48 protein-coding genes (1 of these 48 running past the window's edge) are annotated in these 56,837 nt (G+C 72.4%); 28 read left to right on the top strand and 20 right to left on the bottom strand.

Going from position 1 to position 56,837, the window contains the following annotated elements:
• From POL72_RS51045 to POL72_RS38550, 6 genes are all read left to right on the top strand, one after another.
• Positions 1-707, top strand: the 3' portion of a protein-coding gene (locus POL72_RS51045; RefSeq protein WP_272101856.1) for a decaprenyl-phosphate phosphoribosyltransferase. It extends 460 nt beyond the left edge of the window; the window shows 707 of its 1,167 coding nt (coding positions 461-1,167); its start codon lies off the left edge, out of view; it ends in the stop codon at positions 705-707.
• Positions 707-1,447, top strand: a complete 741-nt coding sequence (locus tag POL72_RS38570) for a CPBP family glutamic-type intramembrane protease (protein WP_272101855.1) — start codon at positions 707-709, stop codon at positions 1,445-1,447. The genes POL72_RS51045 and POL72_RS38570 overlap by 1 nt, the downstream gene beginning before the upstream one ends.
• Before the next feature lie 102 nt (positions 1,448-1,549).
• Positions 1,550-2,212, top strand: a complete 663-nt coding sequence (locus POL72_RS38565) for an NUDIX hydrolase (RefSeq protein WP_272101854.1) — start codon at positions 1,550-1,552, stop codon at positions 2,210-2,212.
• Positions 2,212-3,159, top strand: coding sequence for an NAD(+)/NADH kinase (locus tag POL72_RS38560; RefSeq protein ID WP_272101853.1), 948 nt, complete (start codon positions 2,212-2,214; stop codon positions 3,157-3,159). Before POL72_RS38565 ends, POL72_RS38560 begins: the two co-directional genes overlap by 1 nt.
• Positions 3,160-3,671: 512 nt before the next feature.
• The gene (locus POL72_RS38555) at positions 3,672-4,007 is read left to right on the top strand and encodes an HU family DNA-binding protein (protein ID WP_012240887.1); all 336 of its coding nucleotides are present in this window, start codon (positions 3,672-3,674) and stop codon (positions 4,005-4,007) included.
• A gap of 148 nt (positions 4,008-4,155) precedes the next feature.
• Positions 4,156-5,586 carry an ABC1 kinase family protein gene (locus POL72_RS38550; protein ID WP_272101852.1) on the top strand — a complete coding sequence of 477 codons (1,431 nt, stop codon included), beginning with the start codon at positions 4,156-4,158 and terminating at the stop codon, positions 5,584-5,586.
• Positions 5,587-5,664: 78 nt separating this feature from the next.
• On the opposite strand, the gene POL72_RS38545 is transcribed toward POL72_RS38550, so the two are convergent.
• On the bottom strand, positions 5,665-6,336 hold the full coding sequence (locus tag POL72_RS38545) for a hypothetical protein (protein ID WP_272101851.1): 672 nt from the start codon (positions 6,334-6,336) through the stop codon (positions 5,665-5,667).
• Between the two features lie 76 nt (positions 6,337-6,412).
• Here POL72_RS38545 and POL72_RS38540 point away from each other — a divergent pair, with 76 nt between their 5' ends.
• Positions 6,413-7,714 (top strand): citrate synthase, encoded by a 1,302-nt coding sequence (locus POL72_RS38540; RefSeq protein WP_272101850.1) that lies wholly within the window; start codon positions 6,413-6,415, stop codon positions 7,712-7,714.
• A 99-nt stretch (positions 7,715-7,813) separates the two neighbouring features.
• Here the strand turns inward: POL72_RS38540 and POL72_RS38535 are convergent, their stop codons facing one another.
• Both POL72_RS38535 and POL72_RS38530 read right to left on the bottom strand, forming a co-directional pair.
• Positions 7,814-9,016, bottom strand: a complete 1,203-nt coding sequence (locus tag POL72_RS38535; protein WP_272101849.1) for a serine/threonine-protein kinase — start codon at positions 9,014-9,016, stop codon at positions 7,814-7,816.
• A gap of 91 nt (positions 9,017-9,107) precedes the next feature.
• Positions 9,108-9,329, bottom strand: coding sequence for a hypothetical protein (locus POL72_RS38530; RefSeq protein WP_272101848.1), 222 nt, complete (start codon positions 9,327-9,329; stop codon positions 9,108-9,110).
• 160 nt (positions 9,330-9,489) lie between these two features.
• Between POL72_RS38530 and POL72_RS38525 the strand changes: the two genes are divergently transcribed.
• The 4 genes from POL72_RS38525 to ggt all read left to right on the top strand — a co-directional run bounded on the left by POL72_RS38525 (position 9,490) and on the right by ggt (position 14,835).
• Positions 9,490-10,590 (top strand): hypothetical protein, encoded by a 1,101-nt coding sequence (locus tag POL72_RS38525; protein WP_272101847.1) that lies wholly within the window; start codon positions 9,490-9,492, stop codon positions 10,588-10,590.
• Positions 10,591-10,597: 7 nt separating this feature from the next.
• Positions 10,598-11,728: a sialidase family protein gene (locus POL72_RS38520; protein ID WP_272101846.1), complete on the top strand. Its 1,131-nt coding sequence runs from the start codon at positions 10,598-10,600 to the stop codon at positions 11,726-11,728.
• 379 nt (positions 11,729-12,107) lie between these two features.
• Positions 12,108-12,779: a hypothetical protein gene (locus tag POL72_RS38515; RefSeq protein WP_272101845.1), complete on the top strand. Its 672-nt coding sequence runs from the start codon at positions 12,108-12,110 to the stop codon at positions 12,777-12,779.
• 154 nt (positions 12,780-12,933) lie between these two features.
• On the top strand, positions 12,934-14,835 hold the full coding sequence (ggt, locus tag POL72_RS38510; RefSeq protein WP_272101844.1) for a gamma-glutamyltransferase: 1,902 nt from the start codon (positions 12,934-12,936) through the stop codon (positions 14,833-14,835).
• 105 nt (positions 14,836-14,940) lie between these two features.
• Here the strand turns inward: ggt and POL72_RS38505 are convergent, their stop codons facing one another.
• Positions 14,941-15,687, bottom strand: a complete 747-nt coding sequence (locus tag POL72_RS38505; RefSeq protein ID WP_272101843.1) for a universal stress protein — start codon at positions 15,685-15,687, stop codon at positions 14,941-14,943.
• Positions 15,688-15,906: 219 nt separating this feature from the next.
• On the opposite strand from POL72_RS38505, the gene purB reads away from it, so the two are divergent.
• Both purB and POL72_RS38495 read left to right on the top strand, forming a co-directional pair.
• A complete protein-coding gene (gene purB, locus POL72_RS38500; RefSeq protein ID WP_272101842.1) occupies positions 15,907-17,205 on the top strand; it encodes an adenylosuccinate lyase in 1,299 nt (432 codons plus the stop codon).
• A 47-nt stretch (positions 17,206-17,252) separates the two neighbouring features.
• Positions 17,253-19,046 carry a DUF885 domain-containing protein gene (locus POL72_RS38495; protein WP_272101841.1) on the top strand — a complete coding sequence of 598 codons (1,794 nt, stop codon included), beginning with the start codon at positions 17,253-17,255 and terminating at the stop codon, positions 19,044-19,046.
• A 13-nt stretch (positions 19,047-19,059) separates the two neighbouring features.
• Here POL72_RS38495 and POL72_RS38490 read toward each other — a convergent pair whose 3' ends face one another.
• From POL72_RS38490 to POL72_RS38475, 4 genes are all read right to left on the bottom strand, one after another.
• Positions 19,060-19,938 carry a 5'-3' exonuclease gene (locus POL72_RS38490; protein ID WP_272101840.1) on the bottom strand — a complete coding sequence of 293 codons (879 nt, stop codon included), beginning with the start codon at positions 19,936-19,938 and terminating at the stop codon, positions 19,060-19,062.
• Positions 19,939-19,964: 26 nt separating this feature from the next.
• Complete coding sequence (larAH, locus tag POL72_RS38485) at positions 19,965-21,545, bottom strand: NPN-dependent hydroxyacid isomerase, LarAH14/15/16 family (RefSeq protein ID WP_272101839.1); 1,581 nt, start codon at positions 21,543-21,545, stop codon at positions 19,965-19,967.
• Positions 21,546-21,617: 72 nt separating this feature from the next.
• Positions 21,618-22,280 (bottom strand): HAD family hydrolase, encoded by a 663-nt coding sequence (locus POL72_RS38480; protein WP_272101838.1) that lies wholly within the window; start codon positions 22,278-22,280, stop codon positions 21,618-21,620.
• Between the two features lie 128 nt (positions 22,281-22,408).
• Positions 22,409-23,176 (bottom strand): phosphoadenylyl-sulfate reductase, encoded by a 768-nt coding sequence (locus POL72_RS38475; protein WP_272101837.1) that lies wholly within the window; start codon positions 23,174-23,176, stop codon positions 22,409-22,411.
• Positions 23,177-23,287: 111 nt separating this feature from the next.
• Between POL72_RS38475 and POL72_RS38470 the strand changes: the two genes are divergently transcribed.
• Positions 23,288-24,241, top strand: a complete 954-nt coding sequence (locus tag POL72_RS38470) for an ArsA family ATPase (protein ID WP_272101836.1) — start codon at positions 23,288-23,290, stop codon at positions 24,239-24,241.
• Positions 24,242-24,250: 9 nt separating this feature from the next.
• Positions 24,251-25,459: a beta/alpha barrel domain-containing protein gene (locus POL72_RS38465; protein ID WP_272101835.1), complete on the top strand. Its 1,209-nt coding sequence runs from the start codon at positions 24,251-24,253 to the stop codon at positions 25,457-25,459.
• Positions 25,460-25,654: 195 nt separating this feature from the next.
• Here the strand turns inward: POL72_RS38465 and POL72_RS38460 are convergent, their stop codons facing one another.
• Positions 25,655-26,680 carry an NADP-dependent oxidoreductase gene (locus tag POL72_RS38460; protein ID WP_272101834.1) on the bottom strand — a complete coding sequence of 342 codons (1,026 nt, stop codon included), beginning with the start codon at positions 26,678-26,680 and terminating at the stop codon, positions 25,655-25,657.
• A gap of 150 nt (positions 26,681-26,830) precedes the next feature.
• Here POL72_RS38460 and POL72_RS38455 point away from each other — a divergent pair, with 150 nt between their 5' ends.
• Complete coding sequence (locus tag POL72_RS38455; RefSeq protein WP_272101833.1) at positions 26,831-27,751, top strand: hypothetical protein; 921 nt, start codon at positions 26,831-26,833, stop codon at positions 27,749-27,751.
• Between the two features lie 55 nt (positions 27,752-27,806).
• On the opposite strand, the gene POL72_RS38450 is transcribed toward POL72_RS38455, so the two are convergent.
• The 4 genes from POL72_RS38450 to POL72_RS38435 form a co-directional block, all read right to left on the bottom strand.
• Positions 27,807-28,607: an MlaE family ABC transporter permease gene (locus tag POL72_RS38450; protein ID WP_272101832.1), complete on the bottom strand. Its 801-nt coding sequence runs from the start codon at positions 28,605-28,607 to the stop codon at positions 27,807-27,809.
• A gap of 187 nt (positions 28,608-28,794) precedes the next feature.
• Positions 28,795-29,346, bottom strand: coding sequence for a tRNA (adenosine(37)-N6)-threonylcarbamoyltransferase complex ATPase subunit type 1 TsaE (gene tsaE / locus POL72_RS38445; protein ID WP_272101831.1), 552 nt, complete (start codon positions 29,344-29,346; stop codon positions 28,795-28,797).
• A 3-nt stretch (positions 29,347-29,349) separates the two neighbouring features.
• Positions 29,350-30,489 carry a hypothetical protein gene (locus POL72_RS38440; RefSeq protein WP_272101830.1) on the bottom strand — a complete coding sequence of 380 codons (1,140 nt, stop codon included), beginning with the start codon at positions 30,487-30,489 and terminating at the stop codon, positions 29,350-29,352.
• A gap of 148 nt (positions 30,490-30,637) precedes the next feature.
• Positions 30,638-32,593: a hypothetical protein gene (locus POL72_RS38435; protein WP_272101829.1), complete on the bottom strand. Its 1,956-nt coding sequence runs from the start codon at positions 32,591-32,593 to the stop codon at positions 30,638-30,640.
• A 176-nt stretch (positions 32,594-32,769) separates the two neighbouring features.
• On the opposite strand from POL72_RS38435, the gene POL72_RS38430 reads away from it, so the two are divergent.
• The 3 genes from POL72_RS38430 to sdhB are packed head-to-tail and all read left to right on the top strand — an operon-like array spanning position 32,770 to position 36,503.
• Positions 32,770-33,579, top strand: a complete 810-nt coding sequence (locus POL72_RS38430; RefSeq protein ID WP_272101828.1) for a succinate dehydrogenase/fumarate reductase transmembrane subunit — start codon at positions 32,770-32,772, stop codon at positions 33,577-33,579.
• Between the two features lie 55 nt (positions 33,580-33,634).
• On the top strand, positions 33,635-35,680 hold the full coding sequence (sdhA, locus tag POL72_RS38425; RefSeq protein WP_272101827.1) for a succinate dehydrogenase flavoprotein subunit: 2,046 nt from the start codon (positions 33,635-33,637) through the stop codon (positions 35,678-35,680).
• A 1-nt stretch (position 35,681) separates the two neighbouring features.
• Positions 35,682-36,503 (top strand): succinate dehydrogenase iron-sulfur subunit, encoded by an 822-nt coding sequence (gene sdhB, locus POL72_RS38420; protein ID WP_272101826.1) that lies wholly within the window; start codon positions 35,682-35,684, stop codon positions 36,501-36,503.
• A gap of 11 nt (positions 36,504-36,514) precedes the next feature.
• Here sdhB and POL72_RS38415 read toward each other — a convergent pair whose 3' ends face one another.
• The 6 genes from POL72_RS38415 to POL72_RS38390 form a co-directional block, all read right to left on the bottom strand.
• Positions 36,515-37,081, bottom strand: coding sequence for a hypothetical protein (locus POL72_RS38415; protein WP_272101825.1), 567 nt, complete (start codon positions 37,079-37,081; stop codon positions 36,515-36,517).
• 110 nt (positions 37,082-37,191) lie between these two features.
• Positions 37,192-38,076 carry a branched-chain amino acid ABC transporter permease gene (locus POL72_RS38410; RefSeq protein ID WP_272101824.1) on the bottom strand — a complete coding sequence of 295 codons (885 nt, stop codon included), beginning with the start codon at positions 38,074-38,076 and terminating at the stop codon, positions 37,192-37,194.
• Positions 38,077-38,131: 55 nt separating this feature from the next.
• Positions 38,132-39,331 (bottom strand): ABC transporter substrate-binding protein, encoded by a 1,200-nt coding sequence (locus POL72_RS38405; protein WP_272101823.1) that lies wholly within the window; start codon positions 39,329-39,331, stop codon positions 38,132-38,134.
• Between the two features lie 317 nt (positions 39,332-39,648).
• Complete coding sequence (locus POL72_RS38400; RefSeq protein WP_272101822.1) at positions 39,649-40,407, bottom strand: TlyA family RNA methyltransferase; 759 nt, start codon at positions 40,405-40,407, stop codon at positions 39,649-39,651.
• A complete protein-coding gene (locus POL72_RS38395; protein WP_272101821.1) occupies positions 40,404-41,477 on the bottom strand; it encodes an ABC transporter substrate-binding protein in 1,074 nt (357 codons plus the stop codon). The genes POL72_RS38400 and POL72_RS38395 overlap by 4 nt, the downstream gene beginning before the upstream one ends.
• A complete protein-coding gene (locus POL72_RS38390) occupies positions 41,470-42,651 on the bottom strand; it encodes a trypsin-like serine peptidase (protein WP_272101820.1) in 1,182 nt (393 codons plus the stop codon). The genes POL72_RS38395 and POL72_RS38390 overlap by 8 nt, the downstream gene beginning before the upstream one ends.
• A 273-nt stretch (positions 42,652-42,924) precedes the next feature.
• Between POL72_RS38390 and POL72_RS38385 the strand changes: the two genes are divergently transcribed.
• The 5 genes from POL72_RS38385 (at position 42,925) to POL72_RS38365 (ending at position 48,852) form a co-directional block, all read left to right on the top strand.
• The gene (locus tag POL72_RS38385; RefSeq protein WP_272101819.1) at positions 42,925-45,462 is read left to right on the top strand and encodes a DNA internalization-related competence protein ComEC/Rec2; all 2,538 of its coding nucleotides are present in this window, start codon (positions 42,925-42,927) and stop codon (positions 45,460-45,462) included.
• A gap of 84 nt (positions 45,463-45,546) precedes the next feature.
• Positions 45,547-47,037, top strand: a complete 1,491-nt coding sequence (locus tag POL72_RS38380; protein ID WP_272101818.1) for a B12-binding domain-containing radical SAM protein — start codon at positions 45,547-45,549, stop codon at positions 47,035-47,037.
• A 38-nt stretch (positions 47,038-47,075) separates the two neighbouring features.
• A complete protein-coding gene (locus tag POL72_RS38375; RefSeq protein WP_272101817.1) occupies positions 47,076-47,324 on the top strand; it encodes a glutaredoxin family protein in 249 nt (82 codons plus the stop codon).
• Between the two features lie 78 nt (positions 47,325-47,402).
• Entirely contained in the window at positions 47,403-48,053 is a 651-nt protein-coding gene (locus tag POL72_RS38370) for a TlpA family protein disulfide reductase (protein WP_272101816.1), read from the top strand.
• Positions 48,054-48,153: 100 nt separating this feature from the next.
• On the top strand, positions 48,154-48,852 hold the full coding sequence (locus POL72_RS38365) for a GbsR/MarR family transcriptional regulator (RefSeq protein ID WP_272101815.1): 699 nt from the start codon (positions 48,154-48,156) through the stop codon (positions 48,850-48,852).
• A 12-nt stretch (positions 48,853-48,864) separates the two neighbouring features.
• On the opposite strand, the gene POL72_RS38360 is transcribed toward POL72_RS38365, so the two are convergent.
• Entirely contained in the window at positions 48,865-50,913 is a 2,049-nt protein-coding gene (locus POL72_RS38360) for a type VI secretion system tip protein TssI/VgrG (RefSeq protein WP_272101814.1), read from the bottom strand.
• A gap of 53 nt (positions 50,914-50,966) precedes the next feature.
• Here POL72_RS38360 and POL72_RS38355 point away from each other — a divergent pair, with 53 nt between their 5' ends.
• The 4 genes from POL72_RS38355 to POL72_RS38340 all read left to right on the top strand — a co-directional run.
• Positions 50,967-52,166, top strand: coding sequence for a hypothetical protein (locus POL72_RS38355; RefSeq protein ID WP_272101813.1), 1,200 nt, complete (start codon positions 50,967-50,969; stop codon positions 52,164-52,166).
• Positions 52,166-54,400: a DUF2169 family type VI secretion system accessory protein gene (locus POL72_RS38350; RefSeq protein ID WP_272101812.1), complete on the top strand. Its 2,235-nt coding sequence runs from the start codon at positions 52,166-52,168 to the stop codon at positions 54,398-54,400. Before POL72_RS38355 ends, POL72_RS38350 begins: the two co-directional genes overlap by 1 nt.
• Positions 54,397-56,136, top strand: coding sequence for a pentapeptide repeat-containing protein (locus POL72_RS38345; protein ID WP_272101811.1), 1,740 nt, complete (start codon positions 54,397-54,399; stop codon positions 56,134-56,136). The genes POL72_RS38350 and POL72_RS38345 overlap by 4 nt, the downstream gene beginning before the upstream one ends.
• Positions 56,137-56,155: 19 nt before the next feature.
• A partial coding sequence (locus tag POL72_RS38340; protein ID WP_272101810.1) for a PAAR-like domain-containing protein occupies positions 56,156-56,837 on the top strand: 682 nt, incomplete at its 3' end.

Genomic DNA, 56,837 nt, shown 5'->3' with positions numbered 1-56,837 from the left:
ACGACATCGTCGACGTCGAGGCCGATCGGGTCCACCCGGTCAAGCGCTTCCGGCCGATCGCCTCGGGCCGCGTGCCCATCCCGGTCGCCAAGGCGATGGCGGTCGGCCTCGCGGTCATCGCGCTCGGCGCGAGCCTGCTCGGCCCGCCGCTCTTCGCGGTCGTCGCCGCCAGCTACTACGTCCTCAACGTCGCCTACTCGTTCCGGCTCAAGAAGATCGCCTACCTCGACGTCGGCTGCATCGCGATCTTCTTCGTGCTGCGGGTGCTCGCCGGCGGCTTCGCGACGAGGACACCGCTCTCCGGCTTCATGATCGCCTGCACCGCGCTGCTCGCGCTCTTCCTCGGCTTCGGCAAGCGCCGCCACGAGCTTGCCTCGGTCAACGCCTCGAAGCAGCGCGCGGCGCTCGACGGCTACTCGCCCTCCGCCCTGACGGCGGCGCTCGCCGTGACGGGCCTCGCCACCTTCGCCACCTACCTGGCGTACACGCTCGACCACGACACACAGCGGTTCTTCCAGAACCCGTACCTCTGGCTCACGGCGATCCACCCGCTCTTCGGCGGGATCCGGTTCCTCCAGCTCGTGGCCGGCAGCGCGAAGTCGGAGAGCCCCACCCAGGAGATCCTCCGGGACACGCCCTTCGTGCTGAATGTCGTCATGTGGTCGGCCGAGGTGCTGGTGATCGTGTACCGCCTGAGGCCGTCCTGATGCTCGGCGCCGGACCGGAGCTCGCCCGGCCGGGGGCGGCCCCTGCCGGCGACAAGCCCACCGCGAAGAGCGATGCGCTGACCGATCTCGCGCTGACGATGCCGATCTTCGTCCTGTATCACCTCGGCGTCGCCTTCCTCCCCATCCGCAACGCGGCGGATCCGGTCACCGCCGAGCTCCGCGCGCTGGCCAAGCACAGCCTCCCGCTCTACGCCGGCCTCACCGTCGCCGTCGGCGCCGCGTTCGTCCTCGTCCTTTCCATCCTCGGCCGCGGCCACGCCCTCCAGACGAGGCGCTTCGCGTTGCTCGCCGCCGAGGGCGCGCTCTACGCCATCCTGATGCGCTTCGCCGGCTCCTATGTGGTCGGCTCCCTCCGGCTCGGCCCGCCCGCCGCGTCGAACGACATCTTCACCGGGGTCGTGATGTCGCTCGGCGCGGGCTTCTACGAGGAGATCGCCTTCCGCGTCGGCCTCTACGGGCTGGGCGCGCTCGGGATCAAGTTCTTCTTCGGCAAGGGGGTCCAGGGGGTGGTGCTGATGGTCGGCTGGGCGGTCGTGGCCGCCGCCGTCTTCTCCGGCTGGCACTATGTCGGGTCGCTCGGCGATCCCTGGAACCTCCCCTCCTTCGTGTTCCGCATGGTGTGCGGGCTCGTTCTCACGGCGATCTACGTCTTCCGCGGCTTCGCGCCGGCCGTCTGGACCCACGCGCTCTACGACGTCTGGGTCCTCGTGCTCCGCTGAGCCCGGGGCCGCCCCGAGCGCGGGGGCGAGCGCGCGGCGGGCGCGGGGACGAGCCGCATCGCGATCGGCGGTCGTTTGGCGCTATGCTTCGCGCCTCGACGCATGCCGCTACCTCCCTTCCCGAAGCTCGCGCTCAAGCTGGTCCGGACGATCCCCTCGCTCGACGGCCCTGGTTTCCTCAACGTGCGACGCCAGGTGTTCCACGTCGAGTTCCCGGACGGCTCTCTGAGCGACCCGTTCACCTACGACAGCGTCGATCGCACCCGCCTCGACGCGGTGGTGATCGCCCCGCACTACCGCGGCGCGGACGGGCGCCGTTACGTCTTCCTCCGCTCGGCGTTCCGGCCCCCGGCCGCGACCCGCCCGCCCGAGGCGTGGCCCATCCCGGAGGCGCCGACGCTCGGCGCGATCTGGGAGCTGCCCGCCGGGCTCGTCGAGCTCGACGAGCGGAGCCCGGAGGGCCTGCAGCGCTCGGCCGCGCGCGAGCTGCTCGAGGAGGTCGGCTTCGACGTGCCCCCGTCGGCGCTCCAGCCGCTCGGCCCGTCGACATTCCCGGCGCCGGGCATGGTGGGCGAGCGGCACTTCTTCTTTCACGTCGAGGTCGACCCGGCCCGCCAGGGGACGCCGCTCGAGGACGGCTCCCCCCTCGAGCGGTTCGCGGCCATCGCGGCGGTCCCGCTCGACCAGGCGATCGAGCTCACCCGCCGCGGCGTGATCGAGGACGCGAAGACGGAGGTGGCGCTCCGGCGCCTCGCGGAGCTCTGATGGCGGAACGATCCCCCACGCCCGCGCCGCGGCGTCCACCCCGCGTCGCGCTCGTCGTGAAGCGCTCCGCCTGGAAGATCTACCGCGAGGAGCGGAAGGACCCGCGCATCACGCGGCTCATCGAGGCCGGCGACTCCGCGGTCGCGCGCCTCAAGGCGTCGCACGATGCGCACGAGCAGACCGTGCGCGAGGTCAAGGCGGCGCTCGACGACATCGGGGCCCAGATCGACGTCGTCGCCAGCGCGGCGCAGTCCTTCGACGCCGGCGAGCTCGATCTCGTGATCACGGTCGGCGGCGACGGGACGCTCCTCAGCGCGTCCCACAACGTCGGCGACGTGCCGATCCTCGGCATCAACAGCGCGCCGGGCCACTCCGTCGGCTTCTTCTGCGGCGCGACGAGCCGCGACGCGGCGGACGCGATCGCGGGGGCGCTGAGCGGCTCGCTCCGCAGCACCGTGCTCACCCGCATGCAGGTCACGGTGAACGACAAGCTCGCCACCGGCCGCGTCCTGAACGACGCGCTCTTCTGCCACGTCTCCCCCGCGGCCACGTCGCGTTACGTGCTCCGGCTCGGCCGGGCCGAGGAGGAGCAGAAGTCGAGCGGCTTCTGGATCGGTCCCGCGGCCGGATCCACGGCCGCGCAGCGCTCCGCGGGCGGGCGCGTCCTGCCGCTCACGTCGAAGCGGCTCCAGCTCGTCGTCCGCGAGCCCTACACCCCCCACGGCGAGGAGTACCGCCTCCGTCACGCCCTGATCCAGCCGGGCGCCTCGCTCGTCGTGCGCAGCAAGACGCACGACGCGAAGCTCTTCTTCGACGGGCCGATCCACTCGGTGAGCGTCGGGTTCGGCGACGTCATCGAGTTCACGCAGGCGCCCCAGTCGCTGACGATCCTGGGCCTCTCCGCCAAGAGGAAGTGGGGCGCGGGCTCGGCGGCGAGCCGCCGCTAGAGCTCGGTGATCGCGCGGCCGTCCCCCGCGTGCGCGCGCCGGCGCGAGGCGCGAGGCGCGCCGCGGGGTCGCGGGCCGTGAACGAGCGGGGCCTCGGCTCGCCCCACGCGCGCAAACGCGCGCAAACGCGCGCGATCTCGGGCGTGGGCGAGGCGTGGGTGAGCCGAGCAGAGCCGTCGGCCGAGGAGGCTCGACCCGGAGAGGGCGCCCGGGCGACCAGGATCGCCTTCAACGGAAGGGGTTCGGGTGATCTCCTACGTCGAGCGCCCGGCGTCCGACCTCTCTCGCGGCGGGCGCGTGAGGCCTGGAGGAGCGGCGATTTGGGCTGTTTTCCCGCGGATTTGACGGCCCGTGCCAGGGCCCCCCGGCCCTCCCTCCGGCGGAGCGACGCGCCCCCCGGGGCATGAAACCCCTTCTTTTGTAGCTCCGATCGACGATTCGACACTGGATCTGCGGCGGCCGTTGTGGTTCCTTTGGCCCGCAAGAGGGCACAAACCTCAGGAGGAATGAACATGGCGGCCAAGAAGGCGGATGGGAAGAAGAGCACGTCGCTCAGCAAGAGCGCGCTGATCAACGCGGTGGTCGAGGCCAACGAGAACGAGATCTCGCGCAAGCAGGTCAAGGCGATCCTCGAGTCGCTGACCGACATCGCGTACAAGGAGCTCAAGAAGAACGGCATCTTCACGATGCCCGGCTTCGCGAAGTTCCGCGTCGTCAAGAAGCCCGCGACCAAGGCGCGCGAGGGGATCAACCCCTTCACGAAGCAGCCGATGACGTTCGCGGCCAAGCCGGCCAGCAAGTCGGTCCGCGCCCGCCCCATCAAGGCGATCAAGGACTCGCTCTCCTGAGCCTCTCCGGCTCGCGGGAGGGCTCCGCTGCGCGGCGGAGGCCCGCGGCGGCCCCCTCGCCGGGGTTCACCCATCGCTGAGGGCGAGGGCGAGCACGGCTGGCCCCGCGCTGCCCCTGCGGTAGCATGGTGCGGCTGCTTTGCCGCACATGACGCTCGCCGTCCGACTCTTCCGCGCGCTGCTCGCGTTCTCGGTCATCCTGACGAGCTACCTCATCCAGCTGGGGCTCGCGCGGGTGTTCGCGAGGCGCCTCGGGCGCGGCTCGCCTGCGGGTGAGCCGCCTGGCTGGCTCGTCGCGCGCCGCGCCCGCGTCGATCAGAACAACGCCCGGCGCCTGCTGCGCGTCATGCTCCAGCTGCGGGGCGTCTTCATCAAGCTCGGCCAGGTGCTGTCCATCATGGGCGGCTTCTTGCCTCGCGCTTACGGCAAGGAGCTCGAGCAGCTCCAGGACCAGGTGCCGCCGCACCCGTTCAGCGATCTCGAGGCCGCGCTGCGCGCGAGCTTCGGCCGCTCGGCGGGCGAGCTGTTCGCGTCGATCGAGCGCGCGCCGCTCGCGGCCGCGTCGCTGGGGCAGGTCCACGTCGCGCGCCTCCGCGACGGCCGCAAGGTCGCGGTCAAGTTCCTCTACCCTGGCATCCGCGGGATCATCGCCGTCGACCTGCGCGTCCTGCGCCTCGCGATCCTCGTCTACAAGCGGTTCGTCCCGGTGGGGCACATCGAGCGGGTGCACGAGTCGCTGGTCGATCTGCTCCGCCGAGAGACCGACTACCTGCACGAGGCCGCGTGCATGGAGCGGATGGCGCAGAACTTCGAGGGGGACGCGGGCGTCGCGTTCCCGGAGGTCGTCCACGAGCTCACGACGCGCGACGTGCTCACGATGACCTTCATGGAAGGCATCAAGATCACCCGCCTCGACGCGCTCCGGAGCGCGGGCGTCGAGCCCTCGGACGTGGCGCTCAGGCTCGTGCAGGCCTTCTACAAGATGCTCTTCGCGGATCGCTTCTTCCACGCCGATCCGCACCCGGGGAACTTCCTTGTCGCCCCACGGAGCGCGGAGGACGGCGGCGGCTTTCGCCTCGTCGTCCTCGACTTCGGCGCGAGCTGCGAGGCCCAGGACGAGCTCATCGACGGGCTCCTCGACATCCTGAAGGGCATCTTCGCGCAGGACGACGCGGCGGTCGTGCGCGGCTTCCGGAGGATGGGCTTCGTCGCGCCCGGGGGCAACGACGCGCTCCTCGAGAGGACCGTGAAGACCTACTTCGCGAAGCTGCTCAAGATCCGGGATCGCACGCCGGCGGCGCTGATGCGCGCCCGCCCCGAGCAGCTGGAGCGGCTCGCGGACCCCGAGCTGGAGCGCGGTGAGCTCCAGGAGCTGATGCGGTCGTTCGAGTACCCGGAGGACTGGTTCTATGTCGAGCGCGCCTGCGTGCTCCTCTTCTGGCTGGCCGCCCAGATCGATCCCCACCTCGACACGATGGCGGCCGGCTTTCCGTACCTGATGCCGCTCATGGCGGAGCGCGAGGCCAAGGCCGGGTCCGACGGATCGGGTCCGGCGCCGCGCCGCTCGCCTGCGGATTGACCCAAGGCTCATCGACACGCGCAACACGCGTTTCGCGCGCGTTTCGCAGGTGTTTCGTCTGCGCCTTTCGCCCGTGCGCTACCGTGTTGGGAGGGGGCTGAAGCGCGGGCCGGGGCGGGTCAGCCCGAGCTGCGCGAGGAAGGGCGCATAACTCGAGTCCCGATCTGCCATGATCTCCGCGAGCCTGATCTTGACTGCGGCGATCCCTGCCCCTTCAAGGCGTCGGTAATTGTCCTCGGCGGGGTCGACCGCAGGCTCGACGCCTGCCCCCGCGAGGACGGTCCCAGTATGGTTCAGCCCCTCTGGAATCGTTTGTACAAACGGGTCTGGCGCGTGTCGGAGGAGACCTACGAGCCGGTGCGAGTTCGTCTCGTCCCCCGCCATCTCGGGGTGGAACGCGGCCAGTACCGGCGCGGGGCTGAAGCGCCGCCGCAGCTGTTCACCCAGGCGCGATGCGAAGCGCTCGAACTGGGGCGACGGAGTATGGATGCACGGGAGAACCAGGTGCACCACCGCGGAGTCGGCCTCCTCCATGGCCGCCAGCGCCGTCTCCAGGACGGGCTCGCGATCGAGCAGGACGTAAAAGCGACCGAATCCGGTTGCGGCGTCGCGCATGAACGGGCAGAGCCGGTAGCGAGCGACGACCTCGTCGGCGTAACGCCCGTGGACTCGGCGCACCTCGGCCGCAAACCGAGGCGCCTCTGGGTGGTGGGCCAGCTCCCCCCGCACGACCGGCTCGCTCAAATGCATCACCTCATTTTCTCGGGGAAGCATTCTTCCCTCGGCCCGTGATAGCTTACGCCGCGCTGCGGCGGAAGGAGGAGGCGTGCAGGAGACCGCGAAGTTAACGCTGAAGAAGAACGGTGGGGAGCAGACGATCGAGTTGCCTGTGATCACGGGCACCGAGGGGGAGAAGGCGATCGACGTCGCGTCCCTTCGTTCGAAGACCGGGTACGTTTGCATCGACCCGGCCTTCGTCAACACGGCCTCGACCACGAGCTCCATCACGTTCCTCGATGGGGAGAAGGGCATCCTCCGCTACCGCGGCATCCCGATCGAGCAGCTCGGCGAGAAGTCGACCTTCGTGGAGACCTCGTACCTCCTGATCTACGGCAAGCTGCCGAGCAAGAGCGAGCTGTCCCGGTTCTCCACGCTGCTCACCCGGCACTCGCTGATCCACGAGGACATGAAGCGCTTCTTCGACGGCTACCCGTCGACGGCGCACCCGATGGCGATCCTCTCCGCGATGGTGCTCTCCCTGTCGAGCTACTACCCGGAAGCGATCGACGTGAAGAACACCGAGCACCTCGACATCACCATCGCGAGGCTGCTCTCCAAGGTGCGCACGATCGCCGCGTTCTCGTACAAGAAGTCGATCGGCCAGCCGTTCGTCTACCCGCACAACTCGCTCTCGTACTGCGCGAACTTCCTCAACATGATGTTCTCGGTCCCGGCGGAGCCGTACGAGATCGACGAGGACATCGTGAAGGTGCTGAACCTGCTCCTGATCCTGCACGCCGATCACGAGCAGAACTGCTCGACGTCGACGGTGCGCCTCGTCGGGAGCTCGAAGGCGAACCTCTTCGCCTCGGTCGCCGCTGGCATCTGTGCGCTCTGGGGCCCGCTCCACGGCGGCGCGAACCAGGAGGTCGTGACGATGCTCGAGGCGATCCGCTCGGACGGCGGCGACGTCTCGAAGTTCGTCAAGCTCGCGAAGGACAAGACCTCGAACTTCCGCCTGATGGGCTTCGGCCACCGCGTGTACAAGAACTACGATCCGCGCGCCGTCCTCATCAAGGCGGCCGCCGACAAGATCCTGGCGAAGCTCGGCATCAAGGATCCGCTGCTCGACATCGCGCAGCGCCTCGAGGAGACCGCGCTGAAGGACCCGTACTTCGTCGAGCGGAAGCTCTACCCGAACGTCGACTTCTACAGCGGCATCATCTACCGCGCGCTCGGCTTCCCCACGAACATGTTCACCGTCATGTTCGCGCTCGGGCGCCTCCCCGGCTGGATCGCCCACTGGAAGGAGATGAACGACGACCCGACCGGCAAGATCGGCCGTCCGCGGCAGATCTACACCGGCGAGAACGCCGTCGACTACACGCCGCTCGACGAGCGCGCGTGACCGCGGCGGGGCCCAGCGGCCCCGCCTGCACCTTCCACCGACGATCCCCTCACCTCGACGAGCGCGCCCCTGGCGGCGCGCTCGCGGCCCGTCAGCGGCTCATCTCATCACCAGCAGGACGACGATCACCGCCACGATGACGCCCGTGACGAGCGAGGCGCCGCCGACGAGCAGGAGCAGCTTGCCCGTCGAGAGCTGCGAGAGCGACGCGCCAGAGCGGGAGGGCGCCGACGGGTTGTCGTCGAGCGTTCGCTCCGGTCGGCTCATCGAATGCGAATGGCGAGGGGCCGCGGCCGGCTCCACCACGGTGGGCTGCGGGCGCGCGCTCGGTGAACCGCCGGCATGCAGCGGAGGCGCCGGCTGAGATATGGGCTGGCCGGCGCGGATCCGCCCCTCGATGACGGCCTGCGCATACGGAGGCAGCGCGCCTGCGCGTACAGCGCGGACGTCTGCGCGCATGGTCTCGGCGTTCGGGTAGCGATGGAACTTGATGAACGCCAGCGAGCGATCGACCACGGCAGCGACGGCGGGTGAGATCCCGGGCGCGACCGAGGCGAGCGGCGGCGCGGCCTCGGTCGCGGCGGCGATGACCTCCATGGCCTCCGTCACCTCGCCGTGCACCTGTCGGCCCGAGAGCAGCCGGAACATCGTCGCCCCGAGCCCGAAGAGGTCGGTGCGCCCGTCGATGTCGTGGATGAGCCCAGTCGCTTGCTCCGGCGCCATGTACGTCGCCGTGCCCATGATCATGCCCGTCTTGGTCGCGGTCTTCTCCGGCAGGCCGGTGAGCCCGTCGACGACGCGCGCGATGCCGAAGTCGAGCATGCGCACGCGCCCGTCGTTGCCGAGGTGGATGTTCTCGGGCTTGAGATCGCGGTGCACGACGCCGCGCGCGTGCGCGATCGCCAGCGTCTCGAGCACCTGGTCCGCGAGCGCGAGGACCTCGCCGGCCGGCATCGTCCCGGTGCGCGCCATCCGATCGAAGAGCGTCTCGCCCTGGAGCACCTCCATCGTGAGGTAGGCGAGGCCCTCCTGCGTCTCGCCGGAGCCGAGCACGCGCACAACGCCGGGCACCGCGTCCGCCCCGCCGAGCGTGTTGCCGATGAACCCTTCACGCAGGAAGCGCTTCCGCACCTCGGTGATCGCGTTGAGCTCCGGATGCAGCACCTTGAGCGCGACCTGAGAGCCGTCCGCCGCCCGCCCGAGCAGCACGCTCCCCATGCCGCCGGTGCCGAGCACCCGCTCGATCCACCACGTCCCGGCGAACGTCTTGCCGACCCAGTGCTCCGCGTCGTCGTCGTACACGAGAGGCGCCCTCTTTCGACCAGCGGCCATCCGAGGAGAGAGATCTCAGCGGCGAAGCCACTGGTAGGCCGCTCCGCAGCGGGCGCGCAAGCTAATTGATGGAGGTCGTGCCGAAACGCGGGTCGTCGTCAAGCCGCTCGGCCGCTGCCTTGAGCCCGGAGGCGACGCCCCGGAACGCGTCCGCTGGCATGCGAAACGTCACGCCAGGGCCGATGAGTGTCACGTGCACGGTGCCACACCCGCACCGGGTGATGCGCGTCGCCTCGTTCGAGGCGAGCTCGGTGTGTGGACCGCATTTGTTGGGCGCCGCCATGGTTGAACCTCTCCCACATCCTAGCAGCACCGGCCAGCGCTCGGCCACGACACCCCGGCGCCCGACGGAACCCTGCCCGCCCCGTGACGCGATCGCCCTGCAATTGCGCAGCCGTGTATATCTCTTCTCCTCATCGCGACGCGATTGCCTGGAGGGACTCATGGCGGTTCGATGCCTGACGCTTGGTTTGCTTCCCGTCGTCCTGGGGGCCGTGGCCTGCGTTGACGGGGGCGGGGGCGTGACGCCCGTGCCGGTCGACGAGTCGCTGCTGGATGTGCCGCCGGTCGGCCAGGGCTTCCAGATGCAGACCGAGGAGACCGAGGTGCCGGCGGGGGTCGAGCAGCAGGACTGCTACTTCTTCAAGGTCAGCGAGCTCGCCGCGTCGAACGGGCTGGACCCGGCGAAGCCCGTGAACCTGCACCGCGTGCAGATCGCGCAGCGCGACGGCTCGCACCACATGAACATCTTCCGCGTGAAGACCGTGAAGGGGCTGGGGCCGGAGGGCGGGCGCATCCAGAAGAACCAGAACGGGGTGGGGGAGTGCTTCAAGAGCCCCAACTGGGCCGACTGGCCGCTCATCGCGAACTCCCAGCAGAACGGCCAGGTCGACTGGGAGTTCCCCGAGGGCGTCGCGAACGTCCTCGCGCCCGACGAGTGGCTGATGCTGCAGACGCATTACGTGAATGCGACGTCGCAGAAGACCCCCGAGGCGGTCGGCCGCGTCCGGGTGAACTTCTGGGCGCTGCCCGACGCCGAGGTCAAGGCCGAGATGGGCACCGTCTTCGCGACCAAGCAGTCCATCCGTGTCTGTCAGTCGAACCCGACGCCCACGTTCGAGGGCTCGTGCCAGATCAACAGCCCCTCTCCCGTGAGGATCATCGGCGCCAACGGCCATTTCCACAGCCGAGGCACGCGGTTCGACATGTATGCATGGGACGGCAAGACCATCGGCACGCCTCCGGCCTCGGATCGCTTCTACACATCGAGCGCGTGGGACGACCCGCCGATGCTGATCGCGCCGGAGCTCGACAGGGAGCTCCCGACGAACGGCGGCGTCTGGTACGGATGCACCTTCGAGTGGCAGCAGCCGGACCCGTCCGTGGGGTGCAAGGGCCTCGACGATTACGACGTTGCCAAGAACGGGACAGCCGAAGAGTCGCTCGATTGCTGCTACACGTTCGGGCCGATCGTCGAGAAGAACGAGCACTGCAACATCTTCGTCTATTACTATCCGAAGCAGGACGACGTGTTCTGCAACTGAGCCGCTCATGGCGACGCGCCAGGTAGACCCGCGTGGGCCGACCTCGGCGGCGCGCCGGCAGGACCTCTCCAGGCTGGTCTTCTATCCCATGCGCATCTGCTCTCACTCGATGGCTCTGGCGGCGCTCGGCGCGGTCGCCCTCGCCGGCTGCCCCGGCGATCCTGCGAGGCCTCCTGAGCAGGAGCCGCCGGCGTGGCGCGTGCTGCTCGACGAAGACGACCTCGACAGGGCGGTCCTTTCGATCTGGGGGACGGCGCCCGACGACGTGTTCGCCGTCGGGGGGCCGCTCGGCAACACGGGCCTCAGGGCGCTCGCGCTGCACTACGACGGGGCGAGGTGGCGCGAGCTCCCGGCGGGCGGGGATGCGACCTTCTGGTGGGTGGCCGGCTCCGGTCCGCAGGACGTCTGGATGGTCGGCGAGCGCGGCCGCGCCGCGCGGTGGGACGGAGCGACGTTCACCGAGCACGAGACGGGGACGGAGGCGACGCTGTGGGGCGTGATCGCGTTTTCACCCGACGATGCCTGGGCCGTCGGCGGCACGCCCGGAAGCGGCGCGGGCGCGGAGAAGGACCTCGTCCTCCGCTGGGACGGCAGCGCATGGTCGCGAGAGCCGCTGCCGGCGGCGACCGGCCGGGCGCTCTACAAGGTATGGGGCGAATCGTCCGAGGATCTCTACGCCGTGGGCGAGTTCGGCGTCATCTGGCACCGCTCGGGCTCGACCTGGGAAGTGCAATCCGACCCGCCGATCGCGCAGGGCACTCTGTTCACGGCCGCCGGCTGCAGCCGTGAAGAGGTGTACGCGGTCGGCGGGAGAGACGTGCTCCGGTCGGACGGCGCGTCGTGGCGCAGGCTCGAGGTAGAGCTCACGAACGACGTGAACGGCGTCGCGTGCGGCCGCCCGGGGGAGGTCGCGATCGTCGGTTATGGAGGGCTCAAGCAGCGCCTCGTCGACGGGGCCTGGATCGATGAGTTCACCGAGGAGCCCTACGCCGATCTCCACGCTGTCTGGGCCGACGGTGAAGGGGCCTTCTGGGCGGTCGGCGGGGACTTCCTTAGCCAGCCGACACCCGGTAGAGCCCGCAAGGGCGTGGTGGCGCGCTACGGAACAGGGCAAATCGCCGACACTGTGAGCCGCTGATCACCACGTCGCAGGTATCCTCACCTGCTCGGACATGCCCTTGGTGTGGCAGGGCGCATCATGGGACCGTGAACTCGGAGATACGCTGTGGCCGAGCGGTCACGAGCAGCGAGACTTTTTTCTTGGGAAATGCTTCAAAGGGTGGCGCTGGTCGTCCGATTGCAACACCTGCGGAGACCACACGCGGAACCCGCGCTCTGAACCCAGGAGAATTGGCATGCGACGGACCATTGCTCAGCTTTTTGTGAGTGCCTTTACTTTTGCGATCCCTCTGGCCATCGCCTCGTCGGCATCGGCGGCGCCCGGCCCGGAGGCATGTGGAAATATCCAGCTAGCGGCGAGCGCAAACTGCGAGTTCCGCACCTCGGGCGGCTGCGAGGTGAGCTGCACGCCGGTCAACCTCACGGCGGCGTGCGCCGGGAAATGCGAGGGCCAGTGCAACGCCAGCGCGACCGCCGACTGCAACGTCGACTGCTCCGCGGATTGCTCTGCCAAGTGCGAAGTAGATCCCGGGAAATTCGACTGCAGGGCGAGCTGCTCGGCGAGCTGCAAGGCGGATTGCAGCGGCAAGTGTTCGGCGAGCGCCAACTCCAGCGGCTCGCAAGCGGAGTGCGAGGGGGCCTGCAAGGCGAGCTGCGACGGCGAGTGCGGCGCGAGCTGCGAGGTGACGCCGCCGAGCGCGGATTGCCAGGCAAAATGCGACGCGAGCTGCGAGGGCGAGTGCAAGGCCGAGGCGAACTTCGACTGCGACATCGACTGCAATGCGGACTGCACGGTCGATCTCCAGGGCGGGTGTGAGGCGAAGTGCTCGGAGCCGGAAGGCGCCCTGTTCTGCAACGGCCAGTATGTCGACGTCGTCGGGAGCCTGCAGGACTGCCTGGATTACCTGAGCACGCTCGAGATCAACGTGGATGCCCACGCCGAGGCCGAGGCCAGCGTCTCCTGCGCCGCCGCGCCGGGGTCCTCCTCCGCGCCGTTCGCGGGCACCGGGCTCGCGGCGCTCGTCGCCGGCGTGGGCGTGGCCGCCGCGCGCCGCCGCAAGCGGTCCTGAGCGAGGTCCGGCGTTCCTGAGGCGCGCGCCGGCGGTGGATCCGGCGCGCGCCGTCTGCGCATCCTCGCGTCCTGAACGAATCCCCCGGGCCGGGTCGCCTCGCGCGGCCTGGCCCAGCGCTCTCCGGCACCGTAGTAGATTCGCGCCCACCCTGATGACCCTGCTCCGTCGTTCGAAGCCGCGCTGGGCGCTCGCCCTCGCGCTGCTCGCAGGCTGCGAGGCCCGCACGCCGCCCGCGCCGCACCCGGCGGCGCCCGCGACGCTTGCGGCCGACGCCGCGCCGGCCGTCGCCAGCGCGAGCGCCGCGCCGCAGGCCGCGAGCGCAGCGGCGGCGCCCACGGCCGACGCCGCGGCGCCGGAGCCGACGCCGCCGGAGCCGCCGATCGCGCTCGCCTCGGGCGGCCCGCGGGCCGTGCGCGGCGACGCCGGGCTCGTGACCTCGGTCGAGGAGCACGCGACGCGCGCGGGCGCAGACGTGCTTCGGCGCGGCGGCAACGCGGTCGACGCCGCGGTCGCCGTGGCGTTCGCGCTGGCGGTGACCCACCCGAGCGCGGGCAACATCGGCGGCGGCGGCTTCATGCTGGTCCGCCTCGCGAACGGCGAGACGCAGGCGATCGACTTCCGCGAGGCCGCGCCCGCGTCGGTGACCACCGAGTCGAACATGGCGATGGTGCGGGCCGGCGCGCACGGCTATGCGTCCGCCGGCGTCCCGGGCTCCGTCGCCGGCCTTGCCCTGGCCCACGAGCGGTTCGGCACCCGCCCGTTCGCCGAGCTCCTGGCCCCGGCGATCTCCCTCGCGCGCAAGGGGCACCGCCTCGGCGCGCGGCAGGCGCTGACGCTGCGCTGGGCGTGGCCGCGGCTGAAGGCCGATCGGGCCGCGAGCGCCATCTGGGGGCGGGGCAAGGCGCCGGTCGCCCAGGGCGAGCTGGTGCGGCAGCTCGATCTCGCCCGCACCCTGGAGACGCTCGCCGCGGAGGGGCCGCGCGCGTTCTACGAGGGCTCCATCGCCGGGAAGATCGCCGGCGCGATGCGCGAGCACGGCGGCCACATCAGCGAGAGCGACCTGCGCGCCTACCAGGCGAAGTGGCGCGCGCCCCTCCGGTTCTCGTACCGCGGCTTCACCGTCGACACGATGCCGCCCCCCTCGATGGGCGGCGTCGCGCTCGCGGAGATGATGCTCACGCTCGAGCGGCTGAAGGCGCACGAGGCGCCCGTCGACTCGGGGCTGTCGCTGCACCTGTTCGTCGAGGCGGCGAAGCGGGCGTACGCCGATCGGCGCAAGGTGAGCGCCGACCCCGATTTCGTCGCGCCCGAGACGGCGCAGCTGCTCGCGCAGCTCCTCGACGGGGCCTACCTGATGCGTCGCAGGCCGCCCGTGGACCCGGAGCGGGCCACGCCGGCGGGCGACATCGCGGCGCCGCTGGGCCCCGTCGCGCAGGAGTCCCCGCAGACGACGCACTTCTCGGTGATCGACGCGCAGGGCAACGCGGTCTCGTGCACGACCACGCTGTCGGCGAGCTTCGGCGCGAGGATCGTGATCCCCGGCACGGGCATCCTGCTCGCCAACGCGATGGGCGCGTTCTCCGAGACGGGGATCAACGCGGTGGCGCCGGGCAAGCGCATGGCGAGCTCGATGACGCCCACCCTCGTGAGCCGCGGCGACAAGGTCGCGCTCGTCCTCGGATCTCCCGGCGGTGACACGATCCCGAACACCGTCGCGCAGGTCCTCCGCAACCTGGTCGATCACGGGATGACCATCGACGAGGCGGTCCGCCACGCGCGCATCCACCACCAGTGGATGCCGGATCGCGTGCGCGTCGAGCGGCTGACGCCTCCGCCGCAGGCCGCCCTCGACGACCTCGCGCGGCGAGGGCACGTCCTCGTGATGGACCCGATGCCGATCGGCGACGCGAACAACCTCCTCGTCGATGCGGCCGGCGTCGCGTGGGGCTACGCGGACACGCGCGAAGGGGGCAAGGCCGAGGGCGTCAGCGCGCCCGACAAGCTCGACCCGGCGGCGCAGGTCGACGCGCAGTCATCATCGAGCGCGCGGTAGCCCGCGCGGGGCATCGAGCGGCCGGTAGCCCGCGCGGGGTATCGAGCGCGCGGTAGGTCCGGGCACAGGCGTCGAGCGCGCGGTCGTCCGCCGCGCGCCTCCGCGTCAGCGCAGCCTGGGGTCGTAGTCGGCCGCGTCGGCGTCGTCGTCCTCCTTGGGGCGCACGACGACGACCGGGCACGGCGCGTTCCGCGCGATCCGATCGGCCGTCGAGCCGCCGAAGAGCCGCTGCAGGCGCGACTGAGGGTGCGTGGCCACGACGATGAGATCGGCGCTGAGCTCTCGGGCGAGCGAGACGATCGCCCTGTCCGGCCGGCCCGTTCGGAAGTGCATCGCCATCAGCCGGGCCTGGCCGTCCGCGAACCGGTGCTGGAGCACGCGGAGCGACGGCGGCGACGACGCGCCCGGCGTCGTCACGTCGCGCACTGCAGGGGCGACCTGCCGCGGGCCGACGACCACGGCGTGGATCTCCGTCTCGCCGCGGAGCGCCGCCAGATCGAAGGCGAAGCGCCACGCCCGCCCGCCCGGCTCGGACAGGTCCATCGCGACCACCACGATGTACGACTTCAGCCGGCGACCCGCGCGCACGCTCGTGCGGGCCGGCTCGCTCGCGGGGGCCGGCTCGCTCACGACAGCCGGCGCGCTCGCAGCGGCGGCCGCGCCGCCGGCGCGCCCCGCCCGCTCGCGGCGCCCAGGCTCGGCCCGCGGGGCGGCCGGCGCCTGGCCCATGGCGCTCGGCTCGCTCGCCCCTGCGGGCAGCGTCTCTGGCGGCGTGTCGCCCGCCGCGTGCGGCGTGCGGGCGAACGACCTGCCCTGATCGGCGCGCGCAGGCGCCGGTGCTTCGGTTGGCATCGCGCCAACGTTTGCCGCGCACCGCGCGTCCGCAAGCGCCCCGCCCGACGGCGCGGGTCGCGCGCGGCCTGGCTGGCGCGCGCAGGCGAGCCGCGCGAGCCGGCCCCTGCGCGGCGTGGCGCGCGCAGGCGAGCAGCGCGAGCCGGCCCGCGCGCGCCCGGACCTCCCGGGACCACTCCATCCTTGACGCACCCTCCAGACCTTCGCAGCGTCCCGCCCATGATCCCCCGCTACACTCCTGTTGAATTCGAAGAGCTCTGGTCGCCCGCCACCCGATTCTCGACCTGGCTAGAGGTGGAGCTCGCCGCGTGCGAGGCGATGGAGGCCGAAGGGCTCGTGCCCGCCGGCATCGCGGAGGGGATCCGCGCGAAGCAGCTGACGCTCGATCCGGTCCGGATCGATGCGATCGAGCGCACGGTCAAGCACGACGTCATCGCCTTCCTGACGCACGTCGAGGAGCTCGCGGGCGAGGGCGCGCGGTGGCTGCACCGGGGGATGACCTCGAGCGACGTGCTCGACACGAGCCTCGCGGTGCTGCTCGTCCGCGCGACGGACCTGCTCTCGGCGCGGCTCGACAAGCTCTGCAGCGCGCTCGCGCGGCGCGCGGACGAGCACCGGCGCACCCCGATGATCGGCAGGAGCCACGGCATCGCCGCCGAGCCGATCACGTTCGGCCTGGCGCTCGCCGGCCACCTCGCGGAGATGAAGCGCGGCAGGGCGCGCCTGCTCGCGGCGCGCCAGGCGATCGCGGTCGGGAAGATCGCCGGCGCCGTCGGGACGTACGCGCACCTGTCGCCGCGCATCGAGGAGCGCGCGCTCGCCGCCCTGGGCCTGCGCCCCGAGACGGTCTCGACCCAGGTCGTCGCGCGCGACCGCCACGCCGAGCTCTTCACCGCGCTCTCGCTCATCGCGGCGGGCATCGAGCGGCTCGCGACCAACGTGCGGCACTGGCAGCGCACCGAGGTCCGCGAGGCGGAGGAGCGCTTCACCGTGGGCCAGAAGGGCTCGAGCGCGATGCCCCACAAGCGCAACCCCATCCTCAGCGAGAACCTGTGCGGCCTCGCGCGCGTCGTGCGCGCGGCCGTGATCCCGGCGCTCGAGAACGTGCCGCTGTGGCACGAGCGCGACATCTCGCACTCGTCGGTCGAGCGGATGATCGCGCCCGACGCGACCTCGACGCTCGGGTTCATGCTCGACCGCGCCGCCGGGCTCGTCGAGGGGCTCGTCGTCTACCCCGAGAAGCTGCGCGAGAACCTCGATCGCACGGGCGAGCTCTTCTTCAGCGAGGCGGTGCTCCTGGCGCTCGTCCAGAAGGGCAGGCCGCGGCAGGCGGCCTACGAGCTGGTGCAGCGCTGCGCGATGCGCGCGATCGCGGGCGAGGGGCGCTTCCGCGACAACCTCGCCGCCGACGCCGACGTCGCGGCGCTGCTCGCCCCGGACGAAATCGCGCGCTGCTTCGACCTCGACCACGCGCTCTCGCACGTGGACTCGATCATCGATCGCGCGCTCCGCGACTGACCTGCGGCGTTGACCTGCGCGGGCCGGTTTGACAGGCTCGGCCCGTCATGGCCGCACCCACACCTGTCCGCACGCGCTGGCGCCGGCTCGCGGTGCTCGCGCCGCTCGCCGCGCTCGCCGCCTGCAGCGGGGGCGCCTCGGCGCCGCCTTCGTCTCTCGGCGCGGCGCCCCCTCCGGCCGCGGCGCCCCCTCAGGCTGTGGCGAGCGCCGAGCCCGCGCGGCCGGCAGAGGCGCCGCGCGAGCCGTTCCCCGCGCTGCGCGATCGGATCCTGCGCGAGTGGGTCGCGGACGAGCCCGCCTTCGCGCGCTCGCGCGGGCTGCACGAGCAAGACGGCAAGGTCACCGACTACGCCGCCGCGGCGATAGAGCGGCGGCTCGCGCGCCTCGAGCGCGATCGCGCGGCGCTCGCCGCCGTCGACGCCGCGGCGCTCTCCCTGGACGACGCGCTCGACCGCGCGCTGCTCCTCCAGCAGATCGACCTCAAGCTCTTCAACGGGAGGGACCTCGAGGAGTGGCGCCGGCGGCCGCAGTTCTACGGCGATCTGTTCGGCGTGAACCAGTACCTCGATCGCGCGTACGCGCCGCTGCCCGAGCGCGCGCGGCGCCTCCTCGAGCACGAGAAGGCGGCGCTGGCCCAGGCGCCGCACATCCTCGAGAATCTCGCGAGCCCGATGCCGAAGCCGGTGATCGAGGTCGCCGTGAAGATCTTCCGGGGCTACGCCGAGTACCTGCGCGGCGACGTCGTCAAGCTGCTCAAGGGCGTGGGCGACCCCGCGTTCCAGGCCGATTTCGAGGAGACGAACGCCGCGCTCGCCGCCGCGGCGGAGAAGCTCGCCGAGCACCTCGCGAAGGTCGAGCTGCCGAAGGGCGACGCGAGCCACGTGCTCGGGGAGGCGCGGTACAGGAAGCTCCTTCTCGCGCAGGAGGGGCTCTCGACGCCGCTCGCCGAGTTCAAGAAGATGGGCGAGGACGACCTCGCTGCGAACAAGGCGGCCTACAAGGAGCTCGCCAGGAAGGTGAAGACCTCCCGGCCGAAGGCGGAGCAGCTCCTCGCCGAGGCGACGCGGATGATGGAGTCGGCGCGCAAGTTCATCGTCGACAAGGAGATCGTGAGCCTCCCGTCCGACGAGCGGGCGATCGTGAAGGAAACGCCGCCCTACATGCGCTGGAACGCCGCCTTCCTCGACGCGCCGGGGCCGTTCGATCGGAAGGGGCTCGAGGCGTTCTACTACATCACGAAGCCGGACCCCTCCTGGCCCCGCAAGGAGCAGGAGGAGTACGTGATGCTGCGGGGCACGCTGCTCTCGACGACCGTGCACGAGGTCTACCCGGGGCACTTCGTCCAGGGCCTGTGGGAGAGCCGGGCGCCGACGGACGCGCAGAAGATGTTCGGGAGCTACTCGTTCGTCGAGGGCTGGGCCCACTACGTCGAGCAGATGATGATCGAGCAAGGGTTCGGCAAGGAGGACCCGCAGAGTCGCCTCGGCCAGCTCGCGGACGCGCTGCTGCGCAACTGCCGGGTTGTCGTGTCGCTCGGGGTGCACGCCGAGGGCATGAGCCTCGACGAGGCCGAGCGCCGCTTCGTCGACGACTGCTTCCAGGACCGCGCGACGGCGCGGGAGCAGGCGGTGCGCGCGACGTTCGACCCCGGCTACTTCGCCTACACGCTCGGCAAGCTCGAGATCCTGAAGCTCCGCGAGGAGGCGAAGGCGGCCCTGGGCCCGGCGTTCTCGCTGCGCCGCTTCCACGACGCGCTCCTCTCGCACGGCTCGCCGCCGCTGCCGCTCGTCCGCGAGCGCGTGCTCGCCGAGCTCGGGGCGCCGGCGAGGAAACAGCCTTGACGAAGTCCCCGTTCTAGGGCGCCCAGCGCGTCGGCCGCGCCTTCAGCGTGCGCACGTCGATCGCGTCGCACCACGCCGCGAAGCGGTCGCGCGGCACGCCGCGGAAGCGCAGGTCGTCGAGGCCCTCCTCGAGCGGCACGTCGGTCCGGAGCGTCGCCAGCGTCCGGTAGAGCAGCGCGTCCTCCCGCTGCTCTACCAGCGCGTGCGCGATCCGGTCCGCGCCGCGCACCGCCACCGACCACGCGGCCGGGTCGTCCGGGATCTGCTCGAGGTGCCCGTACGCGCCGAGCAGCGCGGCCGCCGTCCGCTCGCCGATGCCCGCCAGGCCAGGGATGCCGTCGGCGTCGTCCCCCGTGAGCGCGAGGAAGTCCGGGATGCTCTCCGGCGCCACGCCCCGCGCGGCGCGCATCGCCGCCTCGTCGATGACCTTCTCCTTCCGGCGGTCGACCTGCACGACCCGATCGCCGGCGAGGCACTGCCCGAAGTCCTTGTCCGGGCTGAGGATGCGCACCTGCTCCACCGCGCCACGGAACCGCGCCGCCGCCGTCGCGAGCGCGTCGTCCGCCTCGAACGCGTCCATCGACCAGACGACGATCCCGAGCGCGCGCACCGCCTCCTCGACCGGATCGAACTGCCGGCGCAGCTCGGGATCCATCCCCTCGTCGCTCTTGTACCCGGCGAACAGGTCGTTCCTGAACGAGCGGATCGGGTTGTCGAACGCGACGGCGAGGTGCGTGACCTCCTCGTCCACGTGGTGCAGGAGCGCGAGGAGCGAGGCGACGACGCCCACCGTCGCCTTCGCGTCCCAGCCGCCGGGCGCGCGGTGCCCGGGCCGCTTGGAGTAGTGGGCGCGGAAGAGCTCGTAGGTGCCGTCGATGAGGTGCAGCCGCACGGTCGCTCCTCCCGCGAGCGCGCCCGCTAGGCCGTCATGTCGGCCATGAAGATCGGCGGGCTGTGGAGGGCCATGATCTCCGGCGTGGGCGGGGCCGACTGCTTCGCCATCCGCAGGGCCTCATCCATCGTGCGCGCCGTCTCCCAGCCGAGCAGCTGCGGGATGTACTCGTTGTCGGCGCCGACCACGATCATCCGGCCGATGTGCTGCCGCCCCGCCTCGCCCCAGTACCACATGAAGAACGGGTGGGTCGGGTGGTACGCGTGCCCGAAGCGGTACATCTCGATGTAGGCGGGGTTCTCCGAGAACTTCTTCTCGTACCGCTTGTGCAGCTCCATCGCGTCCCGCGTCTCCGGCAGGAGCCGGTGCACGAACTCGATGTACGGGGCGTGGTGCTCGTTGTCGAACAGGTCGGTGCAGGGGTGGAGGATGATCATCGTCCCCCCCTTCTTGAGCATCGGCGCGCCGCGGTAGAGGTTGAACAGGTACCCGTTCGCCATCACCTGCACGAGCAGCGGGTTCAGGAACGAGTTCACGTTGTACGGGCTGATGTACGGGATGCCCGTGATCAGGATGTCGGCCTGGCCCGTGACCGGGACGAGGTACTGGTCGAAGCTGCGCTTCAGCGTGTGCTCGTGGACGGCCTCCGTCTCGCCGGCGAACACCCCGGTCACCCCGAACGGCGAGGGGACGCGCTGGAAGATCGCCTGGCGCGCGGGCTGCGGCACCTTGGAGAGCGTGAAGCGGAGGGCGCGCAGCGCGCTCTTCTCGCCCGCGCTGAGGTCGTCCTCGTTCTTCGCGAGGAACTCGAGCGGGCGATCGAACATGCGGTTGTTGATCGTCGTCTCGATCGTGAAGACGTTGAGCTTCTTGTTGGCCAGCCGGCCCATGCGCTCGACGCTCGTGTGCAGCGCGGAGCTCTTCGGGTCCATGTACGAGTAGCAGTCGCGCATCACCCGCGGGTTGTGGTGCGCGCGCAGGCTCCGGTACCCGCACAGGCCGACGGCGACCGACTTGTGCCCGCCGTCCATCGGCACGAGGTTGAGGTTCACGTAGATCACGAGGTCGCTGTCGACCGCGCGCTTGTTGAGCTCGACCTCCTCGCCGACGTCGGTCGTGCCGACGTACTTCATGTTGGCGGCGTTCTCGGCGTCGTGGTTGTAGAGCCGCTTCGGCCAGTAGGCGTTGAAGATCCGGTCGCCGACGATGTGGCGGACCTCCCAGTCCTTCATGCGCCGGTGGACGCTCGTGGCGATGATGATCTCGACGTCGTCGACCCCGTAGTCGGCGAGCAGGTCGAGCACGATCGTGAGCACCCGCTCGCGGATGTCGGGGCGCTTCATCTGGGGCAGCGGCAGCGAGATGTCGTCCACCGCGATCGTGACCTTCATCCCCGGGCGGAGCTTCGCGTAGAGCGGCTCCGAGTTGTACGGGTGGTTGATCGCGTAGCGGATCGCGGCGTCGACGTCCTTCAGCGGCTCGATGGGCGGCTTCGCGTAGAGCACCCGGGTGCCGGTGGGCAGGTCGACCTCGACCAGCTGGTCGCCTGAGAAGAGCACCCGGGGGGCGCTGCGGCTGTCTAGCGTGACGACGCAAGGATGGCTCATGGGACCTTCAGAGCAGGGGGTGCGACGTGTTGGGCTGGGGGGTGGCCTCCCGCCGTCCGGGGGAGGCAGGGGTCATGCGGCGAGGTGGAGGATCGGCCAGTGGTACGCCTGCGCGAGCATCTTGAGCTTGCGGTCCGGGTTCACCGCCGCCGGGTAGCCGACGACCGAGAGCATCGGGACGTCCGAGTAGCTGTCCGAGTAGGCGAAGCACTCGTCGAGGTCGTGCCCGTGCGCGTGGGCGTGCTCGCGGATGAGCCGCGCCTTCTCGGGCCCGGCCACCACCGGGCGCAGGAGCTTGCCCGTCGCGAACCGATCCTTCACCTCGAGGCGGTTCGCGATGATGCCCGTCGCGCCGAGGTGATCGGCGAGCAGCTGCATCAGGAAATCCAGCGCGCCGGAGACGAGGACGACGTCGTGCCCCTTGTCGAGGCTGCACTTCACGAGGTCCCGCGCCTTCGCGTAGATGGCCGGCTTGAGCACCTTCGCGAACGCCTCCTCCGCGAGCGCCACGAGGCGATCCTCGGAGACGCCCTCGAACGAGCTGAAGAGCAGCTCGTTGAAGAGGCGCCGATCCTGCAGCTCCGCCATCGCCATCCACGGCGCCTTCACGAGGGCGCGGCCGAGCTTCGCGAGGCTGTGCATCGGCGTCGGCTGGTTCATCATGTAGAACACCGTCGGGTGCACGAGGTTCGTCGTGACCAGGGTGCCGTCTACGTCGAAGTAGCTCGCCGGCATGCGGGGCAAATCTCCCTGCATGCCGTTTGAGTCAAGATCGAGCTGCCGCGAACCGGTGTTCGCAGGCGATCGTCACGCCGCGTCGAGGTGCCACGCCGCGTCGACGTGCTCGCGCGGGCCGTCGACCATCACGCCGCGAACAGGCGCTCGTACCGGTCGTCGAGGTCGACGCCGCCGTCGGTGTCTCCCCGGTCCACGGGGTTGATCCCGCAGTACTCGACGCTCGCCAGGTGGCGCCAGCGCCCGGCGCGCTCGGGCTCGTCCGGCAGCACCGGCGTCGTGCAGGGGAAGCAGCCGATGGTGCGGAAGCCCATCCCGTGCAGCGGGTTCTCGATCGCGTCCTCGTGCGCGGCGAAGTACGCGTCGAGCTCCTCGCCGGTCAGCGACGCGAAGGGGTGGACGCGGAGCGTGTTGTTCGCGGGGTCGAGGCCGAACGGCGCGACCTTCGCGCGGGCGCCGCCCTCGCCCCGCCGCAGCGCCGCGACGAGCGCGTCGTAGCGGCCCCGGATGGCGCTCAGCGGGGCCGATTTGCGGAGGTCGCAGCAGCGCTCCTGGCCCTCCTTCGAGAGGTAGAGCAGCCCTTCCTCGCGCGTCTGCTGCGCGAAGGTGCGCTCGGGCGAGAGCGTGACGACGCGCAGGTTCGGGTGGGTCCGCGCGAGCTCGTCGCGGGTGGCGAGCGTCTCGGCGTGGAGCACGCCGGTGTCGACGAAGATCACGTCGAAGGAGAGCCCGGCGCGGTCGGCCATGTGGCACAGCGCGGTCCCGGCGCGCTGCATGCTGCTCATGATGGCCGCGCGCGGGCCGAAGGAATCGCGGACGAAGCGGAGGAGCTCCACGGGTGACGCGCCTTGGAAGCGTCGGTTCAGCGGTTCGAGGTGTCGCTCGGTGATGCGCATGAGCGATGCATAGCAGAGCCCGTTTCCTTGATCCGGGTTGCCTTCGCCTGAGCTTGCGCGTAACTCCGCTGGCGAGGAATGACCAGCGTCCATCAAGCCTCAGAAGCGGGCGTGCTCGGCCATGGCCTGCCGGAGCTCGAGCGCCGGCGCTTCCTGTTCGTGACCGGCAAGGGAGGCGTCGGGAAGACGACGATCTCGGGGGCCCTCGCCCTGGCCTTCGCGGCCCGCGGCAAGCGCGTCCTCGTCGCGATGTGCCACACGAAGGAGCGGCTCTCCGCCATCCTCGGCTCGAAGCCGATCGGCCCTGAGGTGATGCAGGTCGGCCAGCGCGTGTGGGCGGTGAACATCTCGCCGGACAGGGCCCTCCGGGAGTACGGCGAGATGGTCCTGAAGGTGCGCGCCGCGGCCGATCTCGTCTTCGACAACAAGTACACGCGCACCTTCTTCCGCGCGGTGCCCGGGCTGTTCGAGTGGGCGATGCTCGGCAAGGCGTGGTTCCACACGACGGAGCTGCTCCCGGACGGCTCCAACCGCTTCGATGTGGTCCTGCTCGACGCGCCCGCGACGGGGCACGGGGTGGACATGCTGCGGGTGCCGAAGGTGATCCTCGACGTGGCGCCGCCGGGCATCCTGCGCCGGGACGCCGAGGCGGCGTGGGCGATGTTCAGGGATCCCGCGCGGAGCGGGGTCGTCGTGGTGACGCTGCCGGAGGAGATGCCGGCCACGGAGACCGTCGAGCTCGTGGCGGAGGTCCGAGGCGACCTTGGCCTGCCCGTCCACCGGGTGATCATCAACGGCGTGCTGCCGGCGCTGTTCTCGCCCGAGGAGCAGCGGGCGCTCCTCGTCGACCCTGCGCGCCTCGACATCCAGGCGCCGGCGCGCGCCGCGGACACCGTCGAGAGCGCCTTCGTGGCGGGCGCGCGGCGGGCGATCCGCGAGTCGGTGCAGCGCGAGAGCCTGGCCCGCCTGCGCCGCGACCTCGACCTGCCCACCGTGATGCTGCCGTTCCTCTTCGACGAGGGCTCTACGGTCGCCGGCACGCGGATGCTGGCCGAGCGGCTCTGAGCGAGGCCGATGCCGGCGGCCCTGCTGCGAGCGAGCCCGCTGCTCCGCGATGGACGCGCGCTGCTCGACGCCGATCGCCTCGTCCACGCGGGGGTCGCCGATCGGCGCGCGAGCTTCGAGCTCGCCTTCACGGCGATGCCGACCCACACGGGCTTCCTCGTGGTCGCTGGCGTAGAGGCGGCGCTCGAGGCGCTCGCCGTGGACGGAGCGCGCTTCGACGCGGCGGCGGTCTCCGCGGCGCGCGCGGCGTGCGGCCTGAGCGACGCGCTCGAGGAGCGGCTCGCCGGCGCGCCGATCTCCGTCGACATCGACGCGATGCCCGACGGGACGATCGCCTTCCCTGGGACGCCCGTCGCCTCGGTGGAGGGGCCGTTCGTCGAGGCGCTGCTCGTGGGCGCGCTGCTCGTCCCGGCGCTCCGCCGCGGCACGGCCGTGGCGACGCGGGCCGCGCGGCTCCACATCGCGGCGGGCGGCGGCGACATCGTCGACGGGTCGTCGGCCAGCGTGCCGTTCGCCGACGAGGCGCTCGCGCTCGCCCGCGCGGCGCACGTGGGCGGCGCCGCGGCGACGACGAGCGCGCTCGCGGCCACGGCGCTCGGCATCCCGTTCCGCTGCGAGGCGGGGATCGACCTCGGCGAGCTCGCGCCGCCGCCGTCCCCGCTCGAGGGCAGCTGGCCCTGGTACGCCGATCGGATGGTCGACCTCGGGGGCCAGGACGAGGAGGCGCTGCTCCTCGAGGCGAGGCGCGTGGGCGCGAGCGCGGGCGCCTGGGTCGCGTCGGGGCTCGCGGAGGCCGCCGAGGGGCTGCCGGCGGCGCGCTGCGAGCTCGTGGCGCTCGAGGAGTCGGGCGCGTGGGCGCTCCGGCAGGGCACGAGCGATCGCGGCGACGTGATCGCGGGGCGGAAGATGGTGGCGCGCTACTACGACGAGGCGGGGCGCGCGGCCTTCGACGTGATCCACCTCGCGCACGAGCGGATGCTGGCGCCGCGCGCGCTCGGGGCCGCGCGGCTCGCCCCGCTCGCGCGCGCGGCGATGCGCGGCGGGCGCGCGCTCGAGTCGCCCGAGCCGGCGAGCGCCGGGCGCGAGCGCTCCCTGGCGGCGCGCCAGCTGCTGCCGGACGCGGTCGCGCTCCTGCGCGCGCCGGCGAGGTACCCGGTGCAGCTCTCGCCGGCGCTGATCGCGCTGCGGGAGCCGGATCCGCCGGGGGGGCTGCGGTAGTCTCCTTGTGAGCTCGACATCTCGCTGAGCTGACCGGCCCGCAGGGACGGAGCTCGTCGCCGGAGGTGTGGATTGATGTCCCGGCCATCAGCGCGCGAATCGCAGCGACGGCGCCTATCCCCATCAGGGACTTGGCCCTTGTGCTTCACCGCCCTGCCGCGCCTCGTCGACATGGGCGTTCGCCGGCCTGGCCGACTACTCGGAGACCTTGATCAGCAGCTTTCCAATCTTGTTCGGCTGGAAGAGCATCGCGAGCGCATCCGGGGCGTTCTCGAGGCCCTCCACCACGCGCTCGCGCCAGGTGATCCTGCCCTCCTTGATCCAGCCGTAGATCTTCTCGAAGGCCTCGGGGAAGCGTGCTTGATGATCGAGGATGACGAAGCCCTGCACCCGGAGACGCTGCATCAGGATGAGCGGGAAGCGCACAGGGCCCGGGCGGGGCTGCTTGTCGTTGTAGGTCGAGATGAGGCCGCAGACCGTGACCCTGCCGAAGAGGTTCATCTTGTCCAGCACGGTGTCGAGGATGTCGCCGCCCGCGTTCTCGAAATCGATGTCGACGCCATTCGGACACGCGCGATCGAGCGCCGCCGCGACATCCTCGGTGCGGTAATTGATGCAGGCGTCGAAGCCGAGCTCCTCGGTCACATAGCGGCACCCGGCGTCGCTGCCGGCAATGCCCACCACGCGACAGCCAGCGATCTTGCCCATCTGGCCGACCAGGGAGCCCACGGAGCCGGCGGCGGCGGACACGACGATGGTCTCGCCGGGCCTCGGCTGCGCGATATCGAAGAGGCCGACGTAGGCGGTGAAGCCGCCGGTTATGTGAAGGGGGCAGAGGAAGGCGCCGAGCGGGACGTCCAGCGCGGGCAAGCGCGTGAGGGCGAGTTCGCCGGGAGCCGCGACGTTGTAGTCCTGCCAGCCGAGGAGGCCGGACACGAGGTCTCCCGCGTTATAGTCGGGGTGACGGGAGCGCTCGACGACGCCGACGCCGACCGCGCGCATCACCTCGCCCTGGTTCACGGGCGGCATGTACTGCTTCATGTCGCTCATCCAGAGGCGGTTCGTCGGATCGACGGACAGGTAGCGTGTGCGGACGAGGACTTCGCCATCGCCAGGCTCACGGACCGGAGCCTCGCGGAGCTCGAAATGGCTGCGGTCCGGCGGGCCCTCGGGGCGCGCCTTCAGGGTGTAGCGGCGGTTGGAGAGGGACGAGGTGCTCATCACACGAAGCTAGACGCCCGGAGGCTCCACCGGAAGATGCAACCCGACCCGGCGGAAGGCGGGCTCGGGTACGTGCCAGGCGCGTCCTGCTCATGAAGTCGGGCGCTTGGAGCCCGCGCTGGGCCCGCATAGCGTATCGAGACCTCTCCGATGGATCCCCGCGCGCACGATCGCCCCATCCGGCTCGACGTCGATCGCCTCGCCGTCCCCGGGGTGATCGGCGTCCGCGCTCGGGCGAGCCTGTCGTTCGGAGGCGCGCTCCACGTGGCGCTCGGGTCCGACGCGGGCTTTCCGGAGTTCCAGCAGCTCGACGACTGGAAGTCCGACCTCTCGCTCGTCGACGCGCGCGCCCTCGCGCCCCAGCTGCGGGCGGAGGCCGGGATCCTGCTGCCGGAGGAGCGCCTCGCCGAGATCGAGGCGCTCGATCGCGAGATGGCGGCGCTCGACGTCCCGCCGCTGAGCGATCCCCGAGAGCTCGACGCCCTCTCCCTGTCGAGACGCGCCCGGCTGCACGCGCTCGACGCCGCCCAGCGTCGCGTGCTCGAGGCGCGCGGGGCGCCGTTCTGGGTCGCGGGGTATACGCGCCACTCGGACACCCTCTGGGCGCATCGGATCGGTGGGTCCGCGCCATTCCAAGCATGGGTATCCCGCCATGATACGGAGTGTCGCGCCGTGGAGGCCGCGGGGGAGCCGCCCGGCTGGATGGGTCGCGCCCGCTTCTTCGATCTCTGCCGGACGCTCTGGGCCGATCGGGCGCTCCGCGCGCTGACCGGAGGGGCGGTGAGCGAGCCTGGGCTGCTCTTCGGGCGACGATGCTCGGCGCGGTGGGACTGCGGAGAGATGGTGGAGGACGAGATCGCGCGCGCCGGGCTCGACGCGGCCGCGGCGATGGCGGCCGGCGCAGAGGAGGTGACGCTCCCCCTGCACGGGCCTGCGCGGCGCGCGCGAATGCGTGCGTTCGAGATGCAGGTGTGGTCGATTCACCCGCTCGACGCGCCGAGCGAAGGGCCGTGGCCGACGCGCCCGATCGAGGTGCCGGCCGAGGACGTGTGGGTGCCAGTGGAGGGCTGAATTCGCGTATCAGCGGTTCAGTCGACGTGATGTAGAGAAGGTCCGCCGCTGCGGCTCACATGTCGAGCAAGAGCTGCGTCAGGATGTAGTTCGTGACGAGCACGGTGACGCAGCTCTCGACGACCGCGCGCGTGGTCGCGACGCCGACGCCGCGCGCGCCGCCGGAGGCGTAGAAGCCGTGGCGGCACGAGATCGACGAGACGATGAAGCCGAAGACGCACGCCTTGATGAGCCCCATGGAGATGTCCTTGGGGAGGGCGAAGTCGCGGATGCTCTGGAAGAACGCGCCCGCGTCGCCGCCGAGCCAGAGCACGGCCACGAGGTACGAGCCGCACATGCCGACGCTCGTGTACAGGATGCAGAGCAGCGGCAGCATCACCGTCGCGGCGAAGAGCCGCGGCGAGAGCAGGTACTGCACGGGGCTCACGCCCATCGTCGCGATGGCGTCGATCTGCTCGGTGACGCGCATGTTGCCGAGCTCCGCGGCCATGGCGCTGCCGGCGCGGGCGGTGACCATGATCGCGGAGAAGACCGGCGCGAGCTCGCGGGCCAGCGAGACCGCGACGAGGCCGCCGACGCGGCCCTCGGCGCTGAACGCGCGCAGCGCGTAGGACGTCTGCAGCGTCACGACCATGCCGCTGAAGACGCCGGTCAGGCCGACGATGAAGACCGACTGCGCGCCCATGAAGTCCATCGCCGCGAGGAACTGGGCGGGGCGGAACGGCGGGCGCACGAGCCAGACGATCGTCTGGAAGGTGAGCGTGACGATGTTGCCGATGTTGTCGAGGAACGCGAGGACCGGCTCCAGCGCCCTGTTGAGCAGCTGGCCGTGGCTGGTCTCAGCGCCTTCTTTCACGGTGCGCTCTTGTACCACGCAACGCCGCCGCGCACGGGATCGGGCTCGCGATGGCCCTGCGCGCCCGCTCGTACGCGCTGCGACGTGCGCTTCGCGCCAGCGCGTGGATCGAGGCGCCGGTCGAGCCCGCCCGAAGGTGCAGCGGTCCCCCGCCCGCCCTCGCCAGGCTCCGGCCGCTCGACGCGCTTCACGCAGCGCCCGGCCCGGCTCCCCGCGATCCAACGGAGCCGCGCCGCAGCTCGTCATCCACCGCGGCGAGCACCTCGCCGCTCCGCGCGCCGGTCGCCCTGATCTCGGCGGCACGGCCGGGCGCGGCCGGATCCTCCGGCGCGGCGAGGCGGATCAGGAGCGCGTCGCCCCCGAGCGCCTCCACGAACGGCTCGCCCCACTCCACCACGACGAGCGCGCCCTCGGCGCGGCGCTCGCGCAGCCCGAGCTGGGCGAGCTCCGCGGCGGCGTCGTCGCGCGCGTCCTCCGCGGAGGACGCGCCCCCGAGGCGGTAGGCGTCGGCGTGCGCGATGGGGACCCGGCCCTCGTGCTCGTGGACCAGCGTGAACGTCGGGCTGGTGATCGGGAGCGCCGGCGGGACGCCGAGCGCCCGGCAGAGGGCGCGGGCGAAGAACGTCTTCCCGGCGCCGAGATCGCCGGCGAGGACGACCAGATCGCCGCCCGCGAGGCGCCCGGCGAGCGCTCGCGCCAGGCGGATGGTGCTGCGGCGGCTCGGCAGCTCGATGCGCATGCGTCAGAACCGGGCCCCGGCGCCGAGCGTCGCGCCGACGAGCAACAGGGAGCCGCCCCCCGTGGGAACCCACCGGAGGTTGCCGAGCTGGGCCTCGAGCTGCACCGAGGGGCTCAGCGCGAGCGCGACGTCGAGCGACGCCCCGAGCACCGGGTGGACCTCGAGGTCGCCGTGGTACGTCGTGAGATCGGGGCCCACGGCGCCGGCGCCGGACCTGAAGAACGCGCCCGCGCGGAGCGACGGGCCGAGGTGGAGCGGGAACGCGCGCCACGCGCCCTCGTGCGGCGTCAGGCTGGGCGTCAGCAGCAGGCGCGCGCCGCCCTCGATCCAGGCGGCGAACGGGCCGGCCAGGTTGCCGCCGCCGCCGGCGAACAGCTCGAGCCCGCGGTCGCCGGGCGCGTAGGCCACGCGCGCCTCCCCGACCAGCGAGGCCGCGCTGCCGCTCGCGCCCGGGAGGCGCGCCGCCGCGACGGCCAGCCCGAGCGACCCGGACACGGCGACCCGGCGCCCGCCCGTGTACGCGGGCCACACGCGCTCCGGCCCGAGCGGATACGCCATCAGCACCTCCTTCGCGGGCGGCGCGGGCGGCGGCGCGGGCACCGGGGGCAGCACGATCGTCCCTCCCGCGGCCGGAGGCGGGGGCGCGCTCGCCGGAGCGGAGCGCGCGGCGCGCTCCCAGGGGAGCTCGCCGACGCCGATGCCCTCCGGGCGGAGCAGGACCGCCAGCATCTCCTGCGTCTGCCGGGCCTCTTTACCCCGGTCGACCTCCCTGGCGACCGACTCGACCCGGCCCGTCGAGGCGAGGTACGCGGTGAGCTCGATCCGGGTGGTCGTGACCGCAGGATCGACGGTGCCGGTCAGGACCCAGTCCGCGCCCGTCCGCGCGCTCACGGCGCGGTACTCGTCCGCGCTGTCGGCGACGCCATCGGCGACGTCCTTGAGCGCGGCCGCGACCGCGCCGTCCGGCGCCGTGGTGTGGCCGAGGGCGGCGAGCCCGCGCGCGACCTCGGCCTGGGCGGCGCTCCGGGCGGCCTCGTCGGTGCCCCCGCGCGTGGGGAGCAACGCCACCCGATCGGCGAGCGCGGCGGGGGCGATCGCCAGGAGCGCGGCGGCGGTGGCACAGGAGAGGGCTCGGCGGATCATGCGGCGCCATGCTACGCCCGCCGGCAGGCCGGAGCAGCCCCGTGGCGACGCGCCGGCACGGTCTCCACGCTGTGCCTCGCGCGTCGTCCCCTGCGATGACCGGGCACGGGCCGGGTGAGTCGCCTCGTTCACCGCGCTTTCGCCCCGCTCATCGCCCTTTCCCGCTCTCGCGGTGGCCGATCACCCGCGGCAGCACGCGCCGTCCGCCGAAGCCGTCCGCCGACGTCGTCCAGAGCTCCGCCGTCGCGGTGCTCATGGCGCTCACGGCAGCGAGGCGCCGCGCCTTCACCTCCGCCGGGTCCTCGGTGCCCGTCTTCGGCAGCCGCTGCACGCCGGCCCAGGCGAGCACGCCGGCGTCGCGCCCGAGCGCCGCCCAGAAGCTCGGCGGCGACGGATGGGTGGCGAGCCACGCCGCGAGCGCGGCCGCCGCGCCCGAGGAAGGCGTCGCCCTGGGATCGCCCGCGCCCGGCGGAGGCTGCGCGCCCGAGGGCGCCGCGAGGAGCGGAAAGAGCCCCGCCGTCGCGACGAGCGATCCCGGCGGCGGCGCGATGGCCGTCTCGAAGGCGAGCGCGATCGTCACCGAGCGGGGAGCCGCGCGGAGCGCTTGCTCCGCGCAGCGCGCGTCGCCGGCGAGGACCATCCCGCGGATGGCCGGCGGCCGGAGGGCGCGCGCGTCGAAGGTCCCGTCGCAGGGGAGCGCGAGCGCGATGCCGTGCTCGGCCAGCGGCGCGGCCCCGGCAGCGCCCGCCGGCGCGGCCCCGGCAGCGCCCGCCGGCGCGGCCCCGGCGGCGCCCGCCGGCGCGGCCCCGGCAGCGCCCGGCGGCGCGGGGGCCGCGTCCTTCCGGACATCGGCATCGCCGCCCACGAGCGCCACCGGCTTCGCGCCCCGCTCCGCGAGCGCGGCGGCGAGCACCTCGATGCTCCTCGCGGGCTCCTCGCCCACGACGAAGACGAACGCGCCGTCCAGCGCCGCCGGCTCCGGCGGGTGGACGAGCAGCACCGGGATCGCGTGCGTCCGCGCGAACTTCGCCGCCTCGGTCGCCTGCTCCCGATCGGAGCCGGCGATGAGCACCGCGGCGCCCTCGGCGGTGAGGCTGTTCAGCGCCTCGTCCACGCTGCCCTCGCCGCCGTCGTCGCGGCTCACGAGCCGCGCGTCCGAGCCCGGCCGGAGCAGCCCGAGCCCGTGCGCCACGCCGGCGGCGATCTCGACTCCGCGGCGGCGCGATGCGGGCGTGCGCGTCGACAGCAGCAGGCCGACCGTGGGCGGCTCGACGCGCGCGGCATCCGCGCCGGCCGCGAGCTCGAAGATCGCGTCGCGCTGGGTGCCGAGCGCCGCGTCGGCCCGATCGATCAGCTCCTTCGCGAGCGCCACGTCGCGGCGCTCGCGGGCGACGATCGCGAGGCGCTCGGCGACCAGCGAGCGCAGGTCGAGCTCCGGGCTCACGACCTCTCCGGTCGCCTGCCCGGCGCGGAGCGCCCGGACGAGGTGATCGATCGGCACCTCGCGCAGCTGCGCCCCGATCTGCGCCCGGACGGCGGCGCGCCGGTCGTCGTCGGCCTCGCGCAGCCAGACGCTCATCAGCTCGATCGCCTGCGTCCACGCGTTCGCCTCCATCGCGGCCGTGGTGACCTCCTCGTTGAGGAGCTCGCGCACGTACGGGTCGATCATCTTGCTCACCAGCGGGCGCAGCACCCCGAAGGCGGGCCTCGGCTTGCCGGCCCGCCGGAGCGCCGCGCCGCGGATCACGCGCGCGAGATCGCCGATCGCGCTCCGCCCCGCCGCCTCGACCTCGGCCGCGAGCGCCTCGGCGCGGCGGAGGTCCCCTCGCTCCAGGGCGATCCACGCGAGGTGGACGGTCGCGACGCGCGCGAGGTCGTCGGAGGCGTGGCGCCCCCGGAAGGCGAGGAGCTCCGGCTCGAGCGCGATGCGCTCCGCGCGCGCGCCGTTCGCGAAGCGCGAGAGGAGGGGGCGCAGCTCGGCCTGGGCCGCGGGCGACCCGGCCAGCGCCGGGCTCACCGGCGCTCCGCCGTCCTGCGCGCCGCAGCCCGCGCCGGCGGCCGCGGCGCCGAGCGCGAGCAGGGCCGCGGCCGCGATCGCGGCCACGCGGGAGTGAAGTGGCCGACGTCGCCGGGCGGCGCGGCGGCGCGGGTTGGCCGCTGCGCCGCCGCTCGACGCGCCAAAGGCAGCGGAAAACCGGCCGGAACTGTCGACTGCGTTCACCTTGACGTCACCCGGGGCATCCCATACACCCGCCGCGCCCGCCTTCCATCGAGGTCAGCGTGTCCGAGGCAACCCCCGCGAGATCGCTCTTTCACGAGAGCCGCCGGTCCTTTCTCCTGCGCAAGCTGCATTCTCTCACCGGCGCCCTCCCCGTGGGCGGTTTCCTGCTCTTCCATTTCTGGACGAACGCGAAGGCGCTCCAGGGGCAGGAGCGGTTCGACGCGGCCGTCGCCGATATCTCGCACATGCCGTACCTGCCCGTGCTCGAGATCGGGCTCGTCGTGCTGCCGCTCGCGTTCCACGCCCTCTACGGCGTCAAGCTGGTGCTCGAGGGCAAGCCGAACGTCGGCAGCTACACGTTCTCGCGCAACTGGATGTACACGCTGCAGCGGGTCACCGGGGTGCTCGCCTTCGCGTTCATCGGCTTCCACCTCTGGTCGTACTGGGCGCAGAAGTGGCTGGGCCGGATGGCGCCCGAGGAGTTCTACCCGCGGCTGTGCGCCGACATGGCGTCGACGGTGGGCGGCGTCCCGGTGATCGCGCTCGTCTACCTCTTCGGCATCGCGGCGAGCGTGTTCCACTTCGCCAACGGCCTCTGGGGCTTCTGCTTCTCGTGGGGGATCACCGTGTCGCGCCGGGCGCAGCGCATGGCCGCGGTGGTCTTCGGCGCCGTGGGCCTCGTGGTCTTCCTGTTCGGCGCCAACACGGTGATCTATTTCGCCACCGGCGCGCCGTTCCCCGGGACGCCGGGCCCGTCGGCGGAGGGGGGCCGCACCTGCGCGGACATCGCGTCGTCGTCGACCGGTTCCACCGGCGCCCCCGCGCGCGCGGCTATCGGCGCCGGCGTGGGCGCGCCGGCCTCGCACTGACCATCGTATCGGCCGCGCCCTTCCGGGGAGCGGCGCGGGAGCATCGGGATCGAACATGGCCGCGAAGAGCACGACGAGGAGCGAGGGGGGGAAGGTTCGGCGCGTGATCGTCGTCGGGGGCGGGCTCGCCGGCCTGATGACGGTGATCAAGCTGTGCGAGGCGAAGGTCCCTGTCGACCTGATCTCCCTCGTGCCGGTGAAGCGATCGCACTCGGTGTGCGCGCAGGGCGGCATCAACGCCTCGGTGAACACGAAGGGCGAGGGCGACAGCCCCCAGGTGCACCTCGAGGAGACGGCGTACGGCGGCGATTTCCTGGCGAACCAGCCGCCCGTCAAGGGGATGGCCGAGGCCGCGCCGGGCATCGTGAACATGCTCGATCGCATGGGCGTGCCGTTCAACCGGACGCCCGAGGGCCTGCTCGACTTCCGCCGCTTCGGCGGCACGCTGTACCACCGCACGGCGTTCGCCGGCGCGACGACGGGGCAGCAGCTGCTCTACGCGCTCGACGAGCAGGTGCGGCGGTTCGAGCTCGCCGACGTGACCGACGAGCACGGCGTGGCGATCCCGGGCGAGAAGATGGTCCGGAAGTTCGAGTTCTGGGACTTCCTCGAGGCGATCCTCGACGACTCGGGCACGTGCGTGGGCTGCGTCGCGCAGGACCTGAAATCGATGCAGATCCGCGCCTTCACGGGCGACGCGGTCGTGCTCGCGACGGGCGGCTGCGGCATCGTCTTCGGCCGCTCCACGCTGAGCGTGATCTGCACGGGGACGGCGGCGTCGGCGGTCTACCAGCAGGGCGCTGTGTACGCGAACGGCGAGTTCATCCAGGTGCACCCGACGGCGATCCCCGGCGCCGACAAGCTGCGGCTCATCTCGGAGAGCGCGCGCGGCGAGGGCGGCCGCGTCTGGGTGCCGAAGGACAAGAGCGACGCGCGGAGCCCGCGGGACATCCCCGAGAAGGAGCGCGACTACCTCCTCGAGCGGATGTACCCCGGCTACGGCAACCTCGTCCCCCGCGACATCGCCGCGCGCGCGATCTTCAAGACGTGCTTCCACGAGGGGCGCGGCATCTGGAACCCCGCGACGGGCCGCAACGAGAACGAGGTCTACCTCGACCTGACCCACAAGGACGAGAAGTTCCTCCGGTCGAAGCTCGCGGGCATCCTCGAGATCTACGAGAAGTTCGCGGGCACCGACCCGTACAAGAACCCGATGAAGGTCTTCCCGGCCGTCCATTATTCGATGGGCGGCCTGTGGGTCGACTACGAGGCGGACGCGCGGGGCTCGCTCAAGGCCGGGTCGCCGCGCAACCACGCGACGAGCATCCCGGGCCTCTACGCGGTGGGCGAGGTGGACTACCAGTACCACGGGGCCAACCGGCTCGGCGCCAACTCGCTGCTCTCGTGCATCTACGGCGGCATGGTGTGCGGGCCGGCGGTGGCGACCTATCAGCGGAGCATCAGGCGGAGCGCGCTCGACCTGCCGCGCTCGATCTTCGACAAGGCCGAGAAGCGCGCCGAGGCGAGCTACCAGCGCATCCTGACGCAGAACCAGGACGCGAAGCAGCCGGAGAACGCGTACCGGCTGCACCAGGAGCTCGGCGAGACGATGCTGCGCGACTGCACGATCGAGCGCGACAACGCGACGCTCGACCGCGTGCTCGAGAAGCTCGGCGAGCTCGAGGAGCGGGCGGGGCGGATCAAGTGCACGGACACGGCCCCGCGGGTGAACCAGGGGGCGCAGTTCGTGCGCCACCTCGAGAACATGCTGGTGCTCGCGCGGGTCATCGCGCAGGGCGCGAGGAACCGCGACGAGTCGCGCGGGGCGCACTACAAGCCGGAGTTCCCGGCCCGGAACGACGCCGCGTGGATGCGCACGACGCTGGCGCGCCACGAGGAGAAGGGCGCGGTGAGGTTCGTCCGCGAGTTCGACTACGCGTGCGCCGGCCAGTCGATCCACGTGACGGACGCGGTGGACACGTCGCTCGTGACGCCGCGGGAGCGCAAGTACGAGCAGGCGGGCGCGGCGAGCGCAGCGAGCGCCGCGAACTCCGCGAACATCCAGACGACGACAGGGAAGCTGTCGCAGAAGAGCGTGTAGGATGGCCAAGGCGAGCGGAGACGAGGCGAACGAGGCGGCGGCGCCGGCGCAGCCGAAGGGCGACGGCCGGCTTGTGCACCTGCGCGTGCGGCGGCAGGACACCGCAGACCGGACGGAGTCGCGGCGCTGGGAGGAGTTCAAGGTCCCCTACCTGCCGCAGATGAACGTGATCAGCGCGCTGCAGCAGATCCAGAAGGATCCGCGGACCGTGGACGGCAAGGAGGTGGCTCCTGTCGTCTGGGAGGCGGTGTGTCTGGAGGAGGTCTGCGGCTCGTGCACGATGGTGATCAACGGTCGAGTCCGACAGGCCTGCTCGGCGCTCATCGACCAGATCGCGCCGAAGGGCGAGGTGATCACGCTGGAGCCGATGTCCAAGTTCCCGCTCGTGCGCGACCTGCTCGTCGACCGGAGCCGGATGTTCGAGGACATGAAGCGCGTGCGGGCGTGGATTGACATCGACGGCACGCACGAGCTCGGCCCGGGCCCGCGCGAGTCGCCGGAGCGGCAGCAGGAGCGATATCCGCTCTCCCGCTGCATGACGTGCGGCTGCTGCGTCGAGGCGTGCCCGCAGTACAGCGACGGGACGAAGTTCGTCGGCGCCTTCGCCATCAACCTGGTGCGGCTCTACAACATGCACCCTTCGGGGGCGATGCACGAGGGCGAGCGCCTCGAGTCGGTGATGAACGAGGGTGGGATCACCGATTGCGGCAAGTCGCAGAACTGCGTCGAGGTATGCCCGAAGGAGATCCCGCTCGTCGACTCGCTCGCTGCCGTCTCCCGCGACACGACGAAGCGCATGCTGTTCGGCTGGCTGCTGAAGTAGGCGCGTTCGACCTACGGAAACAGCGACCCCGTCGCGAGCCCGAGCCCGTTCCCGAGCCCCATCTGCAGCGCGTCCGGCGTGCGCGGCCGCGCCAGCTTGTCCATGCGCATCCCGAGGACGTGCGTGATCAGCGTGCAGGCCTGGTGCGCCCGCGCCGTCGCCTCGCACCCCATCCAGGCGCCGAGCGGCTCCCGCTCGCCGTCGTCGGCGTAGCGGATCACCGCGCCGCCCTCGGCGACCGTGATCCAGGCGTTCGCCTGGCGCGGCAGCGAGGCGTGCAGCACGCCGACCTGGCCCAGCGGATCGTCGTTCGGGCCCATGACCCGGCCGTCCGGCTCGAGCAACGCCACCGGCTCGGCCTCCAGGCCGAACACGCGCCCGCCGCGATCGACGCTGAGCTGGTGCTCGCCGTTCACGAGGATCTTGCCGTCCGGCATGATGTCGACCGTGAGGTCGGCGAGCGCCCAGCGAGCGCGGGGGATGTCGAGCAGCGCGCCGCCGCGCACCCAGTTGGCGGGGGGCACCGGGGCGCACGCCGCGAGCAGCGAGAGCGGTACGACGAGAGCGAGGCGTCGCATCCGCCGAGCATACCGCAAGGAGGCGCGGCGCGTGGGCCGTCGGGCCAGGGCGGCCCTGCTCGTTCTGGAGGATGGAAGCACGGCGCGTGGGCCGGCTGGCCAGGGCGGCCTTACACCTTCTCGGTCCCGGTCGTGCCGAGCAGCCCCGTCGGCTTCACGAGGAGCACCCCGATCAGCACCGCGAACACAAGGACGTCCTGCAAGCCGGAGTAGGGCGTGAGCTTCGTCATCTCTCCGATGATCCCGATCAGCATGCCCCCGAGCATGGCGCCCGTGATGTTGCCGATGCCGCCGATGACCGCCGCCACGAACGCGCGGTTGCCGATCACGACGCCCATCGTGGGGTACACCTGCGACTGATCGAGGCAGTACAGCACCGCGCCCACCGCCGCGAGCATCGAGCCCGTGAGGAAGGTGAGCGCGATGATGCGGCTCGTGCGGACGCCCATCAGCCGGGCGGCCTCGACGTTCACGCTGAGCGCGCGCATCGCCTTGCCCGTCCAGGTGCGCCGCACGAGCAGCTCCAGGCCGATCATCACGAGGATCGAGGTGACGAAGATCACCTGCCGCGTGTGCTCGATCGGCAGGAGCTGCGGATAGCCGCGGTAGCGGGCGGTGAAGAGGAGCTGCGCCAGGTTCTGGAGGAGCACGCTCATCCCGAGCGCCGTCACCAGCGGCGTGATCCGGGTGTTCGCGAGGCCCCGCCCCCGTGAGCGGAGCGGCGCGTAAGCCACCTTCTCGACGACGACCCCGAGGACGCCCGCGAAGGCCATCGCGCAGAGGGTGCCGGCCACGCCCGCGAACAGCGGCGCGCTGTTGCCGCCGAACGCCGCGATCCCGAAGAGCCCGGCGAAGGCGCCCATCATGAAGATCTCGCTATGAGCGAAGTTGATGAGCTTGAGGATGCCGTAAACCATCGTGTAGCCGAGGGCGACCAGCGCGATCATCGACCCCTGGGCGAGCCCTGTGATCAGGGCATTCACGATCTTCTCCATGGAGACCTCTTTGACGCCCGTTCCGCACGCTCGAGCCAGCGCGCAGGAACGACCGCTACTGCTTCGCAGCCTTGTCGTTGACCGTTGCGTAGTAGGTAAACTGCTTGTCCTTGATCCGGACGATGACGACCGGCTTGTTCGCGTTGCGCTCCGCATCGATGCTGATGACGCCCGTCGCGCCCTGGAACCCCTTGGTGTCCTGGATGGCCGCCCGGATGTCGTCCGGCGTCATCTCCTTCGCGCGCCCCATCGCGTCGGCGAGCAGCCTGGCCGCGTCGTAGGCCTGGGCCGCGATGCTCGACGGCGTGCGGTTGTACCGGTCCTTGTACTTCTTCACGAAGGCCTGCGAGTTGGGCCAGGGGACGTCGGGCGCGTAGTGGTTCGTGAAGTACGCGCCGTCGAGCTCCTCGGCGGCGTCGCGCAGGAGCTCGTTCGCGTCCCACCCGTCGCTGCCCACGAACATGCTCCCTGGTACGCCCGCGGCCTTGGCCTGCCGCGCGACCGGGGCCATGCTCGTGTAATAGATCGGCGCGTAGATCATCTCGGGGTTCGCCGACTTGAGCTCGTTGATGTACGTCGTGAAGTTGGTCTCCTTCTTGAGGAAGCTCTTCTCCATGACGATCTCGCCGCCCAGGCGCTTCACCTCCTCGCGGAACTCCTTGGCGAGGCCCGACGAGTAGAGGTCGTCGGAGGCGAAGAAGAGCCCCACCTTCTTCTTGCCGAGCGTGTTCACGATGAACTGCGCGCCCATCTGGCCCTGCACGTCGTCGGTGAAGCAGGCGCGGAACACGAACGGGCCGACCTTCGTCACGTCCGGGTTCGTGGAGGACGGCGTGATCATCGGCACCTTCTTCTTGTTGGCGACGATGCCGCCGGCGCGCGACCGCGACGAGGCGACCTCGCCGAGGAGGGCCAGCACGTGATCCCGATCGATCAGCTGCAGGACCTTGTTGGTCGCCTCCTCGGGCTTCGACTTGTTGTCCTCGTAGAGGACGTGGATCGGCTTGCCCTTGACCCCACCGGCCTTGTTGATCTCGTCGATCGCGAGATCGATAGCCTCCTTGGAGTCGACGCCGAACGCCGTCTCCTCGCCCGAGAGGCTGAAGTAAGCGCCGACCTTCCACTCGGCGTCGTCCTTGGCGTGCTGGGCCGCGTTGTCGGCCGGCGTCTCACCCTTCTTGTCGCAACCGAGCGTCATCGCGCTGAGCGCGAGCGCCCCGGCGATCATCTTCACCAAACCCCGTCGTCCGAGCATGTCGTCGTCCTCCCTGTCGCCGGGCTGCCTCGCGTGGGTCGCCCGCGCTGGCCATGGCCGCCCACGCAGCGGCTCAGAGCGCGTGTACTCACCGCGTCTACCATTGTCTACGCGGCACGTCAGCACCGTCGGGCCGCGGCGCGGTCGGCGTGGAGCATCTTAAGTGTTCGACTTTCCACGGATTCCGGCGACCGAGCCCGGCGTCGTGGCGCGCGGCGTCGCAGGCCGTGGCCAGCCAACGCGGTGCGCATGGCGGCTAACCGACGCCGCGGCTGGTCAACGGGGTGCACATGGCGGCTGGCTGACGCGGCGGCCGATCAACGTGGCGGCTGGTCGACGCGGCGCGCATGGACGAAGTGCTCGACGTTCCCCTTCGGACCGCGCACGGCGCTGTCGACCTGGTCGACGACCGAGAAGCCCGCGGCCTCGATGGCCTGGCGCCCTTCGGCGATCGCCGCGAGGCGGGTCGCCTCGTCGCGGATGACGCCGCGGCCGCGGGCGGCGGCCTCGCGGCCCGCCTCGAACTGCGGCTTGATCAGCGCCACGAGATCCCCCGAGGGGCGGAGCAGGCGGGCGATCGCGTCGATGAGGCGGGAGATGCTGATGAACGACGCGTCGACGACCACGAGATCGATGGGGACGTCGAAGTCCTCTCGCTGGAGCTCGCGGGCGTTGACCCGATCGCGCACCTCGACGCGCGCGTCGGCGCGGAGCTTGGCGGCGAGCTGGCCGTAGCCGACGTCGACGGCGAAGACCCGCGCCGCGCCGCGCTGGAGCAGGCAGTCGGTGAAGCCGCCGGTCGAGGCGCCCACGTCGACGCACGTCTTCCCGGCGACGTCGAGGCCGTGCGCGGCGAAGGCCGCGAGCGCGTGCTCGAGCTTGTCGCCGCCGCGCGAGACGAACCGGGGGCCGGAGGCGACGTGGACCTCGGCGTCCTCCGGGAGCAGCGTGCCCGGCTTGTCGATGCGGCGCGGCCCCGAGGTGACCTTGCCGGCCATAATCAGCGCCTGCGCCTCGGTCCGTGAGCCGACGAGCTTCCGGGCGACGAGCAGGGCGTCGGCGCGCACGCGGGTCATGGCGCCTCCGTCCTGGGCAGGGGCGCCGCGAGGCCCGCGGCGCCGGGGGAGGGAGGTACGGCCGCGTCGTCGGAGAGCGCCAGCGCGTCGCCGTGGAGCGCCCGCGCCACGGCGGCGAGGCCGTCGCCGATGCGGGGGCCCGGGCGCAGCACGACCTCGGTGTTCAGCGGGCGCAGGCGCCCCTCGCGCACGGCGCGCAGGGATCTCCAGCCGGGCGCGTCCCTGAGCGTCGCCAGCCTGGAGGCGCCCCGCATATCGCCGTCGCTGGACGTGCCGTCGAGCAGGACCTCGGGATCCAGCACGAGCAGCTGCTCGACGCTGATCGACGGGTAGGCGCCGCCGCGGGTGATCACGTTCTCGCCGCCGGCCAGACGGATGAGTTCATCGGGGAAGCTGCCGGGGCCCGCGACGAAGAGGGGCGAGGTGTCGTAAAGCAGGGCGGCCCGGACGCGCGGGGCGCCTTTCGCGGCGACGGCCTGCTCGACAGCGCGGCGCCGGGCGCGGATCCGGCCGATCGCCTGCTCCGCGCCGGGCGTCGCATCGAGCCGCCGCCCGAGCTCGGTGAGCATGTCCTCGATCTGCGCGAGCGACTCGGTGTCGGGGAAACACGTCGCGATCCCGTGCGCGCGCAGCGACTCGTCGAGCGCGGGCCCCGCCGGGCCGCGGGCGCCGACGACGAGGGTCGGCGAGAGCGCGATGATGGCCTCGATGCTCGGATCGGCGTAGCCGCCGACGCTCGGCAGGCGGAGCACCTCGGGCGGGTGGTCGCAGTAGCGGGAGCGGCCGACGAGCGCCGCGCCGGCGCCGATGGCGCAGACCGCCTCCGTGGTGCTGGGCGACAGCGAGACGACGCGCGCTCCCGCCGTGCGCGACGGGGCGGTGCGCCCGCACGCCGCGAGCCCGAGCGCCGCGAGCCCGGCGAGCGCGGCCCGCCGCGAGAGCGCGCGGCCCGGCGCGCCCGGCAGGAGCGCAGGCCTCGCAGCGCCCGGCAGGAGCGCAGGCCCCGCAGCGCCCGGCAGGAGCGCGGGGCCGGGGGCGCTCCGCGTGGAGGAGCGCTGCTCGTCAGCCAAGCCGCTCTCGGCCGCGCAGCCGCCGGAGGCTCGCGAGGGCGCCCAGGCTCGCCGCCGCGAGCACCCAGGGGACCGGCTGCGTCGGATCAGGCCGCGGCTTGGCGCTGCAGGACCCGCTCCCCTCGTCGTCTGCGGACGGCTCCGAGACCTTGGCGCAGAAGCCGGGCTCGCCGTTGCAGCTGTAGCCGTCGGGGCATGCCGCTGCCCCGTTGCAGGGCCGCGTGCAGTAGCCGTCGAGGCACGCGTTCGCAGGGCACTGCTCCGGCTGTCCGCACGCGGCGCCGACCTCCGCCGAATAGGCGGGATCGGTGGGGTAGCCGGTCGCCCAGGGGGGCTCCTTGTATCCTCCGGCACGGGCGGCGCGCACGGTCGTCTCTTTAATCCATTCCGCCCAGCGGTACACATAGCCGTAGATCGGATACTCGCAGCCCGCGGCCCCGCGCGAGGTCACGCCGATCACGCGGTGCATCATGTCGAGGCTGGGTCCGCCCGAGTCTCCCTCGCAGATGCCGGTGTCCCCGACCCACTCCGTCGCCTTCACCAGGGATGACGGGCAGCCGTCAGCCACGCAGTCGATGAACAGCTTGTCGCGGCGCCGCCGCAGGCCCGCGCCCGTGCTCGCGTCGTTCGTCGCCCCGAAGCCGACCGCGTAGTACTCCTCGCCCTCCACGAGCGGCACGTCGACGCGCGGCACGAGCGGCACGGCCTCGCTCTCCGGGATCGGCTCGTCGAGGATCAGGATCGCCTGATCGTTGCCGCAGAACGCGTCCGTCCCCTCGCCGGGGAGCAGCACGACCTCGCTGCCGCCGTAAAAACGCGCGTACCTGCCGATCTCCGCGTCGGTCGTCACGAAGATCCGCCGCGCGAGGTGCGTGTCCGTGAACCTCGTGGATCGACAGGTGATCTGGCCGTCGAGCTCATTGGCCATGTCCGACACGCAATGACGGGCCGTCAGCACCACGTTCGGGGCGATCAAGCTGCCGGTGCAGATCGCGCCGATCTCGTCGTTGTAGATGCCCACGACAGCCCTGTCGCCGTCGTCGAGATATCCGTCCTGAATGGCATCCGGCGCCTCACCGATCTCGTCAGGAGGCTCCTCCAGGGCGGAGCTGCACGCTGTCGCAGCGAGTCCCAGGGCGAGGATCAAGGCGACTCTGGGCAAGCAAAACGACATCGAATGCCTCCAAATACTGCAATGTCTGCGCGCGCCGCGGGGTGCCGCAAGGAGCAGAAGATTCTAGAGGCGAAGTTGCGGTCGTGCACGCGCGCCGGGGGCGATGACCGACTCGGCTCGTTGCTTCCCCCACATAAAAGAGCGCTCTTGCAGGATCGTCCGTCGCGTCGACGCGTTCGACGCCGCCATGGCGGCGCCAGGGGCACGGCGGCCGCTCCGCCGCGAAATACCGCGGGAAAGCGCGCGGCCCGGGTGTTGCGGGGCGGCGTGGCCGTGATCGATCCCGTGCTGCTCTTCGGCCTCGCGCTCGCCGCGGGCGCGCCGCTCGCCCTCTCTCCCCTGGCCACGGCGCTCGGCGCCGCGCTCGCCGCCGCGGCGCTCCGCCGCCGGGCCGGCCGCGCCGCGCTCGCCGCCGCCGGGGTGGCGCTCGTCGTGAGCGGCCTCCGCGCCCGCGCGCTGCTCGACGGCGCGGGCGCCGCCTACGATGGTGCCCTCGCGCTGCTGCACCCGCCGGCGCGCTGCGAGGTGGCGTGCGCCGTCATCGGCTCGCCGGTCGTGGTCGGGGCGGCGCAGCAGCGCTCCGCAGCGGCGCGCGAGGTGGACGACGAGCCGCCGGCCTCGCGCATCGACGTGGAGCTCTCCGGCGGGACGTGCGGCGGGCGAGCGCTGCCGGGGCCGCTCCGCGCGCGCCTCTACGGCGCGCCGGTGGACCTCGCGCGGGGCGACCGGCTCGAGGTCACCGTGGACCTCGCGCCGATCCACCTGTTCCGGAACGAGGGGCTCCGGGACGGGAGCGCCGCGATCGCGCGCAGCGGGATCGTCGCGAGCGGGACGATCGTGGAGGCGCGGCGGACGTCGGAGGGGCGCGCGATCGACGTGCGCGCGGCCGTCGATCGCGCGCGGGCCTTCGTGCGCGGGCGCATCGAGGCGACGTTCCACCCCGACGCGGTGGCGCTCGGGCGCGCGCTCGTGCTCGGCGAGACCGACCTCGCGCCCGAGGACCAGGAGGCCTTCCGCGAGAGCGGCCTCGCGCACCTGCTCGCGGTCTCGGGGACCCACCTCGTCCTCGCGGTGGCGGGCTTCGCCGCCGCGCTCCGCGCGATCCTCGTCCGCGTCGGGCCGATCGCCGCCCGGTGGGACGCGGGTCGCATCACCGCGGCGCTGTGCGTGCCGGCTGCGTGGCTCTACGCCGACTTCGCCGGCGGCGGCGGCTCGGCGATGCGCGCCGCGGCGATGCTCAGCTGCGCGATGGGCGCCCGCCTCCTCGGCCTCCGTCCGGTGGGCGTCCGCTGCTTCGCCCTGTCGCTCGCGGGCGCCGCGGCCGTGGATCCGCTCGTCGCGTGGGATCTCTCGTTCGGCCTGTCCGCGGCCGCGACCGCCGGGCTGCTCTGGCTGCAGCGGCCGCTCGCCGCGCTGCTCGTCCCCGGCGAGAAGGACCGCGGCGACGGCGGCGCCGAGGGCGGGCCGGGCGGGTCGTCGCCGCGGGAGCTCGCGCGCAAGGTCCTCGCGCCCCTCGCGACGACGCTCGCCGCCATGTTCGGGTGCACGCCGCTGCTGCTCATGAACGGGGAGACGTTCCCGCTGCTCGGCGTGGCGGCGAACGTCGTCGCCGCGCCGATCGGCGAGCTGGCGGCGCTCCCGTTCTGCCTCGCGCACGCCGTGCTCTCGTGGGCGCCGCCGGTCGAGCGCGGGTGCGCGCTCGTCGGGTCGGGCGCGCTGCTCGCGGTCCGCGCCGTGGCCCGCGCCTCGGCGGACACCGGCGTGGTGCTGCGCCTGCCCGAGCCGTCGCCCGCCCAGCTGGCCGCGCTCGCCGCCGCGATCGCGATCGCGTGGGCCGCGGAGCGCCGCGGCCGCCGGCTCGCCGCGCTCGCCGCCGGCGCCGCCGCGTGGCTGCTGCTCGAGGGCGTCGCCACGCGCGCGGGCGCGCCGCGCGGCGTGCTGCGCGTCAACGTGCTCGACGTGGGGCAGGGCGACGCCATCCTGATCGACCTCCCCGAGGGCGGCGCGATGCTCGTCGACGCGGGCGGCTTCGTCGGCAGCCCCGTCGACACGGGCGCGCGCGTGCTCCGGCCGCTCCTGCGATCGCGCCGCCGCGCCCGCCTCGACGCCGTCGTCCTCTCGCACCCCCACCCCGATCACTTCGGCGGCCTGCCGGCCACGGTGGAGGGCGTCGAGGTCGGCGAGCTCTGGGACACCGGCCAGGGCGAGGCCGAGGGCGCGGGCCCGGTCTACCGGAAGCTCCTGTCGGACCTGCGCGGGCGCGGCGTGCCCATCGTGCGGCCCGCCTCGCTGTGCGGCAGGCCGCGGGTCCTCTCGGGAGCGACGATCGAGGTGCTCGCGCCGTGCCCGGAGCTCCACCCCGACCGGGGCGCCAACGACAACTCGTTCGTCGTGCGCATCACCTACGGGGCTCGATCCGCGCTGCTCGTGGGCGACGCAGAGCACGAGGCCGAGGACGCGCTCGTGGCGCGCTACGGCGCCGCGCTCCGCGCCGACCTCCTCAAGGTGGGGCACCACGGCAGCCGGACGTCGACGGGCGCGGCGCTCCTCGCGGCCGTCGACCCCTCGATCGCCGCCGTGTCCTGCGGCGTCCGCAACCGCTTCGGGCACCCGAGCCCGGAGGTGCTCTCCCGCCTCTCGGCCCACGGCGTCGCGATCGCACGCACGGACCGCGGCGGCGCCCTGACCTGGGAGACCGACGGCGAGCGCGTCCTCTGGTCCCGCCCGGGCGAGCCGCCGCACCCGGCCCCCGCTCCCCGCGGCGGGGGTGCGGCCGCCGGACACGCTCCGGAGAACGGTGGTGGGCCGTGAGCTGGAAAAAATCGCCGCTCCGGACGGCTGTCAGCCGGCCTTCCCATCCTTGCGCCTGGACGTCCCCTGAGGGACGCTGGGCCGATGTCTCGTAGCGCGATGACGACCACGATCCGCCGCCGCCTGGCGGGCGAGATCGGTCGTATCGACAAGCAGGCGCCCTTCCGCGTCGCGCTGTCTTACCCCTCGCCGTACCGGGCCGGAATGAGCTCGCTCGGCTTCCTCCAGATCTACAAGTCCATCCAGGCCGAGCCCGGGATGGCGTGCGAGCGGGCCTTCCTGCCCGATGACGAGGGCCAGGGCACGGACGGCCCCCCGATCACGTACGAGGGGCTCCGCCCCATCTCCGATTTCCCGGTCATCGCGCTCTCGGTGGCCTACGAGCTCGAGCTCGCCGGGGTCGTCCGCCTGCTCGAGCTGGCGGGGATACCGGCGCTCCGGGAGGAGCGCTCCTTCCGCGATCCGTTCGTCCTCGCGGGCGGTCCGCTCACGTTCTCGAACCCGCTGCCGCTCGCGGTGTTCGCCGACGCGATCATCATGGGCGAGGCCGACACCCTGGCCGTGGACGTGCTCCGCCTGCTGCGGGACGCCTCGTCGCGCGAGGCGGCGCTCGACGCGCTGGCGGCCCTCCCCCACGTCTTCGTCCCCGCGCGCCACGGCGCGGAGATGCCCCCGGTCGCGCAGTGCGACAACGCGCTCCTGCCCGCCTGGTCGCCGATCCGCGCCGAGGAGACCGAGCTCTCGAACATGTTTCTCATCGAGGCGGAGCGGGGCTGCTCGCGCGGGTGCACCTACTGCGTGATGCGCCGCTCGACCAACGGCGGCATGCGCATCGTCCCGAAGGAGCGCCTCCTCGAGCTCATCCCCGAGGACGCGAGGCGCGTCGGCCTCGTCGGCGCCGCGGTCAGCGATCACCCGAAGATCGTCGAGGTGGTCCGGACGCTCGCCGAGCGGGGCTGCGAGGTCGGGCTGAGCAGCCTCCGGCCGGACCGGCTGACCGACGAGTTCGTCGGCGCGCTGCGGCTCGCGGGCTACAAGACGCTGACGACGGCGATGGACGGCACGAGCGAGCGGGTCCGCGAGACGCTCGAGCGGCGCGCCCGGCCCAGGCACCTCCAGCGGGCCGCGGAGCTCGCGCGGCAGCACGGGATGAATCGGCTCAAGCTGTACCTGATGGTCGGCGTCCCCGGCGAGACCGACGCCGACATCGACGAGTGCGTCGCGTTCGTCACGGAGCTGTCCCGGATCGTGCCGGTCGCGCTCGGGATCGCGCCGTTCTGCCCGAAGCGCAACACGCCGCTCCACGGCGCGCGCTTCGCCGGGATCGACGTCGTGAACAAGCGGCTCGACCGGCTCCGCCGCGGGCTGCGGGGCCGCGCGGACGTGCGGGCCACGAGCGCGCGCTGGGCGTGGGTCGAGGCGGTGCTCGCCGCCGGCGGCGAGGCCGAGGGGCGCGCCGTGCAGCAGGCCGTGCACGCGGGCGGCTCGTTCCGGGACTACGAGCGCGCGTTCGAGAAGATCAAGCGGCCGGAGCCGCCGCGCCGGCAGAGCCTGCCGCTGCTCGCGGCGGGGTGAGCGGGGCGGCAGCCCGGCCCGGAGGGTGCCACGTGACGATGAAGACGCTGACCCTCTTCACGCGCGAGCGCTGCCACCTCTGCGAGGAGGCCCACGCCGCGCTCGAGCGCGTGCGCGCCCGGCTCCCGTTCGAGCTCGCCGTCGTCGACCTCGACCGGGAGGCCGGCCCGGAGAAGCGAGCGCTGTACGACTGGGAGGTCCCCGTTGTCGAGCTCGATGGGCGGAAGATCATGAAGTACCGCGTCGACGAGCGGCGGCTCGAGCGGCTGCTCTCCGGCCCGGAGTGAAGCCCCCGCGTCGACGCGCGGCGGCGGGGCGTTTCGGCCCGCTTTCGCCCTGCGCCGCGCTACGCTATGCGAACCCCCGTGAAGTGGACGACCATCGCGCAGCTCGCCTTCATCCTCGTCGCTGCCGTCACGGTCTACGGTTTCGTGCACGCGGCGCAGAATGACCAGCGCACGACCGGCTGCGAGGCCATCTGCGCCCTGCGCCCTGCGTACGCCGGCCGGAACCGGCTCGCGCCGGACTTCGAGCTGCCGGACATGAACGGCAAGCCCGTCCGGCTGTCGTCGTTCCGGGGCAAGACGGTCTTCCTGAACTTCTGGACCAAGACCTGCGCCCCGTGCCTGCAGGAGATGCCGGCGCTCGCGGAGCTCGGCCGGATCGCCCAGTCGCGGAAGGACATCGTCGTCCTCACGGTCTCGACCGACGAGGGACCGGACGATGTGCGCGACGCGCTCAAGGTGGCCCTGAACGGAGACCCGCCGTTCCCGGTCCTGTTCGACCCGGAGTCCAAGGTCGTGATGGACCAGTACGGCACGCAGCTCTACCCGGAGACGTGGATCATCGACCCGAACGGGATCATCCGGGCCCGCTTCGACGGCGCGCGGGACTGGTCGAGCAGCCTGGCCATCGAGGTGGGCGAGGTGGTCTCGCGCTGGGGCAGCTGCCCGGCCGATATCTACAAGAGCAAGCCGCGCGCCGGGTCCGTCGACGTCTGCACCGACGACTCCTGAGCGGGCTTCCCGCGCCGGGGCGATCAGGCCAGGCATGCGGGGTGTGGGCGCGCTGGCCGCTTGGCGCACCCGCGAAAGATCGTTATGTGAGTCACCCATCATGACCGCCCGGAGGCCGACGTCGCCGACAGCGCACCCGCCGCAGCCGCCCGCAACGGGTGAGGGGGGCGACGGGAGCGCCTCGGACGAGCGGGTCGCGGCGGCGCGGCAGGCGCTGCTCGAGGGGGTCGGCGCCGAGATCGCCGCGTCGTTCCCCGGAATCACCCGGCTGGGTGGGCAGGTCGTGGCGGCGCTCTACCTGGCGGACGAGCCGCGCTCGATGGATGAGCTCAGCCAGGAGCTCGGCCGCTCCAAGAGCAACATCTTCGCGAACCTGCGCGGCCTCGAGGCGGCCGGGATCATCGAGCGCCGGCGGGAGTCGGGCGCGCGGCACGACTCGTTCGCGCTGCGCGGCAAGTACCCGGACGTGATCGTCGGCGCCTACCTGGGCCGCCTGCGCCGCGTGGTGCAGGACAAGCGCGCCCTCGCGCGGCGCGCGCTCTCGCTGCTCGGCGACGCGCAGGGCGCGGAGGCCGACGCGATGCGCTCGCGCCTCGACGACCTGTCGCGCAAGTACGACCTGTTCGCCGACCTGATGGAGCAACTCCTGCCGTCGATCGACGGCCCTGTCGATCTCGAGCGGTTGATCGCGCAGGTGCCCGAGGCGATGGTCCGCTCCCTGAACGCGGCGGCCCGCGTCGCCTGGGCGGCGGGCGACGCGATCAGCCGCCTGAGCGGCCGAGCCGGTCGCAAGCGGTAGCGGCGGCCCGCGTCACCCGCGCGGCGGGCAGTCCCGCATCTCGATGAGGATGCCGGTCGACGTCTCGATCCGGTGCATCAGGTTCACCTCCCGGGTGACCGGCGACGGCGTGATCGGGTTGGGCGCGGCGCCCACGATCATCGGCCGGTCGGGGTCGCCGTCGACGAAGACCATCAGCACCTCGATGCCGGGCTTGAGCGGGAAATGGATGCCGTAGTTGGGCCCGGCGTGCGGCTGGATCATCCGCACGAGCCGCGAGGGGAACGCGCGCGAGGCGGGATCCCCCGCGTCGAAGTGGAAGCGCACCCGGTAGCGCCCCTGCTCGTCGATCGGCGAGACCTCCCCGATCTCGCCGTCCGGGAGCGGCTCCACCAGCGCCGTCACCACCCCGTGGATCTTCGGCCGCGGTGCCGTCCGCGGCGGGCGGTAGGCCTGCCCGGCCCGCACCAGGCGCGCGCGGTTGACGTACTCCTGCTCGCCGCCGGCCCCGCCCTCGATGGCCACCGGCTGCACAGCGCGGTGCTCGACCTCGACGGCCAGGAACCGCTCGCCGTCGAGCCGCGGGTGGCCCTCGAGCGCGAAGACGGCCCCGGGGATCAGCCGGAGCTCGTCGCTCTGGCACTCGAAATAGCGGCTCGACGAGGCCCGCTCCTCCGCGCGGATCTGCGCCAGCTGCTGGCCCTCCTCCGGCGTCTTGTGGTGGGCGCCGTACTCGACGACGCCGCCCCCGAGGCCCGCCGGTGACTCGTGCGTTGCCGTCATGTCGAGCCTTGGCGTCCGGTAATTGTACTCCTGCATGACGTACGTCGCGGGGAAGGCCCTGGCCTGCTCCCTGAGCTCGAACATGTCGCGCCGCTCGCCCCGCGGCCGGAACACCACCGCGTCGCCCCCCGGCAGCGGCTGGAAGCCCGTCGGCTCGTCGGTGAACACCATCACGTCGCGGCCCGACTCGTGCTCGAAGAAGAACGAGATCCCGAGGTGCTCGGCGAGCCGCGAGATGAAGGCCAGATCCGTCTCCTTGTACTGGACGATCATCTCCCGCTCGGGGTGATCGCGGTAGAGGCGCATCACCACGTCCTCGGGCCCGAGCCCCACCATCGCGAGCTTGTGCTGGATGAGCTTTGGCACGCTGATGTCGAGGAAGACCTGCTGGAGCTCCACGAGCGTCGCGCGGAACGCCCGTGGCGCGAGCCGGAGCCGGTAGGAGCGGAGAGCGGTCTCCGTCTCGTGCCGGTCCTCGACCTCGGCGATCATGCCGTGCACGGTCCGCTCGTCCGCGCCCTGGACCTCGAACACGAGCGCCGCCGTCGCCCCCAGCACCTGGTCGATCGAGAGCTCGGCGCCGTCGCTGCACACGACGTCGATGTCGTACGAGAAGAGCTGGCCGATGGCCTCTTTGCCGTGCACGCCGCGCACCCGGACGAGGTCGCAGGAGAAATCGTCGGAGTCGAGCCGCAGGATCGGCGCCTGCCGTGCCCGGTCCCGGAGCGCCGCCTTCGCCTCTTGAAGCGCTTCCATCGGCGCTGTGCGCGGCGGGCGCAGCGCCGATCCCGCCGCGCCGAGCTCGCGGAACGGCAGGTGATCGGGCGCCCCTGGGCCCCTCTGGGACGGCGGGAGCTCCCGCACCCCTCCGGCGCTCGTCCCTGGGCGCAACGGCGGCCCTCCGGCGCTCGTCCCCGGGCGCAACGGCGGCGCTTCCCGCGGCCCTCCGGCGGTCGCCCGCAGCGGCGATGGCGGCCCCTCGCGAGGCCCTCCGGCGCTCGCCCGCGCCTGCGCCTCGAGGAGCTCTCGATCGTCCGGAGACGGCGCTGGCGGGGCATCCTCCACCGGCCCGGCCGCCTCCTCCGGGCTCTCGGCGCACGCCGCGCGTGCGATGGGCTCGCTGCACGGGGGCCCTGCGTCGGGGGCCTCGCGGATGCGCGCGGCGGGGGACCCCGCGGCCATCGTCACGGCGCTGGGCGCGCGGTGCGCCGTCGCGGCCGTGGGCTCACCGCACGGCGGTGCGGCGGCGGGTGGGGACGGCTCGCTGCACGTCAGGGGTTCCGTCGGCTCTCGGTTCATCGTCGCGCCTCCTCCGCGGCTCGCCTGGTACTGTACCCGACGCGGAGGCACGCATGGGTACGCGCGAGGGTGAGGGTATCAACGGGAAATACCTCCTCATCGAGGTCCCGAATTTCAACGACGCGGCGTCCGACGCCGAGGCGATGGGCTCGTATCTCCGCCTCGGCGCGGTCAAGGACCCGAGCCTCGCCGCCAACCCGGGCGCGCCGAGGGCGACCGGCGAGGACCTCGCCGCCCGGGTCACCTCGTTCATCGACGACACCCGCAAGCGCGACGGCTGCCCCGATTTCATCCCCGAGGCCGAGCGGCAGGCCGAGACAGCAAAGCTCCACACCAAGGGCGGCTGGCGCGACCACTCCGACGGCAACCGCATCACCACCACGCGCGGCGACAAGGTCGAGGTCATCAAGGGCAATTACCGCATGCTCGTCCTCGGCCGGCAGGAGGACACCGCCGGCTGGGACGTCTCCGGCGGTCATATCCAGGACGCCACCGATCTCTGGACCGCCGCCACCACCATCGAATGGGTCCAGAACTACAACGGCACCTGGAAGGTCACCGAGAAGACCGAGAAGGGCGACGTCGACACCACCTATCACGGCGACACGTTCGATCGCTTCTATGGCAACAAGCAAACCAGCATCACGGGCTCCGAGGCTCCCTCGGCCGAGCGACCGAACCCCACCTGCCTGAGCTCCACCTGGGCGCAGCGGATCGAGTCGTACACCGGCTCGGCGGCCTGCCCCGTGCCGCTGATCTCCGACGAGACCTGGGCCGACCAGATCGCCAGCAAGACGACGGCGACCGCGATCAGCGACGAGACAACCGCGCAGACCATCTCCAGCACCACGAGCGCCACGTCGATCAGCGACGAGACCGCCGCGAGCACCGTGTCCAGCACGACGACCGCCTCGCTCGTCTCGGACACGACCATCGGCGAGGTCCAGTCGGTGACCATCGGCAATACGAGCGACGTCACCATCGGCAATGCGGCGTCGATCACCGTCGGCGCCACCGAGGAGGTCACGATCGGCGGCCTTGTCGAGCTGACGATCGCGGCGATGCTCGAGGTCTCGCTCACGGCGGGGGTCTCGATCAACATGGGCCCCAAGGCCGAGCTCAACCTGACCAACCGGCAGGAGCTCTCCCAGTTCCGCACCAACGTGAAGAACATCTGCGCGAGCGTCTCGTCGGCCGAGTCGGTGAGCACCGGGGCGTACAACCTGATGTCCGGCGTCATCAACCTGTTCTGATGCAGACCAAAAACCTCACGCCCTTCCCCTTCGGCGCCAAGGTCTGCTCGCGGAGGCCGCCGCAACCCGAGGTGGTCCTCGTCGTCCGCGGCCGGTTCTCGCTCCGCCTCGGCGAGCCGCTCGCGCCGCTGGAAGGGCAGCTCGCGCAGGGGGCGCTGACCGCCGAGACCTTCGAGGGAGGCGACGGCGAGCGCGACGGCGAGCGCACGTACCCCGGCGATTTTGCCGACTGGAAGCCGGCCGCGGATCTCCTTCTCCGCGGCGCCTGCCACCCGCCTCCCGGCGAGCCGCAGCGCGAGCACCCCGTGGGCTTCGCGGTCGGGAGCTGGTCGAAATCGCTGCTCGTCCCGGCGCCGCGCGAGGGCCGCCAGGTGCCCGCGCCCTTCGGGCCGATCCACCCGGACTCGCCCGAGCACCGCCGGATGCTCGGCAAAGAATACGGCCCCTCGTACCGGAAGACCCGCGCCCCGTGGTACGCCGAGGACTTCGACTGGGCCTATTTCCAGGCCGCCCCGGCGGATCAGCGCCTCGCCGGCCACCTGCGCGGCGACGAGGAGGTCACGCTCTTGAACCTCCACCCCGCCGCGCAGACCGCCTCCTTCCGCCTGCCAGGCCTCCGGATCCGCGCGGTCGTCGAGGACGCCGAGGGCCGCGTGCAGGACGCCCGCATGAGCCTCGACACGCTCTTCGTCGAGCCGGACGCGGGCCTCGTGACCCTGACCTGGCGCGGCCACGCCGAGGTGGCCGAGGACGATCTCGCCGACGTGCGCGCCGTCGTCATCGCCGCCGAGCCGCTCTCGGATGCGCCGCTGCCGCTCGACAAGTACCGGGAGCAGCTCGCCCAGCTCGCCCGCGATCCGCGCGGCCTCGAGGATCTCCCGCCGGAGGTGCGCGACGCCTACGACCTCGTCCGCGACGGCGCGCCGCGGCCGCCGCGCGCCGCGGACGAGGCGGATCCGGTATCGAAGCTCCTCGCCGAGCGGCTCGGCGGTCTCCACGCGCCGGAGCAGGACCGCGTGAGGCAGCTCGTCGCGAAGCTCCGGGCCCTGCGCACCCCCGAGGGCGTCGACCTCGAGCGCACCATCGCGCAGGCGCTCGCGCGGCTGCCGGCGCAGCGGCAGGCCGCGTACCTCCCGGCCACGCCCGCCGGCACGCCGCGCGTCCCCATGGGCGGCGCGCTCGACGCGCTCGTCGCGCGCGTCGAGAAGCTCCGCCGGGACGCGGCCGCGCGCGGGACGGAGCTCGAGGGCGTCGAGCGCCTCGACGCGCTGCTCCGCGACGCCCGCCTCCGCGAGATCGTCCCCGGCTACCGGCTCCCGGGCGAGGCCGCGGCGCCGCCGCCCGAGCCAGGCCCCGGCGCCGACCTCTCGGGGCGCGATCTCTCCGGGCAGGACCTCTCGGGCCGCGACCTCTCCGGGGCGAAGCTCTCCGGCGCGCTCCTCTCGGGGGCGAACCTCTCGGGGACGAACCTCTCGAACGCGGATCTCTCGCGGGCCGTGCTGTTCGAGGCGACCCTCGAGGGCGCCGCGCTCTCGGGCGCCGACCTCTCCCAGGCGAACCTCACCGGCGCGCGCGCCGCGGGCGCCGATCTGCGCGGCGCGACGCTCGACCAGGCCATCTTCACCCGCGCCGATCTCACCCGCGCCCGCCTGGCGAGGGCGCGGGGGCGCGGCGCGCTGCTCGACGCGGCCGATCTCCGCGAGATCGACGGGGAGGAGCTCCACCTCGACGGCGCCGTGCTCCAGGGGGCGAAGCTCGATCGGGCCTCCTTGCGGGGCGCGTCGCTCGTCGGGTGCATGTGCGCCGGGTCCTCCGCGACGGACGCGGATCTCACGGGCGCGTCCCTGACGCGCACGAGCTTCGCCGACGCCGATCTCGAGCGCGCGACGCTCGTGGAAGCGCGCGGCGAGGGCGCGGCGCTGCTCCGGGCGAAGCTCGACGGCGCCGACCTCCGGTATGCGTCCCTCCCGCGGGCGCACCTCTCGTGGGCCTCGGCCCGGGGCGCGCGCTTCGCGTGCGCGGTCCTGCGCGGGAGCCGCTTCTACCGCGCCTCCCTGGAGCGCGCCGACCTCGCGCAGGCCGATCTCTTCGGCGCCGACCTCTGCAAGGCGCGCCTCGACGGCGCCTCCTTCGCCGGGGCCAGCCTGTACGGCGCCCGCCTCGAGGGCGCGAGCGCCGCCGGCTGCGATTTCAAGGGGGCGAACCTGCGGCGCTCCAGCCTGGAGGGCGCGTGAAGAGCGTCGAGGAGCTCCTCGACCGCATCCGCGCCGGCGCGCCGCTCCAGGGCGCCCGCCTCGATGGCCTCGACCTCCGAGGCCTGGATCTCACGAACCTCGATCTCGCTCGCGCCCGGTTCCTACGCGCCAGCCTGCGCGGCGCGCGGCTCGCGGGCAGCACCCTCTCGGGCGCCCACTTCGTCGAGTGCGACCTCCGCGACGCGGACCTCGCGGGCTGCGCGCTGGACGGCGCGCTCGTGCTCGGCTCGAACCTCGAGGGCGCGCGCCTCGCCGGCGCGACGCTCGTCCGCGCGAAGCTCTCGTACCAGCGCCTCGCCCGCGCCGATCTCTCTGGCGCGACGATCGTCGAGGTCGAGGCGGTGGGCTCGGACTGGTCCGGCGCCCGGCTCGCCGGCGCGACAATCGAGGGCTCGCGCCTCGACCTCGCGAACCTCGAGGGCGCGGATCTCACGGAGGCCCGCGTCGCGCGCGCCTCGTTCACCCGCGCGAACCTCCGCCGCGCGCGCCTCTCCCGCGCTCGCGTCGAGGCCGGCGCCTTCGTGGGGGCCGATCTCACCGGCGCAGACCTCGACGGCGCGGAGCTCGATCGCGCGGTCTTCGTCAAGGCGGACCTGCGCGGCGCCCGCTTCCCGAAGCGCATGCACGGCGTGGTCCTCGACGAGGCAAAGCTCGGCCGACCCGAGCTCGCGGGCAAGGACCTCGCCGGGACCGACCTCACGGGCGCGGATCTCTCCGGCCTCGACCTCTCTGGCGCGGATCTCTCCCTCTGCTCGCTGCGCGGCGCCGACCTGCGCGGCGCGAGCCTCCGCGGCGCCCGCCTCGAGCGCTCGATCCTCTCGGACTGCGATCTCACGGGCGCGGACCTCCGGGGCGTGAGCCTCCTCGGCTGCGACCTCTCGCGCTCGCTCCTCCGCGGCGTGGACCTCTCGGGCCGCGATCTCGAGTCGGTGATCCTCATCGAGGCCGATCTCGAGGGGGCCGATCTCACGGCCGCGCGCCTCGTCCGCTGCATCCTCGACCGCGCGCGGCTCTCGCGCGCGAACCTGACGCGCGCGGTGCTCCAGCAGGCGCTCCTCCGCGGGGCCGCGCTGGAGGGCGCCGTGCTCGGCAAGACGATCTTCGATCGGGTCGACTTCACCGGCGTGGATCTTCGCGCCGTCTCCTTCGCCGGCCTCACGGTGCACCGCTGCGCCTTCATGGAGGCGAACCTCGAGCGGATGAGCCTCCGCGACTGCGATTTCATGGGCAGCGACTTCTCGAAGGCGAACCTGCGCGGCGCCGATTTCGAGGGATCCATCCTGACGCAAGCCAGGCTCCGCGAGGCCGCGCTGGACGGCGCGAGCCTGCCGAACGTCGTGGCGAAGGCCGCCTATTTCGGCGGCGCCTCGCTGCGCGGGGCGAAGCTCTCGCGGGCGATGCTCCGGTACGCCACGTTCACCCGGGCGGACCTCGACGGCGCGAACCTCGCCGCCGCGGATCTGCGCGAGTCCATGCTCGATCATGCCGAGGCCCGCGGCGCGCTCTTCCTCTCGGCGCGCCTCGAGCGCGCCAATCTTTCGCACGCGCGGGTCGAGGAGGCCGACTTCAGCGAGGCCGATCTCGGCGGCGCCAACCTGCACGCCCTCCACGACAAGGGCGCGCGCTTCTCCGGCGCGAGGCTGCTCGGCGCGCGCCGCACGGACGTCGATCGGCTGGAGGCGGAGGCGTACACGCCCCCGCGGCCGCCCCGATAACAGCGGAAGGAGCGGACGCGTGCTGCCTGCGAGCAACAACGGCGCCGGGATGAACATCGGGTTTCCGGACGTGTGCCTGACGCCGGTGGGGCCGGTGGTGGTGCCGATCCCGTACCCGAACTTCGCGCTCAACGCGATGGCGGTGAACTTCTCGGTGAAGGTGAAGGTATCGATGATGAACGCGCTGAACCTCGGCACGACCATCCCGATGACCTTCGGGATGGAGCCCGGGGTGGCGCACCCGCTCTACATGGATGTCGGCGCCTATGTGGCGGGCAATTCCAAGGTGATCATCGAGGGGTTGCCGGCGATCAACCTCACCTGTCCCACGACCGGGAACGCCGGGAACAACGCGGTGGGCGCGGTGCTGGTGCCGAGCGCGGTGAACGTGTTCTACACGTGCGCGATGGCGCCGGAAGAGGTGCTCCCGGGCGTGGGGAACGTGGAGCACGCGCTGTTGAGCGATGGGATCGGGGTGATCCGGATCCGGGTGTTCTCGCTGGACGTGCCGGCCTTGGTGTACCGGGCGATACGCGTGCTCGAGGCGGAGGGGATGCGGGAGCTGGTCATCGATTTACGGGACAACCCCGGAGGAGAGCTGCGGGCGTTCGTGGAGCTGGCGGGGGATTTCCTGCCCGCGGGGAGCGTCGTGGCGACGGTGACGGACGGCGACGGGGACGAGGTGGTCTATCGCTCGCGGC

The organism is Sorangium aterium (assembly GCF_028368935.1).
GTDB classification, from domain to species: Bacteria; Myxococcota_A; Polyangia; order Polyangiales; family Polyangiaceae; genus Sorangium; species Sorangium atrum.
This window is presented reverse-complemented; position numbering and strand designations above follow the sequence as displayed.

What these genes read in the sequence shown, in the direction of transcription:
- POL72_RS38495 (WP_272101841.1), top strand. Translation starts at nt 17,253, where the DNA reads ATGGCCGCACCCACACCTGTCCGCACGCGCTGGCGCCGGCTCGCGGTG.
- POL72_RS38410 (WP_272101824.1), bottom strand. Translation starts at nt 38,076, where the DNA reads ATGGAGAAGATCGTGAATGCCCTGATCACAGGGCTCGCCCAGGGGTCG.
- POL72_RS38405 (WP_272101823.1), bottom strand. Translation starts at nt 39,331, where the DNA reads ATGCTCGGACGACGGGGTTTGGTGAAGATGATCGCCGGGGCGCTCGCG.
- POL72_RS38365 (WP_272101815.1), top strand. Translation starts at nt 48,154, where the DNA reads ATGACCGCCCGGAGGCCGACGTCGCCGACAGCGCACCCGCCGCAGCCG.
- POL72_RS38460 (WP_272101834.1), bottom strand. Translation starts at nt 26,680, where the DNA reads ATGAGCACCTCGTCCCTCTCCAACCGCCGCTACACCCTGAAGGCGCGC.
- POL72_RS38520 (WP_272101846.1), top strand. Translation starts at nt 10,598, where the DNA reads ATGGCGACGCGCCAGGTAGACCCGCGTGGGCCGACCTCGGCGGCGCGC.
- tsaE (WP_272101831.1), bottom strand. Translation starts at nt 29,346, where the DNA reads ATGCGCATCGAGCTGCCGAGCCGCCGCAGCACCATCCGCCTGGCGCGA.
- POL72_RS38570 (WP_272101855.1), top strand. Translation starts at nt 707, where the DNA reads ATGCTCGGCGCCGGACCGGAGCTCGCCCGGCCGGGGGCGGCCCCTGCC.
- POL72_RS38390 (WP_272101820.1), bottom strand. Translation starts at nt 42,651, where the DNA reads ATGTCGTTTTGCTTGCCCAGAGTCGCCTTGATCCTCGCCCTGGGACTC.
- sdhA (WP_272101827.1), top strand. Translation starts at nt 33,635, where the DNA reads ATGGCCGCGAAGAGCACGACGAGGAGCGAGGGGGGGAAGGTTCGGCGC.
- larAH (WP_272101839.1), bottom strand. Translation starts at nt 21,545, where the DNA reads ATGAGCCATCCTTGCGTCGTCACGCTAGACAGCCGCAGCGCCCCCCGG.
- POL72_RS38555 (WP_012240887.1), top strand. Translation starts at nt 3,672, where the DNA reads ATGGCGGCCAAGAAGGCGGATGGGAAGAAGAGCACGTCGCTCAGCAAG.
- POL72_RS38530 (WP_272101848.1), bottom strand. Translation starts at nt 9,329, where the DNA reads ATGGCGGCGCCCAACAAATGCGGTCCACACACCGAGCTCGCCTCGAAC.
- ggt (WP_272101844.1), top strand. Translation starts at nt 12,934, where the DNA reads ATGACCCTGCTCCGTCGTTCGAAGCCGCGCTGGGCGCTCGCCCTCGCG.
- POL72_RS38375 (WP_272101817.1), top strand. Translation starts at nt 47,076, where the DNA reads ATGAAGACGCTGACCCTCTTCACGCGCGAGCGCTGCCACCTCTGCGAG.
- POL72_RS38380 (WP_272101818.1), top strand. Translation starts at nt 45,547, where the DNA reads ATGTCTCGTAGCGCGATGACGACCACGATCCGCCGCCGCCTGGCGGGC.
- POL72_RS38565 (WP_272101854.1), top strand. Translation starts at nt 1,550, where the DNA reads ATGCCGCTACCTCCCTTCCCGAAGCTCGCGCTCAAGCTGGTCCGGACG.
- sdhB (WP_272101826.1), top strand. Translation starts at nt 35,682, where the DNA reads ATGGCCAAGGCGAGCGGAGACGAGGCGAACGAGGCGGCGGCGCCGGCG.
- POL72_RS38350 (WP_272101812.1), top strand. Translation starts at nt 52,166, where the DNA reads ATGCAGACCAAAAACCTCACGCCCTTCCCCTTCGGCGCCAAGGTCTGC.
- POL72_RS38415 (WP_272101825.1), bottom strand. Translation starts at nt 37,081, where the DNA reads ATGCGACGCCTCGCTCTCGTCGTACCGCTCTCGCTGCTCGCGGCGTGC.
- POL72_RS38400 (WP_272101822.1), bottom strand. Translation starts at nt 40,407, where the DNA reads ATGACCCGCGTGCGCGCCGACGCCCTGCTCGTCGCCCGGAAGCTCGTC.
- POL72_RS38505 (WP_272101843.1), bottom strand. Translation starts at nt 15,687, where the DNA reads ATGCCAACCGAAGCACCGGCGCCTGCGCGCGCCGATCAGGGCAGGTCG.
- POL72_RS38355 (WP_272101813.1), top strand. Translation starts at nt 50,967, where the DNA reads ATGGGTACGCGCGAGGGTGAGGGTATCAACGGGAAATACCTCCTCATC.
- POL72_RS38525 (WP_272101847.1), top strand. Translation starts at nt 9,490, where the DNA reads ATGGCGGTTCGATGCCTGACGCTTGGTTTGCTTCCCGTCGTCCTGGGG.
- POL72_RS38545 (WP_272101851.1), bottom strand. Translation starts at nt 6,336, where the DNA reads ATGCATTTGAGCGAGCCGGTCGTGCGGGGGGAGCTGGCCCACCACCCA.
- POL72_RS38475 (WP_272101837.1), bottom strand. Translation starts at nt 23,176, where the DNA reads ATGCGCATCACCGAGCGACACCTCGAACCGCTGAACCGACGCTTCCAA.
- POL72_RS38465 (WP_272101835.1), top strand. Translation starts at nt 24,251, where the DNA reads ATGCCGGCGGCCCTGCTGCGAGCGAGCCCGCTGCTCCGCGATGGACGC.
- POL72_RS38560 (WP_272101853.1), top strand. Translation starts at nt 2,212, where the DNA reads ATGGCGGAACGATCCCCCACGCCCGCGCCGCGGCGTCCACCCCGCGTC.
- POL72_RS38455 (WP_272101833.1), top strand. Translation starts at nt 26,831, where the DNA reads ATGGATCCCCGCGCGCACGATCGCCCCATCCGGCTCGACGTCGATCGC.
- POL72_RS38550 (WP_272101852.1), top strand. Translation starts at nt 4,156, where the DNA reads ATGACGCTCGCCGTCCGACTCTTCCGCGCGCTGCTCGCGTTCTCGGTC.
- POL72_RS38440 (WP_272101830.1), bottom strand. Translation starts at nt 30,489, where the DNA reads ATGATCCGCCGAGCCCTCTCCTGTGCCACCGCCGCCGCGCTCCTGGCG.
- purB (WP_272101842.1), top strand. Translation starts at nt 15,907, where the DNA reads ATGATCCCCCGCTACACTCCTGTTGAATTCGAAGAGCTCTGGTCGCCC.
- POL72_RS38480 (WP_272101838.1), bottom strand. Translation starts at nt 22,280, where the DNA reads ATGCCGGCGAGCTACTTCGACGTAGACGGCACCCTGGTCACGACGAAC.
- POL72_RS38360 (WP_272101814.1), bottom strand. Translation starts at nt 50,913, where the DNA reads ATGAACCGAGAGCCGACGGAACCCCTGACGTGCAGCGAGCCGTCCCCA.